The sequence below is a fragment of the Paenibacillus timonensis genome (genome assembly GCF_022427145.1).
Classification (GTDB): Bacteria; Bacillota; Bacilli; order Paenibacillales; family Paenibacillaceae; genus Fontibacillus; species Fontibacillus timonensis.
This window is the reverse complement of record NZ_JAKSXN010000027.1, coordinates 1-57,671: the sequence shown is the minus strand read 5'-3', so window position 1 is coordinate 57,671 and position 57,671 is coordinate 1. Positions and strand designations below refer to the sequence as shown.

Sequence of the window (57,671 nt, the reverse complement as noted above, 5' to 3'; positions counted from 1 at the left end):
TCAAGGTAACACCCAAAGGGGCTGAGAATACCAAGAAAGTCCGAAAAATCAACGAGCTCGCCTTAATGATGCTCACAGATTTTATAGAGAAAAAATACAGTCGCGCTCGCGAGGTGATGCCAGATTCCGATTATCAAAGGCTCTATATCTTTTCAAGCACTGCCGGGGATAAACCCATCACATCTAGAGCCATTCAGCAATTTATGAAACGTATTATTCGCGAGTCTCGGTCGATAAAAGAGGAAGACAAAGATCGTTTAGGTCCTCACTCTTTTCGTCATTCTTTTGCCGTTCAAGGCCTTGAAGCAGGGATCGATATATACACCCTCTCAAAACTTCTAGGTCACGAGTCGATCGACAGCACGATGAAGTACTTGCGGCTTTTCGATGATCAACTTCGTGACGCCATTAATAAACACCCATTTGCCCAAGAGATTGTTCAAAAAATTAGAGAAAGGTTGGAGAACAAATGAAACGTTTGTTATTGGATTCCCCCTACTATGCCAACTGGAAAAAACATACCCATCTCAAGGATTCTGCAATTTACGCTTATAGTCGTCAGTTCATGAAATTTGAACAATATCTGAGCTTAGACTTTGAGGGAGAGCTGGATTTCGATAAATTTTATTATGATACTGTATCTGAGACTTACCGTCCGATCGATACTGAATGTATTGACGGTTATATCCAGTTTCTCAAGAAGAGGTATCAGGCAAGCAAGAATACTATTTTCAATAATATTGTTTACCTGAAACATTTTTTCACGTTACTTCACGGTCTTGGTATGATTAAACAGAACCCCATGAAAAACTTTCCGAATCCATACTATGAGCGCCGAATCATAGATCGTTCCCTCTCCATTGGTGAATGTCAGCGATTATTTCAAGTAGCGCTTAAAGCCGACCCATTTGTCCGGAAGTACTTCATCCTATTTTTGCTAATGACTACGACCGCTCTTCGAAACAGAGAGATCATACAGTTAACGCTTGAACAGATTGATTTTGAGCGTAGGGTTATTATGGTGAATAAAGGGCAGAAAACCACATCCGAAGTCGTTTACATGCCCGATTCCCTCGTTGATGAACTGGAACGTTATATTTATCATCCGGTTGTAGAAGGATGGCTGAAATCTGGGCATTCGGAGGTTTTCTTCGAGAATAATCGTCCATTATCCAAGGAAGCATTAAACCGAATCATCAAGAATTTTTGCCCAGAGGCCGGAAAACAAAAGAAAGTCACAGCCCATAGTTTTCGACATACCACGGCATACTTGATGCAAAAAAGTGGAATTGACATTATTTCCATTAAACGACAACTACGCCACAAGCAGCCGTCGACAACTTTGCGATATGTTCCTCCAGTTGACGCTGCCAAGCTGTTGAAGGACGCATGCTCAACTCTTATTGAATAACAACAAAAAGAACCCGAAGAAAGCAAATAAAACATGCTTTCATTCGGGTTCATGATTTGAACAATTTATAGTACACAAGGACACACTAGTCCTGTGGGTAATTAGTCTCCACATAGGGAATTCAATACCGTAAGCTCTCGGCTTGTGGATAGGTAGCCATCAGCTGTCCCGCGAGGACATGATTTGGGCTAGAGGATAGCCGCTCATTAAGCTTCCGTTGGGAACAGAAGCGATAGAAGGAATGACTACATTATAATTCTATTAAAGACTAAATTCAATATTCTTATGTTCCTGTTGTTCCTGTTTACATATCCATTTCCAGTAATATCTCAGCTAATTTGTTCTCCAACTCTTGACCATTCCCGCCAGGCTTTAGTCCATAAGCTCCCATCCGATACCGCTTCCGATATGCATCTCCAAATAGGTGCGAATTTTCCTCCCCAGGTGCCGGCGTGATGATATATACCTCTTCCACAACCCTGCTGCCGTCCGCTTTACTAACGATCCCATCCCGATACTTATGCATCTCGCCGAGTGCCATCGGAAGGTTATGGTCAAGACGGTATTTGGGGTCAAAAATAATTAGCTTCCCTTCTGATTCGAGCACAATATCGGGCTTCATTCCATGCGTGTACGTGACGAAATCCTGGGTAGCGCTTGTAAACCACCGCTGGTACGCAAGCGTCGCTCCGCCAACAAGCTTAACTCGACTCTCTTTCTTCTCGGACAAATTCAAGACAAGACCGTCCTGCTCCAGGGAAAACAGCTCGGAAGGATCCAGTAATGCCTCTATTTCCCGGAGAAACTTCACCATCCGCATGAAAACCCAGATTTCATATAAATGATACGTATCCTTCAACGGAATCGAGTGTTTGAGGCCGATCGAGTACTCCTTAAACTGATAAAGCTGATGAAACCAAGAAAACCAATTGCGATAGATCGGATGCTTGCGAAACGCTTGGGAAACCACAATCGGACCGACATGCGGCTGTATTTGACGCAAAAAGGCGGACCGAAGCCAATAGTGAATACGATTAAGATAATGCTCTGCTTTCAATCGTATGGCATCAACAGCTGAGGCTTGATATTCACGCAGAAGACGCTGTAATTCATGCAGCTGTCGTAGCAGGACTTGATTCTCATATACGTTGAAGGTATCTTCCCGTACACCGGTCCATAGGAGCTCCGGAACAGGAATCTCCGGACTCATGCCATTGCCGGAATGACGTTCCGACCAAGCGAGCAGGGCCGGCGTTACATGCTTCACATTTTCTCTGCGAATCCATAGATCCGTTGTTCTTAGCCTGCGAAGCGGTTCCGCTAGAATTTCTTTGAACGTTCGCTGCAGCCGATGGAAACTCCGATCGATATAATCCCACTGGGCCATGGATATTTTCCGCACAAACCCGCTGTTATCAAATCTCGATTGTGCACCGCAATGCTGAAAACAAGCCGCGGCTTCTGTAAGAATATCCGAAATCATCTGCCCAAAATCGTCTTCGGTTAACTTCCTTTTGTCCGAATACAGATAGGATTCTATGGTTATCCGCTCCACCTGCTCGATGGTGAATACCAGCATCCCAGACTGAAAAGGCGCCGCCCACTCGCCTTCCCAGCCAAAATCCGTAGAGACCATGGGCAATGGCATACCATTCAATAGAATTCGGAATGGAGCATGGTTCGTCATTCTCCAGCGATACGTTTTGGCTTCTTCGAAACGCATTTGCTCGATGGGAGTCCATATCCCCGTATCCGGGCAATAAAACTCAAGACTATCTCCAGAACTGGGCTGCACCATATCGATCCAGTTCTCCCTTCATACGCAGCAGGTGATGAAGCGACTCCGAACCGTCACCAAACCCCGTGCTTGTCCACTCAATTAAGTCAATAAGCAGGGAATCAATCCGTTCATCCCCGCGAATCTTCGGCAGCACCTTCTCCGCGATCACCCGATCCACGGCATCCTTCTTTTCCATCCGGATTTCCGGATCAAGCTCCACATTGGCGTAAAGTTTACGGAGCATCTCATTCATCGTTCGATACCCGAAATGAAGGTCATATCGTCTTAATTTACGATGGAGCTCCTGCAGCAGCTCCCATTCCTCCTGCAAGGCGGTCTTATACTTGGACTCTGCCTGTACCCAGAACTGATCCAGATCGACATCCGACAAGGTCATGACGAAGGCTCTGTCCAACACCTTATCCGAGATGCCGTGCGTGGTCTCATCCACGTTGATCGTGCCTATGACATACAGGTTGTGAGGGATTTGCAGCTCCTGCGGAACATCTGTAACATGGCTTTCCGTATGCAGTCGAATCGGTTGTCTCGATTCAATGGCACTTAAGTAGTCACTCAGATAATATTCGACGCGGGCCAAGTTCATCTCGTCCAGCACAACGAACATTGGTTTTCCTTCCTGGATGGCTTGAAGCACGGCGTTCAGGAAGGGCGTCCGAACATATCTTTTTTCCAGAGCGCTGTAATATCCGAATAAAGACGTCGAATCGGTCCAATCCGGCCGTACCGGAATGACTTTCAAATACGGATTCATCGCGTCGTATGTTTTGCCATACACAGCATTTGCATAGAGCAAGCAAAGTCTGGTTTTCCCCGTACCGGATATTCCGTTCAGGATGACAAAATGCTTATCTTCCAGGCTCGTCAGGTTCAAATGGAAGTCCCGAACAATGGCGTCCGGGTAGGTGAAGGGGCTTTCCCGTACATTGGACAGGATGGCGCTCAGGTTAAAATCGTGCTGAAATCCCTCTTCCATTTCCTCCTCTTCCTCAGCATGAGGTTCATTCTCCTGAATGAATGGCTCCGATGAATCTTTGGGAAGATGGATCATGCCTGTACAATCTGCGAATAGTGCAGCAGCTGTGATCAACCTGCTCTTCACATTTTCGATTGGCTCCGTAAAGAGCAACTTCTCATTATCCCAAGCGCCAACAATAAACGAACTCCCATCAAGCTGGAACCCGTGCTTCACTAATTCTTCAAGTGATTTCGTTTGATATTCTTTGTTATGACTGGATGAGTATTGATCTTTACCTCGGAACTTAAAGCTTTTCGTTATCGCCCACTGAATAAGACCATTTCCATGTAAGTTGCGAAGATTATAAAAGAGATGCCCATATCCGTTGACAAACACGCCGATCGCTTCATTGGGTTCCCGCAAGTAGTTTTCTAACATCCCATCCGTCAACAATTGGCCTTTATCATAGATCCCGAATTTTTGCCGGCGTTGGTTAGGTTTGATTGAATTCACTTGATCGAACTTAACAACATATTCTTTGCCATGGAGAATGAGCTTGAAATCCTCAGCATGAGAATTGAACTGTTCCAATATCGTTAATGAGCGTGCATGGTTCGCAGCCTCATTACGTACAAAATTTCTTATTGGTTCAAGCAAATTCCAAGTGTCCCATACCATATCAACTAGTTCATCCATTGGCGGGATCTGATCAAAATCAATTAATGTCCCAAAATAAATCCATGGACGCCGCTTCTCATTTGCACATCTTTGGATATGGGGAATCAAGTCTGATTTGTCTATCAAAACTTCATCCTTATCGCTATCATAAATACTTACACGATCCGAAAGTGAATCTAGGATCTTGCTAAATTCGTCTACATTTCGCTGAGTCCGCACTGCCTCCCAGTAAGGATAGAAATTACTGGTCAATATCATTTTCAACTTTCGATCTGCTCCGCTTAACGACAGCATTAAAGCGGAGTATTCGGATTGAAAGAAGCTTTTGTCTATGAATTCAACAAATGCTTTCTTGCCTATGTCAGAATTCTGTTTGCTTGCCGCATATTTGGGATTCCGGGCATCATGCATCGTTGTGCGGAGAGTAGCTTCATAGGTATGGACATGGTAATCGAGTAATTCCGGGGCGGAATTCGCGTATTTATTTTTGAACTCGTCCATAAGCTGACGAAGCACGGGCTGGACTTCATCCAGCACACGTTGACAACGCAGCGATGTTTCGGGAATACTCAAGGCTTCTTCAATTTGGGTAATGTTCATGGTTGCCTCCATATTTATGATCACTCGTAAGGATTAGGTTTCAGAGTCATTCCCGGATTAACCAGCGAGAGCATATATTGATGTTCTTCAAATGTATCGTTTAACCTGGAAAGCAACGCTGCATCCAATTCAATCGAAATTGCCTGGCCATCTTCAAACACACAAAGGGGAACGGCACCTTCTAGGATCGGGAGTGCAGATTCCATTCGAATATATCCCTTGTGCTGCCACATTGTCTCAACAAGCGGGTCCACATCCCTGCCAATCACTTCTTTATAGAAGGGGGTTACAATTAACGCAAACCCATCCACAAATTGATTTTGATCTCCCAAAAGCTTTTTCTGGCAAATCCAAATATAAAATGGACCTTTTAATAACTTTTTTGACTTCTGCTTGGATAGAGTCTGGAGAGCCGATAAATATACATTTCTAATATGCTCGTTAATGGTGTCTTCATTAGGGGCGGCTAAAACAGACAAATCGAATTGGTATGCCCAACCCTTAGATTTAAGAATTTCCTCAGTCAGTTCTACTGTTTGCAATGAATACATCTCCTCTCATCTACTTTATGTTAATAGTATAAATCAATGAGCGGACACATATTTGTCAGGAAACATATGTTCTTCGTATTGAGGCAGCCACTATTTACTATTGCTCGTCAAAATATCATCTAGCCACTTAAGAGGTCGGTACTTTGATAACCGGTAATGAGAGTTGATAACCACCGATGTGGATTCGGTGATTAGATTTAGGCTAACAGACTGACAGATAAAAGAAAAGACCTGCTATTAGCAGGTCAGTTGAAATTCGGAAACCCAATACTTCAGCGAAAATCGGATGGAACAAGTCTGCATAATGGTCACCATGAATTATCTACACGCAGTCAGAGATCAAGCAGTGTTCGAATCGTGACGGCCCTTACTCAATCACTAAGAGTAACGAAGCTTTTACTTATGAGATCCGCAGACATAACTTCTTATCCGCTAAAACGTTCAACAAACCATTGCTTATTTCGAGACATCTTAATAAACAAGTATAAGCTGCACAACTTCCACCGTTAATTGAAGAAATGCGTTTCAAACTGCTCGCGGAATTCCTTGGCATGATAAGAAGGATGTATTAAGTGCCCTGCTGTTTGCACTCCAATTTTCTTACAAACCTTTTCCGCCTTTTTTCCTACAGAAATGACCTTAACCCCCGGGAACAAATCCATAACCGCCGAAAGTGCATACAACCCCATCTCCAGTTCAGTAGAAGTTGGAGTCCGATTACTCCCGTCCTTTTTCCTAGGGTGCAGCGGAAACGCGTTCCACATCACCGGCGGCTTCGACAACCGATCGACCGCCCCCCAAATGACTGTTGCCGATGCTTCAGATTTATTGCCCTCCACCACAAATCGGGTACCAGGAAAATGACGCTCCAAGCGTCTTTCTTGAATCAATCGCTCCGAAGTAAAGGGAATACCCGTTTTTACGCAGCCATGAACCCCTGGCGCCTCTCCAATAAACATACAATCGGGCTTGATCCAGAATAACGCATTAAAGTATTTTACTAAATTCAGTTTCCTCATGTCCGAATCCGCATAAAAGTTGCCGACCTCAGGCAGGTCCTGTCTGGCTAACCAATCCACCAAATTACGGACCTTGCTTTCGAACTCCCCTTCTTCGTCCACCTCGGGATGAAGCCAAGCATCCCCGTGTTTAGAATATCCCTCCCCTCTTACGATCTTCCGCTCAACCGTCGGAATCAGCTTAATCGTTTTGGGGTATTCCTCATCATGCTCTTTGTCCTTGCTTAGGTTTTCATTTTGTCCCTTCATTTCAACCCCCCCTATTGAATTCCATTTTGAATGATCAATAGATTGCTTTGCAAACCCGATTTCTGATGATCATTACTATAACGCTTCTACGTATATGCTAGGAATGTTATAGGGAGAACTGCGCTGTTCTTCCTATTTTATTTCAATCTTTATCTTTCCATCATTCCAGAAATTAGGTTGATAAATTAACTGAAGACCCGTATCCCCTTTGGGTTGCTCGAAAACTATTACACCGTTGACTTTTCCTTTGGGCGCTAACTCACCTGAACTCAATTGCTTATCTTGCTCAGTCAAGGTGAATGCTCCGTCCAGGATCTGCCCCTGGCTATTCTGCATGGTGAAATCGAAGGGATTATATGAAATAGTCTCCGACCCACCATTTTCAATGGTAACTTCTACGATAATGTACTCGTGTCCCTCTTTGGGAGTATCAAATTCATTGTCTCCTTGTGATCTAGCGAAGCCATTCACAGTTAAAACATTATCACCAAGTGCAATTTTTTCTCCAATCGCGAAGATGGTATCCTCAGGAGCAGCGGTTTGTTCTTGAGAAGTTTCTTTTTCATTTGGGGTTGAAGTATTCAACCCTTGATCTGGGTTGACTGCCACCGGGGTTTCCGCAGTGCAGCCGATCAGTACTGAAAAGAGCGATAGCAACGCTAACGCATAAAACACGGTTTGACTCTTTTAAGCAAAATCATCATCAAGTGAACCTCCTAGTAATTGAAATATTTAATTCGATTATTGCATTCTGAAGCGACGTGATGTTGTCAGCGAATATACGTTCCCAAATCCATTTACAGAGATGCCGAGAGATCTTAATAAGTTGAAAACGAGCTGTCTGTTGCAGCCTTAATCACATACAATTCTTCTAGCCCTGGAGCCAGTTCAACAATCGCTGTATCTTTTATTACAAATCGCACACACCCACAGATGTGCTGTTCGAAAGTATCATATATCCGGCCGGCACTCCAACAACCTCTAGGCACGGTATGTGTACTGTTCGCGACATAGCCGATTTTTCCTATGGGAACGATATCCACTTTAATGGCTTCGTGGTCATGTGAGTTATCCGGCTCTTTGATCAAATGGACGATCTGGCCGGGTCTTAAAAATGCTGTACCCAAATAGTGTTGTGTTCCTGTGATAGCGATAAAGATCGGTTGTTGTTCCATTTTAAATCCCCCTCTCGTGGTCTTTTCTCCATTATGACCAATTGTAGCGGCACCAGATTGTCAGCGAATATACGTTCTATTCATTCTCCTCCCACGGATCGCCATAACATCCTCCAACTACAGTGGAATCAATACCGTCCCATTGAAAGAAGGACTCCTCATCAGAACCATTTAGTTCATCAAGGTATTCCATGACATCTTCCAAATTCTCTTCATCAAAATGGATATAGCTTTTTCTCATCTTCTTTACCTCCTTCAAAATAGAAAAACACGTTTCGCTCAGAAACGTGTTTTGAGAAGTTACTCAATATTAACTATATTTGTAGGATAATAAATCACACACGAATGAAGAGTTGTCACAGTATATTCAAACATGAACCTTCTCTTTTTGCTTTTCTTTCAACTGTTTAAACAACTTTTCAACAGTAGTGACCCCGACACCTTTTAGCTAGTAGACAAAAAATCATAGACTATATTCCTATTTCGAGGCACAGCAGCATAATCCCTTTTCATTCGTCCCCCGAACACCCATTCGTGACACCCAGTTGTCACTCGACTTCCTTTACACTTGCAGTAACCAAACACATAAAGGAGCCGATGATGATGAAATATATCATATTTGACCTGGAGTTCACGGTACTCCGCTCGCAAAAGCATACAGCGGAAACGATCGAGATCGGCGCAATTGAGCTTCAATCCGATGAGCATGGCGAGCTGAGCATGACCGATTTGTACCACACTTATGTACAGCCTTCACGAAACCCCCAAATTTCCAAGCTGACGACGGAATTCACCGGGGTTACTCAGTCGGACGTGGATAACGCCCCGCTGTTTAAGGATGCGATCGGGAACTTCAAATCCTGGTTAGGCGAAGAGTACTATCTCTGCTCCTGGGGACCCGACGACAAATATCAATTGGTGCGGGAATGCCGCGATAAGAAAATGGATTTGAGCTGGATAAGAAATTACAACGATATTCAGTTGTCCTACACCCGGTTGAACGGGGCTGACATTGGCCAGAGAATGGGCTTAAAAAAGTCCTTGAAGACTGAAAATCTTCCCTTTGTTGGGAAACAGCATAACGCACTCGACGATGCTTTTAATACGGCAAAGCTGTTCAAAAGATACTTTTCTAAATTCATTCTGGAACGCAATAACGCCGCCGAAGAATCTTTGTTCGAAACGAAAATCGTCTATTCTACCGACAATGAAGTGAAGTACACGCCCTTCCGCGAACTTGCCCACTTGTTGAAAATCGCCCAATAGACCAAGCCCTTGTTTCCGCGGAACGAGGAAATAGGGATCTACATGGCGTTCCGTCGTTTTCTTCCCGATATTGCGTATGGTAGATGGTATGGAGCGTCCTTTTTTCCAAAAGCGCTTGAATCACCGGTTGCAAAAAATTAGGGCTTTCCTGGCAATAAGCCGGCGTCCCCATCACTTTGTCATAGGCTGTATCAAACCCGGGAGGCAGTTTGTCCATTTCCAAAACCGACGGCAATAAGGAAAGTGCAAGCGCTTCTTGCTCCGTAAAATTGAGCGGATACAAAAAGAACTTGCCCATAAAGCGATAGCCCGTCCCTCGTTTCTCATTCGTAACAGGATCAATTAAAGGCAATACATCCAGGTCTCGGTAGATAGTTCGGATGTTAACGTCACATTTTAGTGCCAAATCCGCAGCAGAAATGCCCAGATTAGCTTGGATCGCATTAATAATATTAAAAATACGAATGACTTTATCGATCATATGTTTCTCTTGGGTAATTAGTTCTATATTCTGAGGTAGTTATTAGTTTCTATATCAAGGAGTAGTTTCCTTCCTGGCTTATACTATCAAGGCTAATAGGATTCTATATCTCCACTCCAATGTAATATACCGCCTATAAGGCTCTTAAACAGTTGATATTAAAATGACCAAGGGCAATGATCTGCCCATGGTCACAACAACACGTAATCTCCTATAACTTGTTTCAGTTATTCCATTGCCTTTGTTGAATCAAGGCCTATGGACGATAATACATGATCAAGCAAATCGCACGAAATGTAATTAGCCGAAATTACTCTTGTCCAATCCTTATAGTTTTCGTCAAGCAGTTTTTTTCCTTCATCCGTGACCATTTCTGAAGTCAGTGAAAATTCTTGGTCTACCCCAAGCTCATAAACTTCCAATCCGGCATCGGAGAGCAAATTATGCTGTTTCAGCCAATCCATTACAACCTTTAGATGTTCCAACCCGGTCAATTGTGTACCTTCCAGATGCCACGATGCTTTATCATAAACCGTTATTTTTCGCATTACACTCGCCTCCACACTTCGGTATTAACATTTTCGCCATATCTGCAAAGCTCTCCTGTCTCAGGGTTCCTTATCCATTCTCCTCCCTGCTCCCGGATGCGGCCTTCCTTTGCCAATTGCGCATCTTTGGAAGCTGTCTCGGAGGTCACTTCAATGGAGCGAACGACTTCTCCGTCTTTAACCACCACAAAATCAACTCGTCTAGCTTCTCCAGTCTCCACATCCTTCACGATCCGGCCTTCGCTGTCTCTTAAGTATTGCTCTGGGATGACCTCGTAGTTTTCTGCCGGATACAGTTGGGTAAGCTCCTCATGTACCGCAGCTTCTCGAAGGTCTCCATGCTCACGATTAAGATCAATCTGAGACTTTTCACCATTGTCTAGCTGTTCAAAAGGAGATTTCACTTTTTGCTCAGATGCATCAAAGGATTCGATGCTATCTAAGGTTGACCCACCTTGCAATGGCTGATCTGCCGCTTCAAAGTTTGTAACGGACTCCGCTTTAACCCCTTTGGCAAACGTAGGTATGTTCTCATTACCCGAGAAGCCTTCTTTTCCAATTTCTTTCGAGCCCTCTTTGACACTTTCAGAAATTGTTGTCATGAATTCTGCAATCACATAATCGCCCTCCCATTCACGTCTTCCACCCATAAGAAATAAAATTGCTTCGCTTCTTCATCCTCGGAAGCACCGTCTCTTAACAAGCATTGTATTACAGCATTTTCAGTAGACTCATTCAGCGAAAGTTCAGACATGGAGCGAATAGAATGCAGGATGTCTTCGTGCCACGCACGCATATCTGCAGCTTTGCGCGCAGAAGCAATGATTCGCTTTCCATCATATAAAGCCGTTACCAAAGTCGACAACAAAACGAATTCCTCTTGTTTCCATACATCCATCTTCCCTTGCTGGTTCCATTGCTGCAACTGGTTTACAATAGTAGCTCTGGTCTTATAATCAATGGACTGTTCGGTCAGCCAAGCGAGCAGAGACTCAATATCAAGCTGGTCTGGCTGCTTGCCTGTTCTTCCCACCATGAGAAGTTGTATAATTTGGCCTAGCATTTTTCGGTCAATTTGTTTCTTTGTAACCGCTGCCGGCTCGAAAATATAAGACTTCGCACCTTCGAAGGGCTTAGCTAAACAGAGAACTGGCTGCAGCCAGTTATTCTGATAGATAGCTGAAACACCTACTCTAAGTTTAGCCAGTTCCGCGATCTGCTTATCATCTAAGTTCGCAGATTGTCCTACAAGAGTACGATCCTGTGCATCTGGCAATCTTAGAATAATTTTAGTATTCGTATTCCGAATGACCGACATATCAAGCAGATTAGGTGATTGATCTGAAATGATGAACCCTTCACCGAAGGTTCGCATTTCAGCAATAGCATTGGCGAGCATTTCAACGGCTTTCCCTTGCAGATTGCTTCCTTCCTGGGACTGCTCAATGGAAGTGCGTCTAAGCAGATTGTGAGCCTCTTCAATTACTGTGACGTGCTTCAAGCTGCTGTTCATGCCACTGGAGTTCACAGATCGGTATTCTTGAAGTCGCATGACAAGCACGCCCATAATTAAGGCTTTCGTTTCAGATGAGCCAACTCGACTTAAATCGACGATACAGTTCCCGTCAAACAACGCGGCTTCTTCAGTTTCTTGACCCGAAAAAATTCGTCCATTAATTCCGTTGGTCATGGATTTAACGCGTGTGACTAGTGCACCAGTATAGTTGCTCTTCACCTCTTGCGAATATTCTGAGGAACGGATGGTATCCGGAAGCACCTCCAAAAGCGTGAAGAAGCTCGGAAAGATATTGCAGCCGCTATAATTAACAGACTCCTCTAGGTCCCAGCCACATTTTATGTAAGCAGTTTCAATTGCTTCCTTTAATACCGCCGGCATCGCTGCGTACATCGGCCAGCAGGCATTGAAGATTTCAATTAATCGATCTAAATGCTCAAGAACATGGATGTCATTCGGAAATGCAAACGGATTAATCCGAAGCACCTCAGATACTGCAGCGTTAGTCCCTAAAACCCGCACATCTTCCCGTCCGCCAAACACATGCTTATACTCACCTTTGGCCGGTTCAATAACAAGAAAACGAACATCTTTTCGGTCCAGCTTATCAAGCAGCTGATAAATTGTATTTGATTTTCCCGAGCCGGTTGATCCGGTTACAAAGGTATGCATAGCTAGACTGTCCACATCCAGTTCAACCATTGTCGGCTCGACAGCTCCCATGTGAAATATATGGCCTAATGTAATGGAGCACTTAGAATTTATAGATTGGTACGCAGTTACATTACGCCCAAATTCAGCGGCTTCAATAACCGGAAGACCAGCGATGGACTTCATTGGCAATCCAGCCTGTATGGCTAATTCAGAGCCGTTTACAAGCGTTCCCGGGGTTACTTGTTGAGTGTATCCCGCATATTTACTGCCCAAATTGATAAGCGGATGTGTCAATTTCCCAACATAATTGGTAACTTGAATTAGATTAGCCTTATTCTTATTGTCCCAAGTATTAACAACTGCGTTTTCTACCGCAGAGTTATCGCCCCGCATCAGAGATTTATAGGTATTTGCGGCGATTTTAACCGTTTGCACATCTTCTGCAATAAAATATGCGGCACTGTTCCACAATCCCAAATCCTCTGACTTTTTCAGCCGATTCAGCTGATCGTCAATGCGTTCCATAAGAGATTCCACTGCCTTGTTCGTCATTTTAAGCTGCAGACTTCTCCCTGTGCCTTCACTGATCGCCTTGGAGGTCGATTCCTGTGTAGAGTTCATCATTGAAGTGCCGTTTGTCATCGATTCTGTTCGCGATGATGAGTAACCGGTTGAATGACTTTCGCTCCGCGAGGTGCTGGTCTTCCCACCGAACAATTTTACAAATGAGGTAGTTATAATGTTACGCCCGGTATTCGAAGATTGATTCGATGTACGGGTGTTGTTCTCCGTTGTCGCATTAGTCTTGGAGAGACTCTCCGTGACAGTTTCGGAGAAACCTGAAGTCAGCCCTTCGGTAACGGCCGTATTTTCATTTGCACTGAACTGAAGATCGCTCGCTGCAAAGGGAGAAAGCTGAGTATACAGATCCTCGTAGCCGCTGCGGATATCATCCAAACGACTGTGAGATACCGGATCAGCTACATAGACGACAGAAAACTTCTCACCCCTCATGGCGTCCAGCAGCTTTTCAATACCTTGGACAAATTGGTTCTTGTCCTGATTCCGCAAAGATGCAACGCCAGAAACGGCGGATACCGGATTCAGGCTGCTTTCGTAGGTTGATTGAAATAAGCCTTCAATAACTTCCTTTGCCTGCTGATTCTTAAGTTTAATTAGTTCGCTGCCTGGAAAGTTACCCTTGAATGCTTTCTCAAGCGTATTCTGACAGGCTGCAAGCGTTCCGGGATTTCCTTCCGCTTTTGTCCCCATGTAAAAATCCGTATGGGCACCATCGCTTGTTATAACAATGATGAGCGAACCTTTGCTTCCAGCCAGTGCATTGTATACCGTGGTGAGTTTATCCAGAGCAATTTCCTTTTGGTCATAGACGATTTTCCCCAGCTTATATAAGCGTACCGTGTCCCCTAGTTCTTGCATTTGTCTATGTTTATCCATCGGAACAACTTCATAGTCAGCCAATTCAGAAAGATACTTCTTCATCACAATGTGATCTGCCAGTTCGAAGGATTGTTTTAGCTGCTCCTCTTGCCGAATATCAAGCTTGTCCATTTGTATTCCCTCCATCTCCGCTGAATCTCAGCTGTGCCAATTTCATCTCGTTGTCATACAACGCACGGTTCTTAACCTCAACCGAACTCGAAACTAGCGTTTTCTGCTCTTCAAGATCAGATATGCTCCGCCGATCAGTGCCGCCGCTCCAGCCAAGAGAACCGTCTTCTTGAATCCGATTGCCGCCGTTCCCGCTATTATAACCCCTGCTGCTATCGCGGCGGCCCCAATCTTTTTTTGCGCTGTTCCTCTGCTTCGGGAATAGTTGCTGCGGGTGAAAACGGCACGAGTTTGGGGCTGAGAGGCCGATGAAACAGGCCTGGAAGATCGTAGTCCCGCTCCCACATTGGATCTCAGTGCTGACGGTTGTGCTCCCGCTTGTTCAAAATTGCTGCTTTGGCGCTGGGGGACTCCTTGAGCCGGCGCTGACCATCCATGCAGATGACGTCCAATTTGCTTTACATGCTCGATCCGTTCCATCGAAAAGTTATCCATAAGCTCTGAGACAACCAGCGCCCAATACTCATCATCCCAATGTTCACGGCCAGAAAAGGGAAGGTTATCATGCACTTGAACGACATCTGGTATATAGCGTTTCACATATTGAAGAGCTGTCTCAAAATCTCCGGTATGGAAAATGGGATCTTTATGAATTATGCTGCACAGCTCATTACGAATCCGAATATAATTTTTTTTAGAAATCGCTTCCTGCAAATAAGCGTTTGTTATCCACATATCTACCCATCCTTATATTTCAAGTATCGAATCCAATTTCATTATAAAGCTGTTTAACCAAGCCATCTTCTGGCGATCTTCATTAATTCTCGATTCCAATGCGCGGCTATCCCCAGTCAACGTCTTTAGTTCAACAACCTTTTTCTTTATCACCTGCTCCAGCTTGTTGAGCTCTGCCAGAAAGAAAGCCTTCAGCTTTTTGGACTCCTCTTTCAATTGTTGCTCAGCGTAGTCAAGGTTCTCATAAAACTCCCCGCGAACCGGTTTCAAATATTCGTCAAACACCATCTCACCATTGACATATTCTCTGTCTTCATAGATCGGCTTGTACTCACCGCTTTTTTGAAACCAGGTCCACGGTTTATAGAACTTTTTATTTTCGTTCTTCACCCATTCCTCGCCGACCTTCTCCTTTTCCGTCTTTTTGTAGGCCTGGATAAGATCGTCTCCGTCAGGCAGATCACCGAGAACAAACTTTCGGCTCTCACCGGAATAACGACCAACACTTAAGTCATTATCCTGTAAAAGACTTTGAATGTACGAGGTATATTCACCCAGCAAGCGTTCCGCATCATTTCGAAGTTCCTCGTTAACCAGCTTTTCAAGCTCGGTGGTCACATCGCTTTGGAGGTTATGAATACTCCGGATCAGCTTAGATATGGCAGCCTCGACTTCGTTAACGGTCATCTTCTCCGAAGACTTCCCTTTAAGAGTCAATTCAATTTTTTTGCGAAGATCCTTGATGCGGGAATTTTTAGCGTCAAAGGATAGACTTTGGATCTTCTCCTTGAATTTCTCCATGGCCTTTCCTTCACTTAATTGCGTCTCGACGTGTTTCATGCGTTCATTTAATTTCTCTTGTTCCCCATGGTTATGTTCAATTTCTTTTAGGAGCTGATCCAGCATGCGTTTTTCTTCCACTTTCTTGCGAAACGTATCGACTGCATTTTTGACCTTGGCCGTAACTGCATACTTTTCCAGGTATTCATTAATCGCTTCTTCGATCGCAGGAACACCTGTATGGATAAGAGCTTCTTCGTAAACGTTGCCATGCTGTCTGGCTTGACGCGCTCGATCTTCAATTTCCTTCTTCCGTGCCTCAGGAAGCTTCGCATACTGGGTCAAGTGAAGTTGCGGCATATCATTAAACAGATCGTAGTCCGCAAGCGTCTTCTCTTGTTTACGAGTCAGTGCAACGCCCCGTTGGTAAAGACGAATCACCTTTGCCAACTCTGCCGATATAGGGAATACATTCGGATTCTCGATCCCATATTGAGAGAGGTATTCTCGTATATTTTTCAGCGCATCGTCAATGCTATCGGAACGCTCCGTATCGTACTGATCAATCTTATTAACTGCGAATATGAACCTGTCTTTGGACTGCTTGCCCCCAACACTCATAGCTTCAGCGACGCTTCGAAGAAGATTGTTGTCGTCATCGGTAGCCAGTTGTGTCGCATTGAGCACATAAAGAACCATTGGCTTGGCTTCGTTTTTAATTATTCGATAAGTGTGGTCGCGGTGATCGGAATTACGTGAATTGTTCGGCCCCGGTGTATCAACCATAATCAGATTCGCCTTGCGGGTATGGATAAAAGGAATATCCCCGTTAACCTCAATATAAGATATCCCTTCATTTTCATTGAACTGCTTCATCATCTCTAAATCAACATACTGTTCCTCAAGCAATACGTTCTTATCCTTATCCAGGCAAACTGCAGTAAAACCAGTCATACCATCTGTATCCCGTATACGAGTAATTGTTGCCGTACATGCTTCGTTCTTTGCCGGTACAAATTCCTGGCCAAGCATGGCATTAATCAAGGTGGATTTTCCGGAACTCATAGTTGCGATCACGCTCACCTCAAACTCAGAGCCTAGCGCTTTTTTGAAATTCTCTTGAATTTGTTCATCCTTTAGATCATCGAAAGGACCGTCTAGCATTTCGTCAAACAACTGTGTCAACTCGCGGAATTTATCAGTCGACTCCTCGGCTGGAATATGCTCGATTGTGAAGGACACATCCTCGTCAGTTTCCATCACAGTCCCGTACAAATCCTGATAATCAAGAAATGTACCATGGAAGCGGATATGAATTGCATCATCGTTGCATTCTTCCTTCAAGATCGGAACTAGTCGATCCATCCAAACTTGTAATCTCTCATTGAGAAAAGGATACAGCTTGCTATCCTCGGAAATGCTCTTGTCGTTATATGTAATAAAAGATTCCAATTTATACGGGTTGTACTTAAAAAATACTTGAGCCATGCAGTTGTTGCCCTCCTTGATGGTTTGCCGTATCGGCTATAATTCGCTCGACCAATTTGATGCCTGTCCGTTCTAATGCAAGCTCGAGCTGACTGTTACTGTATGTTTTTTCCACGCTGGCAGTCATGTCGCTGCCCCCTATTAAAGGGAGTTCAGCAGTTGACTCTACAGGAAAAACATACGAGGTTAGATCTACTGCATCATCAATAAACAATCGACAGAAAGCTTCATAATCCTTGTGCTCCTTCTTACTCATGCTCAATCCTGCGATTGCCATTCGAAACAATTTAGCAGCGTAAGCAGATATCGGAATAACCTTCGGCTGCTCGACACCTTGTCCCCTCAATTCCTTGACCAGTTGATCGACGGACTGAGCAACATTATCGTCGCCTTCCAAATCAAACTCGTCGATGCGATTCAGCAAAAAGATAATGCTCTTTCCGCCTTCTTTCCATATCTCAATGATTTTCTTACGAAGGCGAATGTCGTCTTCGGTCGAGATTTGGGTCGCATTAATGAGATACACAATGGAGTCGAATTCCCGCTTCTCCAGGAAACTGTATGTAATCTGGCTATGAGTAGGATCCTGGGAGTAATTTGTTCCAGGCGTATCAATAAATACGGGTATCACTGAATCCATCGTTAGCCCGGCTATGGGACCCTCCACATAGATCGCTCCACTTCCTGCTTGATTCCATACCTCGATCGTATCAGATTGAAGGATTCCCTCGTATGTTTTTCTTTGCTCCTTGTTACCAACGCAACCAAAACAATGCCCCACTTCGTTATTTACGAGCAAGGTTGTAATCATAGCGGTGCAAGCCTGACTTTTTGACGGCACGAGGGTTAGCCCAGCTAAAGCATTAATGAATGTCGATTTACCTGCGCTCATTGTTGCAATAACTGCAGTTCGGTGCCTTTTTCGATGAACAATTTTATCGGTTAAGACAGCCCTTTGATACAAATGATTCAACTGCGCTCGTAAAGATGGCTTAAATTTCAATAGAAGTAATTGAGCTAATTTCAATTCGTCTTCTTTAAGAGCAGTACAAAAAGCAACTATGCTTCCATAATCGGCTGCTCGTATACGAAGACGCTTTGCAAGAAGATTGCCCACCTGACTCTTAATGGCGTCTCCGTAAAGAGCATTGCCTAGAAATAAGTACTCTCCCAATAAGGCGTGTTTCAACGTAAAAGAATTTATTTTCCAACCTTTGACCTTCACATATCTCTTTTTTACCACTCCAAATGCAGCCTCCAACTGACGATCGTTAGCAGGCTCAACCATATGTACCGTAGCCTCCACATTATCCTGGTTATTTAAGCCGAGTAGACTAATATATTGTTGGTGAAGAATAGTCAGAAACGGTTTATAATCCTGCCGGGATTCCAGTATATCAAAAAGCACAAGGAGATAATTTCGTTTCATATCCATACTTTTCCCCTGTAAGGGATGTTCATTAAAATTCTGCCTCAAAAGTGCTAGGAAACGCTCTTCATCAACAATCCCGCCACACGAATGATCAGTCCCTCTTTGTCTCGTTTCCTTAACTTCGGACTGCATTGGTTCTTGACCCTCGGCGACAAAGGCATAGGAGGAATTATGTTTCGGATCCCCCCCCACTGATGTAGTTAGGTTATATTGGGCAGCTGTTTTTTTGCTAACAAGGTATTTAGTCCCATTCTGTATCAATTCAAATAATTTCTTTCTTTCCTTTAATCGTTCTATAATCGCCTCAATATACACAGTACTAGCATATCTACGACTTGGCTCAATACTTGCAAGCAAGTTGATTACTGTTGTGCGAGCAACAGGGTGAGGTCTTTTTACTTGGCTCAAAATTTGCTTATATGGACGTAGAATAGCTCTTAAACAGGTAACTATCATCACGAAGGCCAAAGCAGAGCTCGTCACAGTAATGACAATTCGATTAACACTTATATGCCAATTCAGTTCGATCCACTGATAAGGGAAGTCTCTTAAGTAAGAAGCGAACAAGAAGTAAATCGAGTACAGAAAGTTCCACATATTGTCTGTTTGTTCATCCGCATTAATAATACCTTTAAGTGTTAACCAAATGTAAATGGCACACAATATGCACCAGACCGACAAGAAGATTAGCCCGAAGTAGAAGAAGATGCTCCAGAGTTCTTCCGGGTTTAACAGTGGCAACAGCATTACGATCATAATTAGCGGTGAGATCATTCTCATTCTAATTATTTTCAAGCATCCATTTAAAATTGCTCCAGCTAGGACGCTAAATACTACCGAAAAAATCATGCCAATTATTGTGTAAATATAAACCATGACGTCACGCCCACTCCATTGTAATTTAGATCAAGTTTGAGATGATTGTTTCATTACGGAACTACTCAACGTTCACACACGAATAGTATAAATTTCGCAATTCAATACGCCCATAATAGGACAATGGAACTGAGACTATTATACAACTAAATTCGACACTTATTCCTCCTAGACCTTCTCTTGGGACTTAAGATTTTACTTTCTGTAAGTCAAAAGTCATAGCCGTTTTTTTGTTTGACTTCATTATAACTTCTGCATTTCTCACTTTGTTGTCAGCGAACATTTGTTTGGATATCAGTTTTTCAAAACTCATACCCCCAACGTAAACCTAACTTCATCGCGATGGGGCTACTTCTTAAGAAACTGCTTGTTTATCGCTACTTCAATACTATTCTATCTTTCAATCCTACTAACCCACCGCTTATAGGGCGCAAGGTCATCGCTATCAGTCTGTTAATACGATTAATAAAGGTGACTAAAGGAAGCTACGGGAATTGATAGGCTTCCAATGTCGAGGATCGAGTTCCGATTGAAAAAAGTAAAAGTTGCTTACAGATGCGATAAGGAAGACTTTTTCTTACTGGGGGGCAAGCCAGGAGTAAAGAGCTAACGCCTCATATAAGCCCAATATATTTAGAATCACATCTTGAACCGTTTTCTAGAACCTACTGAGGACAATCTTAAAAAGAACTATTGGGGGCAGCAATATGTGAGTAATTGTGTCTGATAAATCTAGAAAAACTACGTACAACATAGACAGACAAAAAAAGAGGGGGTTCCGCCCCTCGAGTGTTTAGGCTCCAACTGGCAGGTTCAGCATCGAAGCCGCAACCTTAAAACTCAATTCTCTGTCTGCTGAACCACTATTTATGATACGGTTCACCGTATCTATTGATAGGGTAAACTAAAACCTTTACCAACATGAAACAGGAGCCCTAACAACTTGGGCTCCTTGATCATTTTAGCACGCAGATAAACTGCGGGATCAATGTGTTTTTATTATATGCAAGCAATAAAAAAATATGACAAAAGAGCAGTCACAAGGACTGCCCTTTTGGGATCAAATTCTTCAACGTGATAAATCACGGGTTCAATGTAACCCTATTATGACAAAGTGGTTTCAGCTTGTCAAGAGACACTTGTTCTTGTTGTTAAAAGTTTTTTCACAGCTTCATCGATCTTGGATACGTCCTTATCACTTAAAGATGCAACTCGACCTTTTCTACGTAATGGGCCAGTAATGCGTCTCAAACTTATTGTTCGAATTTGTTCAACTAGAGCAGTGTTATTAAAGTGTTCCAAGTCTACATGAAAAAAATAATCGTCGGCCAGTCTCTGAGTTGTCAACGGAACAACAATTGCAATTGGCGATTCACGTGAAGTCCAGAGGAAAGCAACCGGCCTGTGTTTATTCTCCTCGCTGCCAATATTCTCTCCATATTCAGCCCAATATATTCCCTTCCTGAATATTGGAAAACCAAACTTCTCAGTATCTTCTCCAAATCCAAGCCCTGCTTTCTTTACAGCCCAAGTTAAAAAATTCGCCACTTTTTCTTCATCTTTACCTTCAAGGATATCATTCAATTGCTTTACTAATTCTTCAGCACTGGCCAACAGCTTCACCGTCCATTACTATGAATAAATAGAACCATCAACAGGTAAAATGATTATATCAAAATTGTATTATCCTTTCACAATTTCCATTAACCTCTCGTAGCTATTAACCACATCGTACTTCAATTGATCTGAATTCAGCTTAGCAAAATGCCTTCGTGCACATTCAATCTTGGCCTTCTCCACTTCACGCAGTTCCATGGAGTCCAAAGAACCTTTTGTCTCAGCAATAAAGTAAATATGCTTGACGTCACCTTCTTTGAATACAATCGCCCAATCGGGATTGTAGTCGCCGACTGGAGTTGGGATGTAGAAGCCCCGCGGCAGCTTAGCGTAAATGTGTACTTCCTTGCTCGTATCCAGCTCTTTAGCAAAAGCCCGCTCAATCTTGGAATCCGTCACCACATAGTCATAGATGTGCTTCTCAACAGCTATCGCGTTTTGACCAAGCTGTCCTTTCAGCGTGTTCTTCGTAAACACATCTGTATCGAACGTATCATTGATCACATCATACGTGATAGATTCAATGATTGTCGTCGCCTTCTGCTCATTAATCAGTCTGGACGCTCGAAGTATAAACTCCTCAGGATTCTTCTGGAACAGCATGAACTTCGCTTGCTTGATGCCTTTCATAATAGCTACAATTGTTTTTCTGGTAAGCTTTGTTTCATCCATCAGCTTGCCGATCAAGTCGTATTTGATCTTCGAAACCGCAGCTTGATGAACATAATCTGCGTCCGTCTCTCGAATTTTGAACGCTTCTCCCTGCTTTAATTGTTCACGAGATTCGATCTCATTCATTTCCCCATGCTTGATGGAATAACGAATGGAAGGAACGTCCAAGCTCATATCAATCGCCATGATGCTCTTCCGCACTAATTCTTCCGAGTCGAACTGAACAGTGTAAACCGATCTCTTATTGATCCGGCTCCACAACTCTTTGAATTCTTTTTTATGGAAATTGCTGTTCACCGTGATATTCGGAACTGTATTCTTCCGGTCATCGTTCATCATATCCGACTTGCCTTCAACGTAGATCGTTTTAACCAACTCAATAAGCTGCTCTTGATGTGCATTTAGTTCGTCAGGCAGTTTGATGGATTGTTCTTCTACGGCTGTAAAGTAAACATCCGTCAGATTGTAGTCATCGTCTGTATAGCCATTACGAATAAACGCATTTTGCAACTTGGTTGCGAGTCGCTCCTCGATCTTTAATTGTTCGCCGCGGGCGTTCACGAGGACTTTATCCAAGAAGAAGCTATTATCCGCCTTGCGTGGGCGATCCGACAATGTCGCGGCAATCTCTCCCTGGAGCTGCTTTGCAAACTGCTCATAGGATTCGCTTGCGACAACGGTCAATGCATTAATCTCATGAACATCAATACCCGGAATAGTGGAATCGATCCGTTCGCCATACTTGTTCACGCAGAGTCGCAATCCACGCCCAACTTCCTGCCGCTTCTTGATTGTGGAATCGCTGTGCTTGAGCGTGCAAATCTGGAATACGTTCGGGTTGTCCCAGCCTTCCTTCAACGCCGAGTGAGAGAAAATAAAACGCGTTGGCTCCTCAAAGCTGAGAAGTTGCTCCTTCTGCCGCATAATCAGATCATATGCATCCGCATCATCGGAATCGGTTTCTCTGGCAGACACTTTAGAATCAATGAACCGATTGCTCTTTTTGTCAATGGAGAAGTACCCTTTATGCGTAGCCTTTACTCGAATGTTATTCAAATATTGAACATATGGGTCGTTTGCGAACAAGGACAGTTGTTCGTTCAGGAGTTCCATGTATTCTTCTTCAAATATATCTGCATAATCGCCGTTCCGTTCGTTGCCGTCTTGATCGTATTGTCGATACTTAGCAACTTCGTCGATGAAGAAGAGTGAGAGCACTTTAATTCCTTTATGAAACAGCACCCGCTCCTTCTCGAAGTGTGATTTCAGCGTCTCCCGAATCTGGATTCGCCGGAAATGCAGCTCGCTGACATCACCTTGCACGTCTCCGGCGAACAGCGTGACTCCGTTAATAAAGCTGATACTGTTATTCTGGCCGTTGATCTCGGATACCTTGTAACCTTTATACTGCTCCAAATTCTCGGATAATTGATAGAGGTCATCGCCTGTGACGATCTTCTTGGATACTTTGGTTAATACGGTTTTGGTTCGCTTTTCATACTCAAGCCGGGCTACAGGAGCATGCTTATCACTGACATCTATACCTTCAAGGTACACATAGCTGTTTGTTCCGCTTGATCCTTTGACCGAGATGCCTTTCACGCTAATCTTCTTGACCAGCTTCATGTTGTAGGCATCCAGTGCATCGAGGCGATAGACTTTGTTGTAGTCTTCCCGATGCGTTGCCGAATATCGCATCGTAAACAACGCTTTGAAATCCTTCAATGCCTCTTTCGTCTTCTGCCCTTCAACCGATTGCGGCTCATCGATGATGAGTATTGGATTGGTGCTGGCGATTACATCAATCGGTCGTCGAGATTGAAAGTCATCCAGCTCCATTGTGATTCTTCTTGCATCCTTGCCTCTCGCATTAAAGGCCTGAGCGTTAATAATCATTACGTTAATGCCAGCGTCACTTGCGAACCTATCGATATGAGGCAAGTCCTTGGAATTATATACGAAGTAACGTGCCTTCGATCCATACTCCGTCATGAAATGGTCTTCGGTAATCTGAAACGTCTTCAGAACGCCTTCACGGATCGCGATCGAAGGAACAACGATAATGAATTTGCTCCAGCCGTACTTTTTGTATAACTCGAACATCGTCCGAATATACGTATAGGTTTTACCCGTACCGGTTTCCATTTCAACCGTCAAATTATATTTGCCCTCAAGCCGCTCAGATAGTTTCAACCCATACTGGCGTTGCGTCGCTTGAATGTTGCTCAGAACTTCCTGATCGACAAGCTTGATGGGGTTGTTCTTGAATCCAAATTCCGAATCACTGCTTGCTGTTTGTTGAAAGAGGTCGCCCATTTCCACACTCTTTTGCCGCCGTCCTTTATCCAGCGTAAAACGGGAGGATTCGTTGGGCTGTCCTTGAAACACGTCAACGATGCTCTTTACTGCATCCAACTGGAACTTCTGATGTTTGAATTTAATTTTCATCGCTGGTCACCTTCCTTACAGCACTTGAATTTCAGTGCTTGGGGAGAGTAGCTTGAACAGTTCTTCAACATTGATGCGAGCAGAATCATCCCGGAAAGAGCTGTCACGGAATACCACACGAAGCGGTTGATCCTCAGCGATTTTCTGGATGAGTGACTCTGATACCTCTTCATCAAAGCAAGCGATTAAGGAGTTGCCTGCAACGTAGTGGACAGTCTTGCCTTCGATTTCTTTGGATTCCATCGGCAATGAAAGCTCTAGTCCACACTCCAGCATCACTTGAATCAGCAAGTCTTCCCCAGTACGGTCTTCTTTGATGTTCGACGCCATGTCATCTAGATTCATCTGGCCTAGCTTCTCCGGAGTGTAATAGACATCTTTCATGTTGCTGGAGTCTACTCGGTATACTCGGAAGCCGTAATCAATGTCTGCTCCGGTTTCTTCTTTGATCTTTTTGGCAGCACGACGGATGCGTTCTTTGCCGATTTCGCAAATGTTTTTGTATCCTGTCTTATAGGCTTCGGACGTTTCGATTGTTTCTTCGGGTAATTGAACCATAATAAATTTACGATTTCCCTGATCCTCTGCATTAAGTTGCATTACAGCATGAGCGGTAGTTGCAGAGCCAGAAAAGAAATCGAGTATAATGTCGTCTTCAGAAGTTGCGAGTCTTATCATCCTGTTTATCAAAGAAGCTGGCTTAGGAAAATCAAATAACTTCTTACCCATCAATTCTTCGAGTTGCTTACTTGCGGCATCGGTTGTTCCAACATCTTTATGGAACCAGAGGTTAACTGGGACAATGCCCCCGTCAAGCTCAGAAAGAAACTTTTTAAGACGTGGGTAAGTGTTTTCCCCATTTTTCCCCCAGTATAAGCGATTCTCTTTCACGTGCTTTTCATGTGTACTATATTCATATTTCCACGCATTTGTTGGATGCACAACAACACTGCCATTAATCGGATTTGTTATTGAATACACCAAATTCGGTCTTTGTTCCTTAGTTGCTGGATTGACATAGGAAACACTTGTCCAGACACCCCGTGGATCATTATCCGGATTACTATAGATGGAATCTGACTTTTCATTTCTTTGCTCTTTTATTTCAGCAACCTGAGGGCTCTTTCTGTACAATAGAATATAATCGGTTAAAGAAGCAAACATCTTAGCATTATTACTACGGGTGAATCTTTTCTCCCATACAATGGACGTAATATAATTTTCCCGACCAAAAACCTCGTTGCAAACCTTCCTGAGATTATCTACTTCATTTTCATCAATACTTAGGAAAATCAATCCATCTTCCCTTAATAAATTCCTAGCAACTTTTAGTCTTGAATAAATCATTGTCAACCAATCACTATGAAATCTTCCGTTAGTGGATGGGTTTGGAACTAGGCGGTTCCCAGAGCTGTCTGCTTGTCCCGATTCTTCCAAGTATTCTTCAGAAGACTCTTTGAAATCATCTTTATAAATAAAATCATTACCGGTATTATACGGTGGATCAATGTAAATCATCTTGACTTTATTTAAGTAAGATTCTTGAAGTAACTTCAGTACTTCTAGGTTGTCACCTTCGATGTAAAGATTCTGCGTATTCTCCCAGTTTACACTGTCTTCTTTAACTGGTCGTAGTGTTTTATCAATTGTAGCATTGGCCTGAAGGATAGCTTCCTTTTTACCCGGCCAAGTCAACTGATATCGCTCTTTCTCTCCTTCAACGAGAATATCGGATAGTTCTTGCTTCAATAAATCAAAGTCAACCGCACGCTTGATCTTTCCTTGTTCATCCCTTGCCTCGGTGATTACATTAGGAAATAGTTCCGCAATTTTGTCGATATTGACCTGAGTCAGATCGACTGATTTCATCGTCAGTTTGTTCATGAAAGATTGACCTCCAGTTACTTAGTTGAGAAGCTGATTCAATTCTTTTCGTTTCTGTTGCAGTTCTATATTTAACTCGACTTTTCGATTAAACTGCTTTTCTCCGCGAATCTTCGACTCCAGCCGCTGGCATTCTAGCGTCAGCTTATCTATGCTTGCCTGTCGCTCCAGAACGGCTGTAAGTTCCATTTCCGGCTTCGAGTTCATCGGCAGCAGTTGACGGATGATGTTCTCGTATACGGCCTTTAAATCAAGTCCTTGAATGATGTCCAGCTTCAATTCTTCTACAGGCTGCCATTCCGATTCGTGATAGGAACGTACAACGGAGCGGTTGTCATCGGTCTGATTCCGCTCCTTGTAGGCGATTGCGAGCTTTGCCTGATCTTCGTATATAATGACGTGCAGTATAGGATAAGGAATCGCCTTGTCGATGCTCCGCAACAAATCAAGTGAGTAGGTTCGCTCTTTCAAGTGAACCTCAAACACCTGAACTTCTTGTATGTCATCTTGCGGTTCAAGTCGGATCGTCTCTTTGGATAGTTTGTGCTTCCAGATGATCGACTCGACTTGCTCGGTAAACAGTTCCTTTAGATGTTGATTGGCGTGAAGCTTCTCATAGAACTTACTTTTCGGTATTTTGCGATTCACAAGTGTGCTTGATGGTAGCTGGAACATCATGCACTCACCTGCCGGATGACAACAAAGGTAATGAGTTCAAAATCTTCAAGACCTTTGACGGAATCGATTAAAGCCGTTGTGCCGCCCGAACTGAACAAGCTATCCAGATCGCCTTCTTCCTTCACCTGTACAATAGAGCGGATCGCTTCCTCCAACAGCATGGAGTAAGCATCCATCTTCCTGCCGTCTTTCGTCGCTTGATTGAAGCTGCGACACGCCTCCAAGACAGGTTCAGATTGTCCTCTGCACAGGGCACGCAGAACATCGAGTGTCTTCTTGACATCCATATGATTGGTGACGACTTCACCATCGTCACTCAGGTAGACCAGGTAGAAAGGATGCAAGCGATTCTGCTTGTCCGGGTTCAGTTCTTCATTTACATTGCGAAGAACGAATATGACGCCGGGCTGTACTCCATTATCTTCATCAGCAGAAACAACAGCATGTAGTCCGCTAGGAACGGTATCCAGTTCGCCATTCTCTTTGACGTAGTTCACCAAATCCATGCGGAAGTCATTGAGACCTAAATCCGTTATAGATACTCCGGTATTCATGTCATCCAGATCGACAACTTCCTTCTGCAAGCGATTAAGCTGCTGCTTTCGGTATTCCAGATCGCTGGATTGATTAAACAGCACATTGTCGTCGCCAGTTGCTGTCATATCCATAATGACCATGCGATTCTCGACCCGTTCTTTCAATTGAATATATTCATCCAGCGTCATGTTAGGCCAGAAGTTCACGAGCTGAATGGATTTGTTTTGGGAGCCGATTCGATCAACTCGTCCAAACCGCTGGATGATTCGTACCGGATTCCAGTGAATATCATAATTGATGAGAAAATCGCAATCCTGCAAGTTTTGCCCCTCGGAGATGCAATCAGACGCAATGAGCAAATCGATTTCTCCATCCACATCTGGCATGGTCAGCTTCTTCTCCTTGGATCGCGGCGAGAAGCAGGTAAGCAATGTACTGATATCATTCCGAAGTCCGGCGGTATTCTTGTTCTCATCGCTGCCAACAATTTTGGCAGTATCGATGTTGTATTTCGACTTCATATATGCAGATAGATGGTTGTACAAATACGCCGCGGTGTCCGTAAATGCACTAAAGATGATCACTTTACGATTGCCCGGATTGATTGGTTGTCTGATTTTATCATCGATGACCTGTTTCAAGGCATTCAGCTTCTCGTCATGCTCGGGCGATACTTTCTGCATCTCTTCGTGAAGAGCAGATAGAATTTGGTGATCGCTCATCAAATCTTCTTTCCATCGAAGCACGTCCATATCGGACAGACTGATCTTGATGGTGTCCCCGATTGTAAAGTCATCGTCCAACCAATCGTCATCATCGAGACTGGCATCTTCAATTTCTGTGTATCCTACCGCATCTGACTTTCCACTTCGCTCATATGCCTCAATTCTGTCCAATGTCTGACCGAGCTTGGATATCATCTTGGACAGCGTCAACCTGAAAGATTCCACCGAGCTCTCTAACCGCTTGAGCAAATTGATCCGCATCAGGAGCTGTAAGCTACCTTCTCGGTCCAATTGCTTGAAGCTCCCGCTTCCGCCTTTTACACTCGTATCGTACATTTCTTCATACAGTCGCAAGCGACTCGGTTGAATGTACTTGAACGGAGCATAAATGCCGAGGTTGATTCTGGACAACTCCATAAAAATATCATTATAGCCGATGACATCTGTTCTTCCTGTCAGGTTGCAGAACTTGGATAAAGGCGGCAATCGCTTAGGAAATTCGCCGATCTCCTCAGCTTTGTAATACTTCTGAATGTGCTTGCGGGAGCGAGCGATGGTCAGACTGTCCAACAGCTCGAAGAAATCAAAGTCAAGCATACCCAGCAGCGTCTCCGTCGTCCGTTCAGCGGCATCCAGCTTAGACCACTGATTGAAGGCAGACTGGGCTCGTTTGAAGATGTCGTTGATACCCCGCTCCGTGCCTAACTTGTTGTTGATCTCCTCGGGATTTCCCTCATACGCCAGAGCAAGCTGATTACGAAGATCCATGAATTTGTTATTCACTGGAGTTGCCGACAACATCAGTACTTTCGTCTTAACACCGCTCTTGAGAACTTTCCGCATCAACTTCTGATACCGGGTCTCTTTGTCCTTCTTCGCTTCATTATTGCGGAAGTTGTGCGATTCGTCGATGACGAGCAGGTCATAGTTGCCCCAGTTCAATCTGTCGAGTGGAATGTCATTGGACTTTCCTCTATCACGAGAAATGTCCGTATGATAGAGTACATCGTATCGCAGACGGTCGGCGTACAAGATGTTGTTGGTCACGTTTTGTTTGTACGTGAGCCAGTTATCACCAAGCTTCTTCGGGCATAGCAGCAAGACCGACTTGTTGCGAAGCTCGTAATACTTGATAATGCCAAGGGCAGTGAATGTTTTACCGAGGCCGACACTATCTGCAAGGATACAGCCGTTGTATTTCTCAAGCTTGTTAATGGCACCGAGCACAGCATCTTTCTGAAAGTGATAAAGCCGCTTCCAGATTTCTGTATCTTTGAATCCAGTTGCTTCATTCGGCAGTATGTCTTCCGTAATATCTGACAAGAACTCATTGAAGATATTATACAAAATGACGTAATAGATGAACTCAGGCGAGTTTTCTTTATAAACGGATGAAATGTGCTCGGCCACCTGATTTGTCACATCTTCGAGTTTGCTTTTGTCATTCCACACTTGATTGAACAAATCGAAATACATTTTAGTAAACGGAACCTCATTGAATTTGTTCACCATCTTAGATAGAGCGTTGCCTTTCTCATATCCAAAATCGACCGTCGTAAAGCCATCGATTGGCATGTATGTGATGGCATCGTCAGATGTCTGCAAATTCAACATTCCTTGCAGTGCACCTGAAGTGCGATTCGACTTGAAAGTAACTTTCTTACGAATCCAATCGCTGCATTCTTTTGCAATCGCTTTGAGGTTCATTTCATTTTTTAGCCGGATTTCAAACTCAGAACCATACAGGCTCTTCTCCCGGTTCAACTTCGGAATGTAAAACTCTCGCTTCTCTTTCTTAAAGCTATCCGCGATAAAGGTAGGTGAAGTGAAGATAAACCGCACTTCTTCCACCTGATTCAGCTCTTTCATTAATGCTTCATAGGCGTAGATCGAAAAGCAAGATGCTGCGATCGATAGCCGCGAACCTTTTCGGATCGATTGTTTAAGGTCATCGCCGAGTAGACGGTCGATGTTATTCAGAATTTCCATTATGCACCTCTAGTTTTACCGAGACATAGTTATTTTCATATTCGACACCACTTCCTAAAATTCCTGTTAAACTAATTCCAAATACCCAAATACTACGTTACTTCATCACGAAAGCCATTTTCCCAACTGAACAAAATACAACCCCGCTTCTTTCACCTGATAACCAAAAGTCTGCTCCCATTCTGACGCATAAGCCTGAACCTGCGGCCGGTAGAAGTCAATGAACGACTGCAGCTTCTCTTCTGTTAAGCTGTCCGTCTTGAAATCAACAATGACCCAACCATCTTCTTCCTCGAAGAGGAAGTCTATGACCCCGCGAACATAGGCATGCTGAATGGAACCTGTACCTTCCGATGCGGCCGCAACCTCTGATCCTGCATCCCCGACATTGCTTAGCCCTCCGACTTCATCGGCATTCTTGCGAATCATCAGCGGCACTTCGAATAAGCGGCGGCGAGCGCGCAGGCTGCGTTGCCAGAGCTCGCTGGCTGTTACGTTTCGTACAACTCGAGCGGCTTCGCTTATGAAATCCTCCGCCATGCCTTCATCATCCGCTAAGAAGCGTATCGTGTCCTCAAGCTCCGACTCCGGTAACCCCTTGCCTAGCAGCTCTAAGGTACGGTGTACGACGCTCCCGAATGCCATGCCTTTGCCCTCCGCGGACCATTCCGGTGTGTCGCCGGATGCTTTCGTCTGGCTGGTAACGGATAAGACCGCGTAGGTTGGCTCACTTATGGCCTCAACCCTCAGCTTTCGAGCGTCCGAAACGCCTTGCAAATCCGGCCCCTCGGCCAGCTCCGCCTTCGTCTCCGGCTTCATCGCCGGCACATCCAGTTCACGTGCGAGATCCATCCCAACTACGAGCGGTGTCCAAGGGCACTTCGCCGGTTGATCGGGATACAGGCTGATGACGAGTATCTGCTTCGGCCGTGTAGCCGCGACATAGAGCAAACGATCTTTCTCTGCATTGGAGAAAGCACGCTCGCGTTCGTTCATCTCACTCCATCCTATGGGTTGAGCGATCAATTCCGTTTTGAACTCTCCGATCGATTTACTTATCGTAAAGTAACCTGCAGCCGGATCGGCGGAACGATCGATATACTGCGTCGCATCATGATCCGACTCTCCGCAGGGACAGGCCAAGAACACGACGGGTGCTTCCAATCCTTTGGCTTTATGCAGGTTCATAATCCGGACAGCTTGATTGCCGCCGGCGTACAGGCTCGATGTCTCCATTCCGCGATCCGCGAGCATGTGCTCGATCAATCGGCACAATTCCGACCAGCTGGAACTCGCCGCAGGATCTCCATGCAACAGCTGCAGCATTCTCACCAGCGTCCCCGCGCGAACAGAGCCTGCCGGCAGCGTCGACACGTAGGGCAGAACACCGAGATCATCCACGATATGACTGAAAGCGGCGGCAGCGCTTAATGTGCGTACCCACCCCTTATATTTTTGAAGCCTTCCAAGAACCGTAACCACTGCCTTGGCCCCTTCACTGCATTCTTCCGAGGCCGGCAAGTCAAATAACGAAAATGAATATCCTTCCTGCTTATAAGCCCATAACTGCCGATCGCTCAGGCCAAACAGCATGCCGCGCATAACCGCGAGCAAAGCCGGTTTATCAGCGGAATCCTCTAAATAACGAGCCAGCTGGTATAAGGCCAGCAGTTCCTCATAGACCGTCGTACTGCCTGAGGTATCAGCCGGTACGCCGAACGAATCCAACTGTTCTGCGTACAAGTGGATGAACTCCCTCGTTTTCGTAAGAATCAGAAAATCGCTCGGAACCGCGTCCCGGCTTCCCCCATCCCGATCTGCGATTTGTAAATTGCCGTTTTTGCAAGCCCAAGAAATATAGGCCGCAACTTGCTCGGCATCCGCCTGCGCGACAGCAGCTTTGCCTCCCGGCATTTTGGGATAAGGAAGAACGTATATGCCATGCGGCGTTTTACGAGCACCTTTGGGATCGTCCACACGTGTCTCCATCTTCACGAACGCAGCCTGGACCTCCGTTTCCGAAGACGGAAATTTACCGACAAACTGACCATTAATGAAATCGCCGATGGAGTGTACCGAACGGAAATTAGCGGTCAGACGACAAACTGCGCCGCACTCCTGGATGCGCGCCTTGACTTCGTTATAGATCGAAATATCCGCCCTGCGGAATCGGTAAATCGACTGCTTTGGATCCCCGACCACGAACAACGCACCCGGCCGAGGTGTTAGCCGCCGCCAGTTTTTCTCGAATCCCCCGCCCTCCGCGCTCCCCGTGAGCAGAAACATCAGCTCCGCTTGAATCGGATCCGTATCCTGAAATTCATCGACAAGCAGCCTTTGGTATCGTTCGGCGAAATAGGCTCTGACTTCGTTATGTTCACGTACAAGCTTGGCAGCTTCCATGAGTAAGTCCTGGAAATTCAGTTTTCCCGCAGCGTATCGGCGTCTCTTGTAGTCATCCAGTACAGGCCGCACGAAGCGGATCAGCTTCGGATATAGATACTCCCGCCATGCCTGAAGGAATGGAACAAGTACGTTGATCTGCCAATCGGGAAAAAGCTTCTTCATCTCGCCGGCATGTTCTTTGGAGGTCCATCGATTCAGCGTCACGTCGAGCTTGCGGTCAAACTCTTTGGCGATCTCAAGCATTCGCATATCATCCGACAAGTCGATGTAGCGCAGCTTCTGACGCGTCTGCCGAACCAGCTTCTGAACCGGATCCCAGCCTTTCTCAGGCTCCACCGTCGGAATATAGGGCGCTGCAGCTTCGAGCAAAGGAAGCAGCGTATCTCGAATCCGATCGAAATTGGGCCGCTCCCGCTCCTCGCAAGGCAGTTCAACATCCGTAAACAAAGACACACGGTCAAATACGTCCCGAAGGGTGTTCACATCCACCCGCAGCGACACTAATTCTTCGAGTTGCAGCCGCGCTTCCCCATCCAGCTCAGCCATGTATTCATCCCAGCAGCTTGCGCGAAACTCTTTATCGCTTTCTTCGTCCATTTCTTCAAAAGAAGGGTCCAGCCCTGCCTCAATGGGACGCTCGCGCAATAACGCTCCACAGAACGAATGGATGGTTCCAATGAAGATCAGATCCAGATTCCCCAGCGCCTCGGACAGCCGCTCACGGACGAAAGACCCCCCCGATGATCTTCGATAGGCTTTCTCCAGCGCCAGGCGGAAGCGTTCCTTCATCTCGTCTGCCGCTTTGTTAGTGAACGTAATGGCGGCAATTTGGCCAATGTCCACACCGGACTCGATCAAGGCCAGCAGCCTGCCAACCAGGCTGGTCGTTTTTCCCGAACCCGCCCCCGCCTCCACGAGTAAAGTCGTATCTAAATCTGTAAGGATCCGGTCACGGTCAGCTTGGTCTGCCGGTGCCGTAAGGCGGTACGATTCAGTCATGTCTCTCTACCTCCAGCAGCGTACTTAGAATATCCGCATTGATAGACGATTCACGTTTGCCTGCCATCCCATCCGCATGAGATCCGCAAACGGCTTGGTAATCACACCACCTGCAGACCATCGAATCCTTAGCCGGAATGTAGACCCCTCGATTCCGCGAATCCAACAGCTTGGAAACAACAGAAGCAAGGTCTTCTCTCCGGTTCTGAAGCCGTGTTGCCTTCTCCCCTCGTCCACGTTCTGTTGGGAAATAATATTCCGCCTCCGTCACCCTGGCTTTTGGATCCCTGCCTGTTTCGCGAAGCCACTGCTCTACTGCAATGGAATAAATCGCATGCTGCAGCTGTGTTCCGCCGCTAAAATAGGCTGCAGCCTTGTACTTGCTGGTGCTGCCTGTTTTATAGTCGATAATGCGGTACTCGTGAGGTCCGATCCGGTCGACCCGGTCCACGAAGCCCTTCAGCTTAAACTGTTTGCCGCCGGGCAACTGAATCTCCATAGGCTCTCCATCCTGCGCCGCGAGCTCTAATTCGAAGAAGCAGGGCTGATCCGTTCTGCCGACTTCATGGAGATAAAAGACTTCCGCATCCCGCCGGATTTCCTCACATTCCTTGTTGAATACATGCGGATTAGGGGCAGGGATGGATAGCGCATTCTCCCGGATTACGGCTTCCACGATCTCAACCAGTCGGCCTTTGTCATGCTGAGCCGGTTTCGTTCCTTTGTCCGTAACATCCTCCAGATACCGTCTGAAAATATCGTGCAGCAAGGAGCCTCGCTCGCTTGCTTGCAGCCAGCGGGTCCGGTCGAATTCCGAGACCTCCTTCGGACGAAGCTTTAAGACATAATAGAAATAGTATTGCAGCCCGCAGCTCGCATACTTCTCTAATTGACTCACACTAATGGCATCGCTGCGCGGAACGTCATCTAAGTCACGAGAGATTGTGGAAGAGTCGATCTCCAGCCAGCCGTCATAGGCTGATAATCGCTCATCTAACCGGAAAGCCAGGGCTTGATACCCGGCTGCAAGAGCAGGGTATGTTTGCATCATAGCCTGCCATCCGTCCTTGGATTTGCCATTCGCTTCCTGGAGCAGCCCCGCCCATGCATCGATTCCGTCAACCGGAGCAGATTCACCGGTCGTATGCATGATATCCATCACACGGTAGGGTTCACCTAATGAGTGTTCCAATGCTCCATAATCCAATGACGAATCCCCTGTCTGCAGCCGCAGAACCTGAAGCATTTCAAAAGCGGGACCTTGGCTCTTCTGCTCCCCTATATCATAAGAGGAGTAGCTTAACCAGATCTCTCCTCGAATTTGAGACAGCCGGGACTCCCGTTCGCTCCTGACATTCTTCGCGCGTTCCTTGGCAAGCTCCAGGTGCTCAGACAGCGTAATCCGTTCTTGGTCCAGGAGAAGAGGGTCTTGGACCGCAGATATACTCCAGGTTCTCTCGTCCATACCCAAGATCCAAGTCCGATCTCTCCCGCTCCACCCGCCGTTCTGCAGGGAGCTAATGTGAATCGCACCCGGTTTCGGTGTTGCCGCGGCGCGAATGCGAATCGCGGCTAACATCTCTTTCACGTATTGGACAGCCAAATCCATCGGCATGGGTTCACATGAACTTGCTGAGTAGCGCTTCGTCAGCTCCTTCAACGCTGCTCCTACATGAGCATCATCCAGTGACCGTGCCGGCACATGCTTCTGAACAAAATCCGTCACCCAATCTAACAAGATAAGTGGGTTCCATTCATTTCCTTCGGGCAGCCGATCGAACCAATCCTTCACGTAAGTCAATAAAGCAGTGCCTTGCTCCCACTCTTCCTCACCAAGTCGTTCTGGACGAAGGATAGCAAGATACCGTTCTCTTCCCCAACCAATACCGGACTTCTCCAGCAAGCGAACCCAATCAGTGCGAGTCCAGCGCTCATCTGAGAACGAAATATAGCCATGCCGCAGCATTTCTGCAAGCCTCTTTACCGGGAAGCCTTCGGCAATCCAATCCAGTATACCTAAAGCCGCTTTCCCAGCATCACAAAATACAAGTGGCAGTCCGTTCGAGAGCGTACATTCGACGCCCACTGCTTCGGCATGCGAGTGAATCATGGGCGCATAATGCTCATAATCAGACAACATGATTTCCATCCGATCAAGAGCCGCAGGGTCCGATAGGATTCTTCGAAATCCCTCTTTGACCTCCGCTAAGCTTCCAGTCGCGCGGAACATCGTGAATGGATTCTTTGAGAACGCTTCGTTTCTATAGAATGGAGCATCCGAATCCAGAATGCAGAGACGCTCCCCCGACAGCTTGTGGATCATGTTCCGCTCCACCAACGTCCAGCCGGTTGGCGCAAGTACCAGATAGACGGTTTCGTCCCCTACTGGCTTCAAGTAGTCAGCCAATCCGGCAGCATCCGTCCGTCCATTTTCCTGCAAATATTTCTCGTAGAGTGCGAGCAATCTTTTTAAATATTCGCCTTTATGCAGATTCGTGAAACACTCCGCCTTCACTTCATCCGAACGAAGACCGGCCAATCGCATATCGGATATCACACGATTCACTTGATTGACAATACCCGGCTTCAGCATGGACTCGTTGATATAACTCATCGGATTCTCTAGAGCCAGCTGCTTCATCAACTCACGGACAACCCAAAGGGCCTGCCCCTCATCAAGCAGACGAATCTTTCTGCGAAACAGCTCGGACTTTGTATGTGCGGTCACGATTCCGCGAAGAGTCTGCACTTCTACGTTAAAGACAGCTCCATAACGCTTGCATATCTGCTCAAGCAACTGGTGTCCCTGTGCATAGGATCTGGCCAGCAACACTTTCGGAGACAATGGAGCCTCGTTGATTTTCTGGTATAATCGATCGATTAGATCCATGTTCAAGCCTCCCTGTGAATGATCCAATATACCTACATTCTGTAAAACATGCCCTGTATCCTTCCATTGCCCATAAATGGAAGGTAATTGTCTTATCCATATTCCACATTGTAAAGTTTCGTATAGGCAGCAGGTTGTCAGCGAATGTACGTTCTATAATAGAAAATACCTCGCTTTTTAATTAAGCGAGGTTCGTTAAAGCATCTGCAATTAATCCGTAAATGTAAACTGAATTTACCGATTTTCTCATGACTTCTTGACTTACAGAATTCCCATTAAGCCGTAAGTGATAATAGGGAAATATCCTCTCAAATTCTTTAAACGTAATCGTCCTGGGCATTTTCAGAGTGGAACTTGGTACGTTATCCTTTGCTTGACTGATGATAAGTGCAGTTCCATCCGTACTGACTCGAAACCACAAGGGTGCCCTTTTGTTTTGTGGGACGGTGTGAATCTCAAAAGGTTGGCTATTAGCACGCTCGATAATTCGATTCCACGTCTCAACTACATGCAAGGTCTTGATCCTCCTTAATGATTATGCAGCTTGTTTCATGGACTGCTGATTTAATCGATCACATGCCAGTTTCATACAACTGTACGACAATATAACCAGGTTGAAGTGGTGGAACTGCGACCCGCGTGCCGGAGCAGTGTATTTACGGAAATCCGTCGTCATTTTGATCTTGTAAACTCGTTGACAGAGCGTATCCTGAGCCAGTGGACAATATCAGCGCAAGTAGCAGAATATCCTGTCCCAAGCAGAATGGGCAGGCCGTCCCGTTAATTAAAAGTGACATTTACCGAATAACCAATATTCTTAAAGAATTCCTTTAACACTTTTTCTGCATTCTTCTCTGCAGTATCTAGTAAACCGACAGAGATGGCTTCTTGACGAATTTGCTCTTGTGCCTCAGCGGCCTTCTTAAACCCCTCATCCATTTTAATATCGGCACGGAAAATCCCACCATTGTCTACGGCTAGTATTTTATCCATCTGTAAGGACGGCTCCTGGATAAGCTTTGCATGAGGAAGGGTAATATTTATTTCTTTTGTTTCTTCATTAATAACCATGTCCTCAGAAGTGATTCCTTTCAAATCAACACCAGCAATAACCGTCGCAGGTACAACTAATAGTAGTTCTCGCTTTGTTCCTGGCAGATCAATAGAGATGTCTTTACCGAACATCATATTATCCTCTTCGTGTATAACCGCTTTCATATGAGCTTCAGCTGTTGCCAATGTGGCAAGCTCTTGAACATGTTCAACAAACGTGACAGACTCTTGTTTGAAGGTACTGCCCGCAAATAGCCAAATTCCTCCTGAAGTAATGACTAAGAAAACAAGGATGGCCAAAATAATCTTCACTCCAGCAGCTTTTAAGAAAAACTTAAATATTCCTTTCGGTGGAGATAAAGATCTTGCGTTATGACCTACCGCGATAGTTGCCGCACTCTGCATTTGTGCTTCCTTTAATTCTACTAATAGTCTTTCGAGCTGGGCAATTTTTTCGTCTTTTTTTTCTATAATTTCTTTATTTGTATCCATTTTTCTCACCTTTCATTATTACTATTACAATGATTCTCCTTTTAATCTACTAATCTATTATGTGAGGAATTGAATCAATTTAATAATGTATGGCTCTCAGTAACCGGATTAACAGACAATCTTGAAGGTGGTTCTAAAAATCCTTACTCGACCGCTGATCGCCTCTTTACGATCTCCTTCCATGACTGCGACCCGCGTATATGGCATAGGGATTCACAGAGCAAATACTTCTTCACGGCATTTCGCCCCCATGTCACAGTATAGCCATTATATATGCGTTCTTTGTCAGATCCCTGCCAATGAACGCAAGCTTTGATTTGAGATTGATTTAACACTTACTTACTTATTCTTCAAATTAAACGATTCTCCTTCAAAATTCAGACCAAGATCCCCATTTTTCGACACTCCGATAGTCCAACCGGACCTGGATCACCTGGCTTAGGGGCCATGCTCCGCAATACCTTCCATCAATTCTTCATCGAAACCCTCGCCTACGCCCATAGCACTGATCTCAACACCGGAAGAACGGTATTCCTTTGCAATGGCAAACAGCTTCTCGCGATCCGTGATCCCTTCGTTGGCCTGACCGTCGGACAACAACACGGTTCACCAATCCATCGGCCTTATTCTTCCGGACATGCTGCGCTCCTTCGATCAAGCCTCCGCTGAGATTCGTTGTTCCACCAGCTTCAATGGGATCGATGCGCTGACTGATCAGATCCTTGTGCGTCACTTTTGCAGGCGGTAAAACGGTTCTGACCTCAACCTGAACATCAAATGCAACCAGACTGAGTAAATCATGGACATTCCTCTGTTCAGCGACAAACCGGCACGCTTTTTTGCTGTACATCAGCGGCTCTCCCGACATGGACCCGCTGCGGTCCAATACCAGAGATAGATTGATCGGAGCGTGGTCTTTGGCGTCATTCATCCTTCCAACCGCATGTGCTTCAATGAGGAGATAAATCTTCTCCGCTCCCCCAGTCGGCGAAAACGGCTTACTCCATGAATGGTTAAACAAGACAGGCTGATTCATCTTGCATCCCCATTCTCCGAATCGATTTCACAAATCAAGTCATCCTTTGTACCTGCTATCTTAAACTTTCCCTTGGGCACCTATTTGTCAGCGAATAGATGTTCGCAAAAAGAAACCCCGCTTCTTAGCGAAGCGAGGCTGCTCTATAGGTTACTTCTATTGATACATCATGATCCACTGCGACAACTGCTGTTTTAACGATTCCCGGACGGCTTTGGGTTCCAGAATTTCCGCCGACGGACCATACTGAAGGATCCATCTCAAAAACTCTTTTTCATTATTGACCGTGACTTCAAAAATAAGGCTGCCGTCCTTCTGGTCCTTCATTCGCGGGTGTACGAAAAGTTCTTCTTCCCTAATATAACGGGCGACTTCAGCATCGAATCGAACTTTGAACGTGACGTTCTTTTCCCCACGATCTATGGACCACGTGTTTTTCAAGTATTTTTTGATATTGAAATCGCCTTTGTCAAACAGCTGCCCGGTAAGCTCCACCTGCTGAAAACGGCTGATCCGAAAGGTCCGAATGTCCTGCGCTAAGTGGCAATACCCGATCAAATAAAATCGCTGATCGCGTGGGACCAGATAATAAGGATCGATTTTACGCTCCGTCGTTTCATTTCGGTATTGCGTATGGTAGACGACGTCGATTGTTTTATGCTCCAAGATGGCTTGTATGATAGGCTGCAAAAAGTTGGGGCTTTCTTGACGGTACGCAGGTGTACCCATTTGAATGACACCGACGATATCCTCAATGATACTGTTTTGGCGCGATTTCTCCTTTAGATGAGTGCCCATGACCTTATCATATGCCGTATCGAAGCCTGGAGGAAGCTTGTCCTTATCCAGCATGGAAGGGAGCAGTGAAAACACGAGCGCTTCCTGTTCAGTAAAGTTAAGAGGATACAGGAAGAACTTACCCATAAACCGGTATCCGGTTCCCCTGCCCTCTCTGGAAACCGGGGCAATCAGTTCGAGAATATCCATATCCCTGTAAATCGTCCGAATGTTCACATCGCATTTGAAAGCAAGATCTTTTGCCGAGATTCCAGGGTTCGCTTGAATTGCATTAATGATATTAAAAATGCGAATGACTTTATCGATCATGTCGTTCCCCTCTTTTCCCCATAATAGGTAGCGCCAACAAATCCTTCTTATGAAGTTTTCTCTGATATCGCAGATTCACTGCTTCTAATTTGACTGTTTATTTAATTGGATAACGAGCTTATTGATGATCTCCTCACCCAAGTGAGGTCTTCGGACCCAGTTAACCGGATGAACTGGCCAGTCTTGAATTTTAGCACACACTATTTTTTCATTAAATGGCTTCAAGCGAGCTTCCAATGATCGAACTTCTTTCTCGAATTTATCCTTTAGGAAGCCTATCATTACGATCGGAGATTCTTCTACACAGCTATCTTCAAATGGCTCCGAGAGAAAGTCCCTTTCATTACCTTCAATGAAGTTCTTGACCTCATGATGGTAATGTTCGGCATCTTCCCCCTTAGGACAAACGATATTGGAAGCATTTATTATCCTTACATACCCTTCTGGTTTACTGTACCCGCTGCGATCATACGCCGATTGAATCGCCCAGATGACGTTTCGCATAGTGGGATCTGGATATCCCCACCCTTTCAGCTCAGTCTCTTCGCCTATTCCTTTAACGAAACCGCCCCAACTATCCATCCTATCAAAACCGTAGGAACCCGGATTCGTCATAAAGACCGTTGCTATTAATTTTTCTGTATTATCAAATTTAATCTTGGTTTCATCTCGAACCAGATAACATTTCCCATTTACATCTTTAACAAATCCCCCAACACTATCCCTGATTCTTCTCATTCTTCCGAAAACTTTCTGAGGATACAATCTTGCCATGACGAACTCCTTCCCTTCTTGGCAGCCGATTGGCTGACTTTCCGACAACTTGAGGGTGATTAAGGAACTCCCTCGTTCAATCTGGGTGAGCTTTATGTTGTATAACTCCTATCGTAGAATATAGAATGTAAACCCTTATCAGAACTGGTATTCTACGTTTTACCTAGTTCCTCCTGCCTAGACAAGCAGAAAACGAAACATCCTCCGTCATTTTGACTATGTACATTTTCTCTATACCCGGTGTAGTTCAACAATAGCTGTATCCTTCACAACAAATCGCACCTGCCGCAAACATGATGTTCGAACGTATCATAAATCCGGCCGGCACCGCGGCATCCTTTGGGTACGGTGTAGGTACTGTTAGCGACATAGCCGATTTTTCCTATTGGGGTCATATCCACCTTTATCGCTTCATGATCATGCGGATTATCCGGGTCTTTGATCAAGTGAACGATCTGACTCGGCTTTAGAAAATCAGCCCCGTAATAATGCTGCGTACCTGAAACGGCCACATAGATCGGTTGATACACTGTACCCACTCCCGTTTGTCTTTCCACCATTATGACAAATCGCAACGACAATACATTGTCAGAAAATGTATGTTCTAGCACTAAAAAAGCACTGCGGAATCTTAACTGAGATCGCAGTGCTGCATTCATTTTAGAAAATGAGCGAACTTATCCGGGGCATTCCGAATGTCTTGAGCTAGCTTCTCGTATTCTGCGGATAATTTGACCGATCGAACTCTTTTGGCGTCTTGATCGCGCGGCTCGATGAAACCTTCTTCTCTCCAATGACTAACCTTTTCCCTTATGGAACGATCCGACAAGCGCAGTAGGTCCCTCATTTCACTTGTCGTCAAGGTGTCTTGTTTGAAGGTCAATTGAGCGAACACCATTCTTTGCTGGGGATCTAACTTACGAATCAGATCCGGTTCGATTTTGGTCATTTGGGCGGATTTCTCTGTTACAATGGCAGCGGCTTCTTGAAAAACCTCCGCCAAACCATCAATAAAGAATTCCAGCCAGGGCGTTAAGTTAGCCTCGTTCCGTCCAAAATAATAATTGTGATGGAGACCCAACTGGAGTCGACGATAATACTCAGCTAAGTTGCGGGCGTAGAAATTCTCTAATACGAATAAACCCTTCAGTCCATGACCACCGCGGCGTAAAAGATAGGTCGTAATCATCCGGGCTGTTCGTCCATTCCCGTCCAAATACGGATGGATCGTTAGAAACTGCCACATGAATATCCCAGCCTTGATCGGAACCGGAACCGAATAGGTTTCTGGCGAGTTCACCCAAGCAACCAAATCCTCCATTAATACCGGAACATCTTGCCATTCTGGCGGTAAATAAAAACCAGAAGCATTGCGGTTGCCAACTTGATTTTGTTCTTCGCGATACTCGCTAACACGCGGTCTTCGTCCGTGGGATATTCGGATAATGGCATGCAGCTTTTTAATCAATTCCTCTGTGACCGGAAGCTGCCTTTTTTCGGCTTCATCCAGGTATTCTAAGGCTTTCATTAAGTTATAAACTTCCTGCTCTTCATTGTCATTGCTGGTTTGGTACAAGACTTTTCGCTTTGTCGCCTCATCAAGCGTATTTCCTTCGATTTTCGTTGAAAGGATGACAGTCTTTTCCATCGATTCTTTCTTAAGCAAGTCCAGAATAGAAGCGGGCAATGGAAGCAAATCCACCACAACACTGGCACGTTGTATATCCATTAGTCTGCGGGCTATGGTGTCCGTTATTGAATATTTGGGTGTAAACATAACATCACCTCCCTCAATAACATTATACCATTGCCGCTATTCTGCCGCAAAGTCATTATCTGTTTAGTCGGCCACTTTTATTCGTTACTATTTCTATCTCTAAGGATTAGATCAATCCATTCCTTATGTTCACGCCAACCATTCAAGACACGGATGCCTTGGTATGCTAGCTTTTTTACCCATTTCGTTTCTGAACGCAGGGAATCTGCTTTTGTTGGCTGTATATCAACGACTTGGAATTCTGGTTCGAGGCCATCCTTACGGATATCTGTAATCCATTTTTTATAGGCTCTATGTTTGTAAGAATCACTTAAATGGCTGATTTTCCGATGTTCCATATCATGGGTTTGTCCAACGTAAAAGGGCATCTGTGTTCTAGGATCAATAATGAAATAGGTGTAATACGGCCCTTGTTCTTCCTCTACCCCGGTAGGCTGAATCTCCGAGGAAACCTCTTTTGCTCAAAATAATACTTAGGGTTTTGTAGATCTGGCGACATCTGCTTCCACCAGATCTCTGCCAGTTCTAACGTTACAAACGATTTATAGACGGCCCCTTTATTTCCTTCAACGTTTTGTTTGGCTCCCCCATCCCATTTGTTATAGATTCCCGGATTTCACCCTTTACTACGACGTAAAATTTTCTTTTCATGGAGTTTCCTCCCCATGGGTCTTTGCTCCAGGTCTTTTTGACTTTTTCTCAAGTAGGGCTTGGTTGAACTCCTCATCGGTAATATCTTCATTAAGCCGCTTCCATAGGAGTTCTTTTTCTTCGTCATTTAGTTCAGCATCTTCGTAAGACCAGGAAGCATTCATTCTTCTAAAGATCTTCTCAAAATCTTGCCGCGATATGTTCATAGGAGTGGTATCCGATACAGTGCTTTATTCTCCAGCCCTCGGACCGGCTGTGTCCACAACTCCGTGTCCGATGTGGCACTCAGTGCATCCTCTGCCATTTGGAGTTTGGCATCTAGCGCGTCGATATGATGTAGCGCTACCGCTTCCGCCGTTTGCGGTTGTACCGGGCTTCCCCATTCCCCGAGATTATGGTGGGAGAGAATAAGGTGCTGCAATCCAATTACTTGTTGCGAATCGAGTGGAAGCTCCAGCCTCAAAGCCGCTTCTGTGATCCAACTAGCCGCCATGGCAATATGACCGATCAACTTCCCCTGGGTGCTGTAATCTGTCACGACCCCAAGATGAGCGATCATTTCCTCTGGCTTTGCGATATCATGTAGAATAATCCCCGCTTTGATCATATCCGCATTTAGAAATGGCCTTTGCTTGCAAAGGAACTCTCCGATCTCCAGCATACGAACGATATGATAAGCCAAGCCTGCGAAGTAAGCATGATGGTGCATTTTGGCCGCCGGATAATGAGCTAGTTTCTCTCTCACCTTATCGACGCAAAAGCTTACTATATCGCGAATCGCCGTATCCGAAATACTCTCGATGACTCTGTTTATGATTACTAATAATTCCGTAGATCCTATTGGTGCAGCTCGAATAAAATCGGTTAGGGACACACCGTCTTCGTCCCTTATATTGCGAATCCGTGTGATCTTAACCTGCGGTTTTTCCCGATATAACTGAACGATTCCTTGAACCTTGACCAGCGTCATCGGAGAAAAATTGTCCCTTTCCGTTTCCTTTACATCCCAATACTTGGCGGGTAGCTGTCCGCTGGCATCACAAAGCACCAAATCGAAGTAATCCTTAGCCGGAGATGTGTTGGTTTGCTTCAGCTCCAGCTCCTTCAACAAATAGTAGCCGACGAATTCATCGTTGGTACTCAGGTCTTTAATCAATGTCATTCTTCTCGCCTCCCACTTGGTGTTTCAGCTTTTTGTTCTAATACCACCTTACAATCTCACCGCAGTCTTGTTTCGTGACTCCCGGCATACGGTATTCTCGTACGTTTGCAGGAGAATCGATGTCCAATTCCAGCTGATGAATCCGAAATAACCGCTGCCACCATGATTGTCTGAAGCTTATGGATTCGATGGATTCACGCAAAAGGTACACAGTCGTCTGATTGAAGCCGGCTTTGCGTAAGATAAACAAGCTGGAAACTGATCAAGATATCGATAAAAAAATTATTGTCTTTGATGATCCGATATCAAGTCTTGATAACCATAGGAAAAGGTATACCGCAGATCAAGTAATCACCTATACAAATAAAGCCAGACAAGTAATTGTACTTACGCATGATATATTTTTTGCAAGAATGCTTTGGGAGAAGTATACCGAAAAAAGAACTGCATTGAGCCAGCTTTGCATCAAGCGTGAGGGAGTATCGGATAGTACCATCGATATTTGGGACGTTGAAGAAGAAACTCGTTCAGATTATTACCAAGGCTATTTCACACTTGCTGAATACCTTGAAGGCACGTCAAGTAATTTGAGAGCTGTTGCAATGAGTATTCGCCCATTAATTGAAGGAAATCTTCGGATACGGTTTCCAAAGGATTTTAAGAGCAATGAATGGCTCGGAGATTTTATAAAAAAAGTCAGAGATTCAACTTCCATTCCTCTGGTAGAAATGAAGTCCCACCTTACTGAACTTGAAAGTATCAATGACTTTAGCAAAAGGTTTCATCATGATCGAGATCCGTTTTCTCATACTGAACCGATCAATGAGACCGAATTGGAATCATTTGTAAGAAGAACCCTTGATATTATTCGTGGCGTACATAATGTTCCAACATTCTAACTGAGCATATGAAATAGTAGGGAGTGTTTTGAAGCGACTATGGACGAGTAGGTTCAATCAGACTTGAACACACAGCGCGTTCCGCTTAACGGACAGAATAATCCCAATATGTTAATCTATATAGCGGGAGGTGGATGCGTGTTACTACATATCCGCAGCGGCGAGACATACCCTGTTTCGTTCCTTGCTTTGCAGCCATATGATATAGAGGATCAGATGCATGATTGGAACGAGGCGTTCGATTGGACGGTTTATTTTGGCCACCGTGGTGTTGAAGTGTATAAGATGGTTATCCGTGGCAATGATTTAATACAAGGGGTTATAGCTCTTGAGCGTACAGAGGATCATGTTTGGGTTCATCTTATCGAGAGCTTACCTGATGAGCGCAAGGAGTTCGATCTAATAGGCGAGCATCTATTGGCATTCGCATGCAAACGAAGCATGGATCTTGGGCTTGATGGTGCAGTTGCTTTTCAATCGAAGACGCGGTCGCGACTCATAATGTATTACATAAACGACGTTGGTGCTGCACACTTTGGTGGTGGCCTCATGGTTATCGAAGAACCTGTCGCTAAGCGCCTGATTATGCTATACTTATCCTAAGAGGTGATTGATCATGAAAAAGACAATGAGTCTTGATGATGCTGCTCGTCGATATGCAGGCGGTCATTACGTTAAGCAATCGATGCCCGGCCCCAATCCCGAACGCGACAAAATGGTCAGCGATGCTATAGCTAAATTGAAGCAGGTTCGACCTGCTGCCAAGGTTCGCCAATAAGGCGAGCCTTTTTTTATTGGAGTTGCATCGACTCATTCCATTTTTCCGTAATGGTGTGAACCCAGTATGGAACAGATTTAACCAGACTAGAACGGACACCACGTTCCGCTTGCAGTACAATTTCCCCGGATCTTGTGCTATTATCAATAACAATCAAGTGATCGACTAGATGTAGATGGGAGAGCAGATTTTGAATAGAGGTTGTGTGTCTTCTTATGATATCTTCAGTCGGAATGTCATGACCGCCGTTTCGAACTCTAGCAGCCACCCGCTCAATGTTAAGTCGGTAATCGCCAAGCCCCACGTATAGCATAATCAAATCGAAACCATTCTCTCGTGCGTCCCGCATAAGCCTGATTACATTCCCACCGGCCAAAGTAGTCTCAATTGAAAAGCTGCGTTTTTCACGTAAACATTCACGAGCCAGCCTGATCGCTTCTTTCCCAGCAGATACCCTAAGACGTTCCTGCTGATCTGCATGAAGCCCTCGGGCCAAAGCATCAGGATCAATATTCACACTTATTCCAAGCTGATCCGCAATCAAATTTCGTATTGTACTTTTCCCGCTTCCATTATTACCGGCAAACACATACATGATCGGAGAGGGTTTCATTCATCATCCCCCCTGGTCTTGGACGACCTCAATCTCGTTGTTGGCATGTTCCTTAACGATCTGTCCTTGATCGTTCTTGTATACAATGTACGTCCCATTCGCTTTCGCATCCAGCTTCGCCCGTTCCCCGGTCAGTTTGATGTATTTTGATAACTCTTGAATACGGTCCAACTTATTCACCGTCCATCCTTTTCAATCTTACTCAGTTTTTTTGGACTATGAATGTATGCTTGAGCCAAGTGCTTTAGATGGTCAACAGCAATTGAATTGGGATCACTTGGGTCATGTTTCTTCTGGATGGCACGTTCAAATTCATCCATCATCTTTGCAAAATCGCATACATTCTGCTCAAGACCAAATAAGCGTTTCATATCTCGATAGTGTCGAAAAAAGACTTCTTTAGCTTGATCACTGGGATAACCTAGTAGCTGAAGTTCCGAAATGACCGCTTGAGCATACTGTTTAATCATCTTCTGTCTTGAAGAACGTTTCACCGGTAATCCCCTGCCTAAACATTTCTTTATTACTCGAGAATCATCTTCACTTCAATGGATTCCAACCAATCCGAAACTCGTTTACGATTCTGCTCTTCAACAAACTGGTAATACCGCTCTAACTGCTCTCTGTCGGAAGATAACGTATCCTTATATCTTCGGAATACCCTCTTGCCGCCGCTTAATATGTTCATCAAAGTGGAGTGAAGCTTTTTGTCTTCAATCGTTGCTGCAAAATCCATCATATCCGCGTACCCTTCATCCGACACTCGCTCAGGGATCCGAAAGTATATTTCATCGAAGCCTTCTTCAATAATCTCGCTTAATTCTTCATCCTCTTCATCCCTATCAAACGTCCGCAACATGACAACTTCACCGGTTTCAATATTCAGGAAGGACTCTATTCCTTCAACGTACATATCGTAGGCATCCACGATCTCCTGAAGCTGCTGCTTGGTCAATTTCAATTCCTTCATATGTTCTCCTCCAGCTGCTGCCGTTTTTCTGGACTCGCCACGTTGTTCCGCCTCATATTCCTCCCACGTGATGCCATAGGGGAAGCCCCAATTCGTATATCCGGCGATAAAGTAGAAATTCTCGTCTTGCTCCAACATCTCCGCGGACTCCGACCTGTGATTGGTCCGCTTCGTTTTCTTACCGCCGCGCATAAAACCCCTCACCTAAATCCATCGTATTTGAGCATGCAGTTCGGCCAAATTGTCATGAAAACCCCAGCCGATCCCCTCTGTTTTCGAAACGACGGCTTCGAGGCGCTCTTCGAATTCGTCGAACAACTCGGCCGTTTCATCTTCATTCACGTGATCGATGATATCGGCATACATGGACGCCATACTGTAATAAAAGCGTTCATCGATATCCCCGTAACTAAGGGTGAAGTCGACTCCATTCTCGACGTAGATCAGCTTCAGCTCCAGACTGGAACGAACACTTTCGGTTAATTGCTCAAATTCAGATATTGCTTGTTTCGCCTCTTGAAGTCTTAGCTTCCCATGGCCCCGTTCAGGGAAAAACTCATGTTCCACCTTCTTGCGATATTCTTGAAACAGAGATTCTACCGCTTCATCGCCTAGAATTCTTACGGCAAGAAATTTCTCCATATCTTTACTGACGCCATAACAACCCTTGACCAAATCGATAAGCTGGTCATGGCTTAACTGCTTGAGATGCTTATTTAATACCGACTTCGTCAATTTCACAGGCTTTTTGTCTTCCGGCCGCTTAACCAGTGATTTGGGGATCAGCTTGTCCTTCTGCCGCCCAAGCTCCTGATTCACTTCTCCGCAGAAGAAATGTTCGTGATCATAACCTTCACGAACCCAGCCGATAAAATGTTCCCGCTCCGGGTGATTGGGAGTAAGCAGTACTTCCATCATATGCTGATGCCCCCAAACGCCTCCTGCATCCTCCTGTGGACAACTGCGGGCTCCATCCAGACATAATGGTGCTGGATCGGTTGTCGTTGAGTCGATGTTGATCAACGTAACCGTATGTTGCCAATCATCGCCAAAATCATAGACATACGTAAAATCGCTATTTTCCTCATGAACATGCTTCTTAACGGTTTCCCTCCGTGCGTTCCATACCTCGCGGTCTTCCATATCTGCGAATGTTGGATCAGGCAGCCCGATCACTTGTCCATTCACATGAAATTCGTACAAATGGCGATTTTCCCAACCCATAACTGCTTGAACAATCTTGTGGAGCTGATGAAACGTCACGTCCGGATGAAATTGAAACTCTCTCCATATCTTCGGGGTAACCTCATTCACTTCAATTCTGCATCTATAAACCATGATCGACTATTCTCCTTTTGTGTATTCCAAGTATAGAAACAAACCCACTGTACCCCTAGCGGAGCTACAATGGGTTGGCTATATCGTAAATATATCGTGGTCCCTTGATACAAGACCAAGCTGGTGCTCAATAGAAGTTGCAATAATAATGGCATCCGGAGTTTTCAGCTTCCGTCCTTTTGACTTTTGTTCCCTTCGTATGTCCCCGGCAAGTCGAGCAACACTGGAACTTACCTCAATACACCTGCGTGAATTAAACAGCTTGATTTCTTGCAAGCGGTAAGCGGATTTCAGCCCGCAGAACACTTCGCACTCCGTTATGACGGAGAAATAAATCGACATCCGATCGTCACTGGCTTGCCTGACAAAATCCAACGAGGCATGCTCCCCAGCTAGCAATGCAATCGCGATATTCGTATCGAGTAAATAACCGCCCATTTAGTTCCACTCTTCCTCGCGCATTTTCTTAACTTCATCAACTAACAATTTTGCTTGCTCAGGTGTCAGTAACCCAGCCGCTCAAGGATGTCATCAATGGAATAGTCATCCTCGACTTCAATCGTGTCGTTATCCAAATTTATTTTTACTTTGCTGTGCGTAATATTCATCTTTGTCAGTATCGAGCGAAGCTCCTTAGCCATTTGTTGATCCATCTTTTTGGGCAAAGACATGGTTTGAACACCAACCTTTCGATTTAGGAGTTGTGAAATATTTCAGTATTTCTGACGTACTCAAAGCCTTGCCGGATTTAAATTCCATTCTGCTCTGTTCAATCATGATTTTCAGTTCTGGATTCATTTCAACATCAGCTTGAATGGATCGCTGCTCTTCGATATCATTTCACTCCTATTCGGAGGATTCATTTTGTTACTCCGGTGAATACACGTAGTGTTATCACCAGTATAACATAAACCACGCCGAACCCAGAAGAAGCAGAAAGCCGGCCCCTCGTACCGGCTTATCCCTCATATGGTCCTTCCACCCTCGGTTCACAAACTTTCACAAACCGCTCCTTTCTTCTTTAGTCCAATTCCACAATACTTTCCTGTTCCAACCGTATCCTTTGATTAAGCATCGTTTGCAGCACCGGCCTCCAATGAATCAGTCGGTTATCCTTTAGAGCCTCCTCAAGCTTTCCGGCATACTCATCGCTGATCGACGCGGCCGAGGACTTGTAACGAAGAAGCGTCTCCGCATCCATTAGCATGGGCTTCAGATTAGTAAAAAATTGCTTCCGTAGGAATTCAAATATCCGGATTCCTCCCAGATCAATATCACCCCAATGATACACTTCAATGTTCTTCTCCGATGCCGCAGCCAAATACTCTGCCAGTCTACGCAAAAAGGATTGCAATGCCCGATGGGGAAATCCCCCGGTATATAGAACAAGCTCAGTGCCGCGATGCTCGGAAGCGTGTTCGAGCCACAGATGATAAGTCGCCAAGTTTTCAATTGTTACGATCCGAGTGGCAACTGTTTCAACTTGATGCATTTCTTCCACCGTTTTATCCGATAAACCAACCCCACCTGCAAACACTCCAATATCAATCTTTTGACTGTCCGCAGTACGGAATGAAAGGGGCCCACTTACTAGCACAAGTTGTGGATTTTTGGCCACCCCGAGGAAATCAAGCCATTCCTCCTCGGTTTCACGATCCTCTCCCGATGCTTGCTTGGCTAGCGAGAGCAATCTACGTTGAACGTTTCTTTCGATGTGCTTGGAATCCTTAAACAGCTTCTGGCTAAGTAATCTTATGGGGACGGATCGCTCAAGCTGAGGAAGCTCCAGCAATACGCAAACAAGATCCTCATATCCCTCTGGATCGTCCACCTCAAGGTGGGAGGTTTTACCTTCAGCTAGCAATACATCAGCTTGTTCAGACCACACCCTGACCCATTCCCAAGGATGCCGGGATAAGGGAGTAAGGATGTGCCGCAATCGTTCCAGCTTGTCCCGCTTCGGCATCCGACCCGCAACACGGTAAGCTCTTTCCAATTCACTCCATTGTAAATAGATACGTTCCAACTGCTCACCGGTGCGAAACCGGACCCAACAGAGTTCAACAAGTCCGAGCCGCTCAAGCTCGGAAACTGCTTCGTTGATCCAAATTCGTTTGCGGAAATCCATTTCGTCTGTGTAATCGTTCCAGAATGGACTTTTACTAAGTAATAGCTGCGGCCTTTGTTTGGAAGGCTGCCCGGTTATAAAAGACTGGCTTAACTCATATTTGTCCAGCAGAAGGTTTAGTAAACGGGATACAAATTCGGATTTATATGGCGTTTCATGTATCTCCAAATGGATTCCCCCTTACCTTACAATTCAATTCAGAATAGTAAGCCTTGTCCGTTTCCTTCATCAGCATCACCAGCTGATGAGGATTTCCCATTGTTAATATCTGCATTCGACGCAGCAGCCGCTTCAGACTCATATTCAGCAATTCCCTCGGCCCCCGCTCTCGCCATTTCGTCTTCTGCCCCGTTGTCCCATTTGTCAATCATGTCCACATAACATTGGTAGTTGTGCTTGCTGACGAACAGAGTGGTGGACACTTCAGGAGCCATGTGCTGCATCTTCTCATCGGGTACGGCGGCAATCAGCTGCAGACCCATTTGCTTAATCAACCGCAGACTGGAATGAATCCGCTGCTCGTCCATTTTGTTGAACGCTTCATCGAAAATGACAAGCCGCGAGCTTTTTCCGGAATATAGATGATGGAAGGAAGCCAGTATCGCAATATAGAACGGTGTCTGCGTCTCTCCTCCCGATTTCTCCTTCAGCACTTGCGAGAATCGGTATTTGCCGGTGCCGGATGTTACGATAATATCGAAATCCAAGTATTGCCGATAGTCCGAGAACTCCTCCAATTGTCCGGCCTCTCCTTTGACCAGAAGATCGAACAATTCATGCAGAACCTCGGTACGATCGTTATCCGGTAATTCGAACAAGGAGCCTTTTTCCAAAAGCATGGGATCCATCACGGCATCATAGAACCGCTTGTAACGTTCACTAGGGGAAACCTCAAAATGATACTTGTCATCGGAAAAAGGAAAGTGCCTAAGCGCATAGTTCAGTTCGTGAAACTCCCTACGAGCCATCTCAATCGCTTCTCTTAACCGGAAAATAAAATGGGACTTGAACTCCTCTTCCGACTCTTTCAAAGCCGTCGCAACTTTAGCTTGATAATCCGGAATATTCAGGTGTTCGATCGTTTCCAGCAGCCGATCATAATCCTCGTTCGTGACCTTCTGAACGTCAGCGTTAAAGCTTTGATCGATATTATATTTTTGCCGCATCAATTGCAGCTTGTTGAACTGGCTGTCGCGCAATGTCTGCTGACCCTTCCAGCTGCCCTCCCAGTTTTGGATTTTTTGCCAAGTGGAGGTGGACGAATTGCATGCTTCTTCGTATCTTTGCAACGCTCCGGCTTCCCGCTCGCTACCGTGCTCATCGATCCAATTCCGCCAAGCAGCTTCGAACTCTTGCACCTTAATCCGAGTTAAGTGGAGCTTTGCTTCCGCTTCAGACTTTTTCGATTTGGTTTCCGATTGCTTTTGGAGCAAGGATCCCCATTTTTGTTGCCACTTCTGCTCATCCTTCTTCCACTGCTCATACTCCGCTTGCAGCCGCTCTGCTTCGCTGACATCGAGCCCATTCAGTTCCTCTGTCTTCTGCAAGATTATTTCCGAGCATTCGTGGATATGCCGCATCAGGCCGAGATGGTCGGCAAGCTTGGTACAGCCCGTTTCCTTCAATTTGCCGAGCCACTCAGAGAAATGTTCAGCCCAAGCATATAGCATGCGTCGTTCGTCTTGGGCAGACGCTAGTTCGGAGCGGCGAATTTCCAACTGGCGGGCGATCGCTTTGGCACCGATAAACGGAACCTCGTATTGCTCCTTGCGCATCTGCCGGGCTACCAGATTGTTGTAAACCATGCACGATTGCGTCACCGCTGTACGATGGTGTCGCAGCTCCTGCTCATTTGCAGCCTTCATCACCTTGCCCAGCAAATGCTCAACGTGCGCCTGGATTACAGGATGCTCCGCCTGCAGCTCGAGTGCCAGGGAACCGGTTACAGCCGTTCCCAAATACCGCTGCTCCTTCTCCGTATCAACGAGACCGACGCCTTCCAGCCGATAGGTTCGCTTCTCCCTTTCATAAATAGACAATGCCTCTGCGAAACATTCCGGTTCAACCAACAGATCGAAGCGCTGGGTATTCAAATACCCTTCCACCGCATTGCGCCAAAGCTCTTCCTTAAGCTCCATGTGCTCGCAAAACACCCAAACCGCCGAGCGGCCACGCAGCCGTTCCTCCAAGATGACCTTCAACTGGCGCACCGGTTCGGCATAACTGCGCTTCTGCTGCTCCAGATCGCGGATGATCGTTCTTAACTCTTCGATTCGAGCGTCCGTTTCACCCAGCTTTTCCTGCAATTGGTTATGCTGAACGAGCATTCTGTCGCGCCGCGCCGTCAAGCCTTCCCCAATCTCAGTCAGTTCCCGTGTCCACTCTTCTTCTTCATGGACTTCAATAATTCCGGAATGCGCCACGGCGTCAAGACGCGCCAGGCTCTCCTGATAACGGCGGAGCGTCTCCCGTTCTCCAGGATTCCATGTCCAATACGGATTGTCTGGCCAGTCGGATAAGTTCGCCAATAGCTGAAGCTCCCGTTCAATTTGTCTGCGATAGGTGAGCAAGAGCCTTTCTCCCTCGCTCTGTTGAGCGGTAAGTCGTGAGATGTCCTCCTGCAACTCTTTCTTGCGTTTCTCAGCGGCATGGTTTTGCCAACGCTGGTAAGCGTCCTGCTGCTTGTCCCGGGCTTCCGCCTGCAACCGCGCGGCAAGGTCAATATCATCCGCAAGCTGTCGCAGCTCTTCTTCCAGCCGGACATTGTCCCGTTCGGTCTGCTCCAGATTCTCACTCTCGTAATCCGCTTTCAAGCGCCGGATCACATAATCCTGCTCAATGGCAGTCTCCTTGTATTTGGCATACTGGGCATAACACTCACGTATGGATTGCAGGTGCAGCTTCTTCTCCTGAAGATGCTCCAGCTCCTGGCGATACCGTTCGTGGATCTCGAAATTTTGCCGCATCAAATCCAACTGCAGCTCTTTTCGGTCGAGTATATAATCGTAGACAAAAGCACGGATATTCTGGATCGGCTTGAACGAGAGCGCTTTGGTGAATATTGTGAAAAACCGATCATGAAGCTGTCCCATCCGGGCGAGTAAGGCTTTCTGATAGTTGGTCTTGTTCCTTTCAAACAAAGCCTTTTTTCCGGAGAGCCCGCTGACCCTGACGCTTTCCCCACCGTAGCGCTTGCGGAATTCGTCTCGATTGAGCAGCTGGCCGTTGGATTTGACAAACTGCAAATCATCCAACCGCCGATCTGACAAAATGAAATACTCTTCTTCCCCGGTCGTGCTTCCTCGGTATACATCAATCGCTACCCCGACAACGAACCATTCCTTACGGTCCTCGTCCCGGAATTCAGCTGCAATATAAGTCGTAAAATCGCCGTCCCTCAAAAAGGAGCGCTCGTCGCTGCCGATTTTTCCCCTAAGATAATTGATAAAGCTGCGTTTGGCGTCATCGTGTGCAGCCGCATTGAATTTGATCATTCGATGATCAGCAACGAAAAGCACCTGCAGCGCGTCAATAATCGTCGATTTTCCCGCGGCGTTCTGTCCAGTGATCAACGTCTGTTTTCCGAATTCCAGCTCCTCGTCCTTGAAATAATGCCAGTTAATCAGACGCAGCCGCTTCATCCATTTCATCCAGCAATCCTCCCTCCGCGTTCGTCAGGTACAATTCTAGCTTATCAAGTAACGACTGCATCTCATCCGTCTGAATCATATAGATCCAAGTATGGAACAGCTTGAACCGGGCATCATCGGAACGAATGTCGGAATCCAGCGGTTCAATCAATTGGGCCTGTACACACAATCTAACCAGCCTGTCCAATGCGGTACGGTTTACCCATTCCAGCCGGAACGTCTCGTACTTGCTGCGAATTTCATAAAGGGTAATCATAGGATAATCCGCCAGCGATAGGCCTTGCCTCTTCTCCTCATATAGTAAGCGCAGCACCAGCAGCCATAGTGTCTGTTCCCGGTCAAGCCTACGGCGAAGACGGCCATCGGGAATATGCAGATAGACGCATTCATGCCGCTCGTCCACGACAAGTTCCCAACCAAGGAATCGATAATAGCCCTCCAACGCGGTACGGTAGCGACGAATTGTCGCATACAACTCCCGGTCCTTGTCTTTGATCAGAAGGTTAACCTCCATGAGTCGCTGGATTACTTCTTTGACCTTCGATTGTTCAGAGTCGCTCAAATCTTGAAACATCATGAATCGTTATCCTCCCCGCTCTTTACGGACAATGTCGTGATTGTGGAATCGATATCTTCCGACACTAACCGTCTGCCGCTTGCCTTGCCGGTCCAAGCTGAAACGCGAGCCACCATCCGAGCCATACAAATAAACATACCCCAGCATAAGAAATTCCTCGGCACTACTTGGAGCGAGCTCGATCAGTTCCATGCGCTTTCGGTCACCAAGCCGGGTCATGACGTAATCATCCACTTTTTTACGGGTAATGGCCTTGCGCATTTTCTCTACGTTCCTCTGTCGCAGCTCCTCCATCACGTGTGCCGGAATCGGAACCGTAACATGGGTCTCCGGCTGATGAGCCATCCTTCGGCGGCGCGGCGGCAGGAGTGACTGCTCTGACCATCCGCGAACCTGATTAATCGCGAACAGCGAGTATTCCGCATCCTGCTTTTGCTGGCCGAGCAACTCCAGCAGACGTGTCAACCGGCGGTCCAATCCTTCATGCTGCTGACTCAAATATCTGGCCCGGTCGTAGGAAGAACGAAGATACTGGTTATGCCGCACATCAATCTGATAGAAAATCTCTTCCAGCCCGACAAAGGTTTCTTCAATGAAGAATAAAGCTTCCTTGACGGCATATTCCGCTTGTTCAACCGTTTCATACAGCTCGCTCTTGACGCCGTCCATTGCAGCTTCCTGCAGCAAACCCCGATCTAGGAGCCACTTCTGAACCGTATGAAGGATTTGAAAACGATAGCGCGCCACATGATCCGACGTTTTGAGCCGGTGATAGCTTTTATCTACAATTTGCGATTTATAGGTTTCAAAATGATGGTCCAGCACTTCGCGAATCGAAGTTTTTTGAACAACTGTCTCCATGTGATGCTTCATATTATTGTATAACCCAATCAATTCATGGCGAAATTGCCTTGTTACCTGTGCCGCCTCCATTACGGCGAAACAAGGGCGCATTTTGGCCTCCTCGCCGGTAAGAAGCTGATAAGTTACAAAAGCAAACCGTTGATATTCGACCGTCCGTGCTTCGCATAATTCCTGAAACACCGCAATCAGCCGGCTGGCATAATGGGGAAGTACAATATAAGCTTCGAACTGGCTGCGGGTTTCCACATCAATCCACTTCGCCCGTTCCAGCCGTCGCAGCAATGCATTGGCCTGAGCTCTGGAGACATCCTCTAACGTAAGCTGATCCTCTCTTCCAGCTCCAACCGGCTCATCCTCATCGGCAGAAATGACCATACCCGTTTCTTGTTGAGTCTCCAGCAGCTCCTGCAGCAGATCCCGCATGACTTCATAGCGAATGCCGAACCGCTCCCTTTGCGAATGCTCGTATAAAAGCAGCAGTGCTTCCGCATATATCTTCCGATTGGAACCCGTCAGAAGATGAAATAATCCTTCCGGTACTACATCAAACAAGTTCATCATACCGCGCGCATACCCTTTCGGAGAAAAATGTCGATACATTATTATACTAGATTTGGAAGATATAAAGTATGGTAGAATACGGCTATTCCCTTCAATCTTAATGGCAAGCTCCATTGGTATACGGAATACTTGCCGCACAAGGTTCTCAAGTATCGGTATTAACTCCAGAAGAAGCAGAAAACCGGCCCCCTCGGACCGGCTGATTCAGGCTCCATATAGTTTGTCCACCCTCACCGGACAAACCTACCGCTGCACACAAACCGTGCCGTTTCCCGACATCGGTTCGTGTTCACAACGTGTTCACGATATGCGCCACCAGCCGCAAGTTATGCTCGATCAGAATATTGCGGGACACCGCGTCCCCTTCCGCCATGCGCTGCAGATGCTTCGTTTCCTCCTCCTCGGTCAGGGGCTGCGGAAACGCATTATTTTTCACATACGATACGAGCAAAGTCAGCTGTTTAATGAACAAAGCAATTGCGGTAAACAATCCAGGCAAAGATGACACCTCCTGCTGATTCACATCACAATGAATACAACCTCGCTTCACTTTGGGTCATTTCATTGTATGTGGGCGGAGGCCTAGGCGTGCCTGTACCGGAAAAGAAA

General features: G+C 45.6%; 48 protein-coding genes and 3 pseudogenes (1 of these 51 running past the window's edge). 6 read left to right on the top strand and 45 right to left on the bottom strand.

The window, feature by feature from the left end; all coding sequences use genetic code 11:
- Together MJ257_RS12395 and MJ257_RS12390 are read left to right on the top strand one after the other, a co-directional pair.
- Positions 1–473, top strand: the end of a protein-coding gene (locus MJ257_RS12395; protein WP_240269548.1) for a tyrosine-type recombinase/integrase. 655 nt of this gene lie to the left of the window's left edge; 473 of the gene's 1,128 nt are visible here — the last part of the coding sequence; its start codon lies beyond the left edge, outside the window; it ends in the stop codon at positions 471–473.
- Positions 470–1,411 (top strand): tyrosine-type recombinase/integrase, encoded by a 942-nt coding sequence (locus MJ257_RS12390; protein ID WP_240269547.1) that lies wholly within the window; start codon positions 470–472, stop codon positions 1,409–1,411. Before MJ257_RS12395 ends, MJ257_RS12390 begins: the two co-directional genes overlap by 4 nt.
- A 304-nt stretch (positions 1,412–1,715) precedes the next feature.
- On the opposite strand, the gene MJ257_RS12385 is transcribed toward MJ257_RS12390, so the two are convergent.
- The 7 genes and pseudogenes from MJ257_RS12385 to MJ257_RS12355 form a co-directional block, all read right to left on the bottom strand.
- Positions 1,716–3,209, bottom strand: coding sequence for a DUF2357 domain-containing protein (locus tag MJ257_RS12385; RefSeq protein WP_240269546.1), 1,494 nt, complete (start codon positions 3,207–3,209; stop codon positions 1,716–1,718).
- Between the two features lie 55 nt (positions 3,210–3,264).
- A pseudogene (locus MJ257_RS25070) lies at positions 3,265–3,819 on the bottom strand (DUF8727 domain-containing protein); the annotation flags it as partial.
- Between the two features lie 1,646 nt (positions 3,820–5,465).
- Positions 5,466–5,987 (bottom strand): hypothetical protein, encoded by a 522-nt coding sequence (locus tag MJ257_RS12375; RefSeq protein ID WP_240269543.1) that lies wholly within the window; start codon positions 5,985–5,987, stop codon positions 5,466–5,468.
- Between the two features lie 515 nt (positions 5,988–6,502).
- Entirely contained in the window at positions 6,503–7,264 is a 762-nt protein-coding gene (locus MJ257_RS12370; protein WP_240269541.1) for a uracil-DNA glycosylase, read from the bottom strand.
- Positions 7,265–7,396: 132 nt separating this feature from the next.
- Positions 7,397–7,939, bottom strand: a complete 543-nt coding sequence (locus MJ257_RS12365; protein ID WP_240269540.1) for a DUF4352 domain-containing protein — start codon at positions 7,937–7,939, stop codon at positions 7,397–7,399.
- Between the two features lie 143 nt (positions 7,940–8,082).
- Complete coding sequence (locus MJ257_RS12360) at positions 8,083–8,439, bottom strand: HIRAN domain-containing protein (RefSeq protein WP_240269539.1); 357 nt, start codon at positions 8,437–8,439, stop codon at positions 8,083–8,085.
- Between the two features lie 76 nt (positions 8,440–8,515).
- Positions 8,516–8,680, bottom strand: a complete 165-nt coding sequence (locus MJ257_RS12355; RefSeq protein WP_240269537.1) for a hypothetical protein — start codon at positions 8,678–8,680, stop codon at positions 8,516–8,518.
- 362 nt (positions 8,681–9,042) lie between these two features.
- On the opposite strand from MJ257_RS12355, the gene MJ257_RS12350 reads away from it, so the two are divergent.
- Positions 9,043–9,705 (top strand): 3'-5' exonuclease, encoded by a 663-nt coding sequence (locus tag MJ257_RS12350; protein WP_240269536.1) that lies wholly within the window; start codon positions 9,043–9,045, stop codon positions 9,703–9,705.
- On the opposite strand, the gene MJ257_RS12345 is transcribed toward MJ257_RS12350, so the two are convergent.
- The 26 genes and pseudogenes from MJ257_RS12345 to MJ257_RS24990 all read right to left on the bottom strand — a co-directional run bounded on the left by MJ257_RS12345 (position 9,638) and on the right by MJ257_RS24990 (position 44,895).
- Complete coding sequence (locus tag MJ257_RS12345) at positions 9,638–10,186, bottom strand: helix-turn-helix transcriptional regulator (RefSeq protein ID WP_240269534.1); 549 nt, start codon at positions 10,184–10,186, stop codon at positions 9,638–9,640. The genes MJ257_RS12350 and MJ257_RS12345 overlap by 68 nt on opposite strands.
- A gap of 227 nt (positions 10,187–10,413) precedes the next feature.
- Positions 10,414–10,734, bottom strand: a complete 321-nt coding sequence (locus MJ257_RS12340; protein WP_240269533.1) for a hypothetical protein — start codon at positions 10,732–10,734, stop codon at positions 10,414–10,416.
- Positions 10,734–11,384: a hypothetical protein gene (locus tag MJ257_RS12335; protein WP_240269532.1), complete on the bottom strand. Its 651-nt coding sequence runs from the start codon at positions 11,382–11,384 to the stop codon at positions 10,734–10,736. The genes MJ257_RS12340 and MJ257_RS12335 overlap by 1 nt, the downstream gene beginning before the upstream one ends.
- Positions 11,348–14,476 carry a helicase HerA domain-containing protein gene (locus tag MJ257_RS12330; RefSeq protein ID WP_240269530.1) on the bottom strand — a complete coding sequence of 1,043 codons (3,129 nt, stop codon included), beginning with the start codon at positions 14,474–14,476 and terminating at the stop codon, positions 11,348–11,350. The genes MJ257_RS12335 and MJ257_RS12330 overlap by 37 nt, the downstream gene beginning before the upstream one ends.
- 93 nt (positions 14,477–14,569) lie before the next feature.
- On the bottom strand, positions 14,570–15,211 hold the full coding sequence (locus MJ257_RS12325; RefSeq protein ID WP_240269528.1) for a hypothetical protein: 642 nt from the start codon (positions 15,209–15,211) through the stop codon (positions 14,570–14,572).
- Positions 15,212–15,223: 12 nt separating this feature from the next.
- The gene (locus MJ257_RS12320) at positions 15,224–17,479 is read right to left on the bottom strand and encodes a dynamin family protein (protein WP_240269527.1); all 2,256 of its coding nucleotides are present in this window, start codon (positions 17,477–17,479) and stop codon (positions 15,224–15,226) included.
- Positions 17,460–19,667: a dynamin family protein gene (locus MJ257_RS12315; protein WP_240269526.1), complete on the bottom strand. Its 2,208-nt coding sequence runs from the start codon at positions 19,665–19,667 to the stop codon at positions 17,460–17,462. Before MJ257_RS12315 ends, MJ257_RS12320 begins: the two co-directional genes overlap by 20 nt.
- 1,248 nt (positions 19,668–20,915) lie before the next feature.
- On the bottom strand, positions 20,916–21,401 hold the full coding sequence (locus tag MJ257_RS12310; RefSeq protein WP_240269525.1) for a type II toxin-antitoxin system PemK/MazF family toxin: 486 nt from the start codon (positions 21,399–21,401) through the stop codon (positions 20,916–20,918).
- 69 nt (positions 21,402–21,470) lie between these two features.
- Entirely contained in the window at positions 21,471–24,524 is a 3,054-nt protein-coding gene (locus MJ257_RS12305) for a type III restriction-modification system endonuclease (RefSeq protein ID WP_240269524.1), read from the bottom strand.
- 15 nt (positions 24,525–24,539) lie between these two features.
- A complete protein-coding gene (locus MJ257_RS12300; protein ID WP_240269523.1) occupies positions 24,540–26,408 on the bottom strand; it encodes a site-specific DNA-methyltransferase in 1,869 nt (622 codons plus the stop codon).
- Positions 26,409–26,429: 21 nt separating this feature from the next.
- On the bottom strand, positions 26,430–27,083 hold the full coding sequence (locus MJ257_RS12295; RefSeq protein WP_240269521.1) for a DUF4391 domain-containing protein: 654 nt from the start codon (positions 27,081–27,083) through the stop codon (positions 26,430–26,432).
- Entirely contained in the window at positions 27,083–30,337 is a 3,255-nt protein-coding gene (locus MJ257_RS12290) for a helicase-related protein (RefSeq protein ID WP_240269520.1), read from the bottom strand. The genes MJ257_RS12295 and MJ257_RS12290 overlap by 1 nt, the downstream gene beginning before the upstream one ends.
- Positions 30,338–30,442: 105 nt before the next feature.
- Complete coding sequence (locus tag MJ257_RS12285) at positions 30,443–33,742, bottom strand: UvrD-helicase domain-containing protein (RefSeq protein ID WP_240269518.1); 3,300 nt, start codon at positions 33,740–33,742, stop codon at positions 30,443–30,445.
- Complete coding sequence (locus MJ257_RS12280) at positions 33,735–36,632, bottom strand: PD-(D/E)XK nuclease family protein (protein ID WP_240269517.1); 2,898 nt, start codon at positions 36,630–36,632, stop codon at positions 33,735–33,737. Before MJ257_RS12280 ends, MJ257_RS12285 begins: the two co-directional genes overlap by 8 nt.
- Before the next feature lie 535 nt (positions 36,633–37,167).
- Positions 37,168–37,356, bottom strand: a pseudogene (locus MJ257_RS12275) (IS5/IS1182 family transposase); the annotation flags it as partial.
- Between the two features lie 56 nt (positions 37,357–37,412).
- Positions 37,413–38,177, bottom strand: coding sequence for a DUF4230 domain-containing protein (locus MJ257_RS12270; RefSeq protein ID WP_240269516.1), 765 nt, complete (start codon positions 38,175–38,177; stop codon positions 37,413–37,415).
- Positions 38,178–38,688: 511 nt separating this feature from the next.
- Positions 38,689–39,213: a vWA domain-containing protein gene (locus MJ257_RS12265; RefSeq protein ID WP_240269514.1), complete on the bottom strand. Its 525-nt coding sequence runs from the start codon at positions 39,211–39,213 to the stop codon at positions 38,689–38,691.
- A gap of 156 nt (positions 39,214–39,369) precedes the next feature.
- The gene (locus MJ257_RS12260) at positions 39,370–40,320 is read right to left on the bottom strand and encodes a helix-turn-helix transcriptional regulator (RefSeq protein ID WP_240269512.1); all 951 of its coding nucleotides are present in this window, start codon (positions 40,318–40,320) and stop codon (positions 39,370–39,372) included.
- Between the two features lie 84 nt (positions 40,321–40,404).
- Positions 40,405–41,094, bottom strand: coding sequence for a hypothetical protein (locus MJ257_RS12255; RefSeq protein ID WP_240269510.1), 690 nt, complete (start codon positions 41,092–41,094; stop codon positions 40,405–40,407).
- A gap of 266 nt (positions 41,095–41,360) precedes the next feature.
- Complete coding sequence (locus MJ257_RS12250; RefSeq protein ID WP_240269509.1) at positions 41,361–41,624, bottom strand: HIRAN domain-containing protein; 264 nt, start codon at positions 41,622–41,624, stop codon at positions 41,361–41,363.
- A 125-nt stretch (positions 41,625–41,749) separates the two neighbouring features.
- Complete coding sequence (locus MJ257_RS12245; protein ID WP_240269508.1) at positions 41,750–42,871, bottom strand: Fic family protein; 1,122 nt, start codon at positions 42,869–42,871, stop codon at positions 41,750–41,752.
- Positions 42,872–42,948: 77 nt separating this feature from the next.
- The gene (locus MJ257_RS12240; protein ID WP_270406180.1) at positions 42,949–43,311 is read right to left on the bottom strand and encodes a GIY-YIG nuclease family protein; all 363 of its coding nucleotides are present in this window, start codon (positions 43,309–43,311) and stop codon (positions 42,949–42,951) included.
- Positions 43,293–43,478, bottom strand: a complete 186-nt coding sequence (locus tag MJ257_RS24995) for a ribonuclease H1 domain-containing protein (RefSeq protein WP_372489788.1) — start codon at positions 43,476–43,478, stop codon at positions 43,293–43,295. The genes MJ257_RS12240 and MJ257_RS24995 overlap by 19 nt, the downstream gene beginning before the upstream one ends.
- Before the next feature lie 40 nt (positions 43,479–43,518).
- Positions 43,519–43,686: a hypothetical protein gene (locus MJ257_RS12235; RefSeq protein WP_240269506.1), complete on the bottom strand. Its 168-nt coding sequence runs from the start codon at positions 43,684–43,686 to the stop codon at positions 43,519–43,521.
- 38 nt (positions 43,687–43,724) lie between these two features.
- Positions 43,725–44,684 (bottom strand): 3'-5' exoribonuclease YhaM family protein, encoded by a 960-nt coding sequence (locus tag MJ257_RS12230; protein ID WP_240269505.1) that lies wholly within the window; start codon positions 44,682–44,684, stop codon positions 43,725–43,727.
- Between the two features lie 37 nt (positions 44,685–44,721).
- Positions 44,722–44,895, bottom strand: coding sequence for a PH domain-containing protein (locus MJ257_RS24990; protein WP_372489786.1), 174 nt, complete (start codon positions 44,893–44,895; stop codon positions 44,722–44,724).
- A gap of 10 nt (positions 44,896–44,905) precedes the next feature.
- Here MJ257_RS24990 and MJ257_RS12225 point away from each other — a divergent pair, with 10 nt between their 5' ends.
- The 3 genes from MJ257_RS12225 to MJ257_RS12215 all read left to right on the top strand — a co-directional run bounded on the left by MJ257_RS12225 (position 44,906) and on the right by MJ257_RS12215 (position 46,361).
- A complete protein-coding gene (locus tag MJ257_RS12225; RefSeq protein ID WP_240269504.1) occupies positions 44,906–45,583 on the top strand; it encodes an AAA family ATPase in 678 nt (225 codons plus the stop codon).
- A gap of 138 nt (positions 45,584–45,721) precedes the next feature.
- The gene (locus tag MJ257_RS12220) at positions 45,722–46,186 is read left to right on the top strand and encodes a hypothetical protein (protein WP_240269503.1); all 465 of its coding nucleotides are present in this window, start codon (positions 45,722–45,724) and stop codon (positions 46,184–46,186) included.
- Positions 46,187–46,199: 13 nt separating this feature from the next.
- The gene (locus MJ257_RS12215; protein WP_240269502.1) at positions 46,200–46,361 is read left to right on the top strand and encodes a hypothetical protein; all 162 of its coding nucleotides are present in this window, start codon (positions 46,200–46,202) and stop codon (positions 46,359–46,361) included.
- 13 nt (positions 46,362–46,374) lie between these two features.
- On the opposite strand, the gene MJ257_RS12210 is transcribed toward MJ257_RS12215, so the two are convergent.
- The 12 genes and pseudogenes from MJ257_RS12210 to MJ257_RS12155 all read right to left on the bottom strand — a co-directional run.
- On the bottom strand, positions 46,375–46,974 hold the full coding sequence (locus MJ257_RS12210; protein ID WP_240269501.1) for an ATPase: 600 nt from the start codon (positions 46,972–46,974) through the stop codon (positions 46,375–46,377).
- A 3-nt stretch (positions 46,975–46,977) separates the two neighbouring features.
- Complete coding sequence (locus MJ257_RS12205) at positions 46,978–47,154, bottom strand: hypothetical protein (RefSeq protein WP_240269560.1); 177 nt, start codon at positions 47,152–47,154, stop codon at positions 46,978–46,980.
- The gene (locus tag MJ257_RS12200) at positions 47,151–47,444 is read right to left on the bottom strand and encodes a nucleotide exchange factor GrpE (protein WP_240269500.1); all 294 of its coding nucleotides are present in this window, start codon (positions 47,442–47,444) and stop codon (positions 47,151–47,153) included. The genes MJ257_RS12205 and MJ257_RS12200 overlap by 4 nt, the downstream gene beginning before the upstream one ends.
- A 53-nt stretch (positions 47,445–47,497) precedes the next feature.
- On the bottom strand, positions 47,498–48,082 hold the full coding sequence (locus MJ257_RS12195) for a UPF0158 family protein (protein ID WP_240269499.1): 585 nt from the start codon (positions 48,080–48,082) through the stop codon (positions 47,498–47,500).
- A 66-nt stretch (positions 48,083–48,148) separates the two neighbouring features.
- Positions 48,149–49,282 (bottom strand): DUF6155 family protein, encoded by a 1,134-nt coding sequence (locus MJ257_RS12190; protein WP_270406179.1) that lies wholly within the window; start codon positions 49,280–49,282, stop codon positions 48,149–48,151.
- A gap of 78 nt (positions 49,283–49,360) precedes the next feature.
- Positions 49,361–49,720 carry a type II toxin-antitoxin system VapC family toxin gene (locus MJ257_RS12185; protein ID WP_240269497.1) on the bottom strand — a complete coding sequence of 120 codons (360 nt, stop codon included), beginning with the start codon at positions 49,718–49,720 and terminating at the stop codon, positions 49,361–49,363.
- A gap of 195 nt (positions 49,721–49,915) precedes the next feature.
- A complete protein-coding gene (locus MJ257_RS12180; RefSeq protein WP_240269496.1) occupies positions 49,916–50,080 on the bottom strand; it encodes a hypothetical protein in 165 nt (54 codons plus the stop codon).
- Between the two features lie 223 nt (positions 50,081–50,303).
- Entirely contained in the window at positions 50,304–51,578 is a 1,275-nt protein-coding gene (locus MJ257_RS12175; RefSeq protein ID WP_240269495.1) for a Wadjet anti-phage system protein JetD domain-containing protein, read from the bottom strand.
- Positions 51,579–51,607: 29 nt separating this feature from the next.
- Positions 51,608–55,060, bottom strand: coding sequence for an ATP-binding protein (locus tag MJ257_RS12170; RefSeq protein WP_240269494.1), 3,453 nt, complete (start codon positions 55,058–55,060; stop codon positions 51,608–51,610).
- Positions 55,029–55,637, bottom strand: a complete 609-nt coding sequence (locus MJ257_RS12165) for a DUF4194 domain-containing protein (protein ID WP_023554899.1) — start codon at positions 55,635–55,637, stop codon at positions 55,029–55,031. Before MJ257_RS12165 ends, MJ257_RS12170 begins: the two co-directional genes overlap by 32 nt.
- A 6-nt stretch (positions 55,638–55,643) precedes the next feature.
- Positions 55,644–57,176, bottom strand: a complete 1,533-nt coding sequence (locus tag MJ257_RS12160) for a Wadjet anti-phage system protein JetA family protein (protein WP_240269493.1) — start codon at positions 57,174–57,176, stop codon at positions 55,644–55,646.
- Between the two features lie 187 nt (positions 57,177–57,363).
- Positions 57,364–57,561, bottom strand: a pseudogene (locus MJ257_RS12155) (RNA polymerase subunit sigma-70); the annotation flags it as partial.
- Positions 57,562–57,671: the final 110 nt, after the last annotated feature.

What these genes read in the sequence shown, in the direction of transcription:
- MJ257_RS12270 (WP_240269516.1), bottom strand. Translation starts at nt 38,177, where the DNA reads ATGGATACAAATAAAGAAATTATAGAAAAAAAAGACGAAAAAATTGCC.
- MJ257_RS12385 (WP_240269546.1), bottom strand. Translation starts at nt 3,209, where the DNA reads ATGGTGCAGCCCAGTTCTGGAGATAGTCTTGAGTTTTATTGCCCGGAT.
- MJ257_RS12210 (WP_240269501.1), bottom strand. Translation starts at nt 46,974, where the DNA reads ATGAAACCCTCTCCGATCATGTATGTGTTTGCCGGTAATAATGGAAGC.
- MJ257_RS12305 (WP_240269524.1), bottom strand. Translation starts at nt 24,524, where the DNA reads ATGAAAATTAAATTCAAACATCAGAAGTTCCAGTTGGATGCAGTAAAG.
- MJ257_RS12315 (WP_240269526.1), bottom strand. Translation starts at nt 19,667, where the DNA reads ATGATCGTAATGCTGTTGCCACTGTTAAACCCGGAAGAACTCTGGAGC.
- MJ257_RS12390 (WP_240269547.1), top strand. Translation starts at nt 470, where the DNA reads ATGAAACGTTTGTTATTGGATTCCCCCTACTATGCCAACTGGAAAAAA.
- MJ257_RS12300 (WP_240269523.1), bottom strand. Translation starts at nt 26,408, where the DNA reads ATGAACAAACTGACGATGAAATCAGTCGATCTGACTCAGGTCAATATC.
- MJ257_RS12195 (WP_240269499.1), bottom strand. Translation starts at nt 48,082, where the DNA reads ATGTTGGAGCAAGACGAGAATTTCTACTTTATCGCCGGATATACGAAT.
- MJ257_RS12285 (WP_240269518.1), bottom strand. Translation starts at nt 33,742, where the DNA reads ATGACTGAATCGTACCGCCTTACGGCACCGGCAGACCAAGCTGACCGT.
- MJ257_RS12320 (WP_240269527.1), bottom strand. Translation starts at nt 17,479, where the DNA reads ATGGCTCAAGTATTTTTTAAGTACAACCCGTATAAATTGGAATCTTTT.
- MJ257_RS12235 (WP_240269506.1), bottom strand. Translation starts at nt 43,686, where the DNA reads ATGAATGCTTCCTGGTCTTACGAAGATGCTGAACTAAATGACGAAGAA.
- MJ257_RS12295 (WP_240269521.1), bottom strand. Translation starts at nt 27,083, where the DNA reads ATGTTCCAGCTACCATCAAGCACACTTGTGAATCGCAAAATACCGAAA.
- MJ257_RS12255 (WP_240269510.1), bottom strand. Translation starts at nt 41,094, where the DNA reads ATGGCAAGATTGTATCCTCAGAAAGTTTTCGGAAGAATGAGAAGAATC.
- MJ257_RS12230 (WP_240269505.1), bottom strand. Translation starts at nt 44,684, where the DNA reads ATGACATTGATTAAAGACCTGAGTACCAACGATGAATTCGTCGGCTAC.
- MJ257_RS12165 (WP_023554899.1), bottom strand. Translation starts at nt 55,637, where the DNA reads ATGATGTTTCAAGATTTGAGCGACTCTGAACAATCGAAGGTCAAAGAA.
- MJ257_RS12200 (WP_240269500.1), bottom strand. Translation starts at nt 47,444, where the DNA reads ATGATTAAACAGTATGCTCAAGCGGTCATTTCGGAACTTCAGCTACTA.
- MJ257_RS12335 (WP_240269532.1), bottom strand. Translation starts at nt 11,384, where the DNA reads ATGGGTGGAAGACGTGAATGGGAGGGCGATTATGTGATTGCAGAATTC.
- MJ257_RS12340 (WP_240269533.1), bottom strand. Translation starts at nt 10,734, where the DNA reads ATGCGAAAAATAACGGTTTATGATAAAGCATCGTGGCATCTGGAAGGT.
- MJ257_RS12260 (WP_240269512.1), bottom strand. Translation starts at nt 40,320, where the DNA reads ATGATCGATAAAGTCATTCGCATTTTTAATATCATTAATGCAATTCAA.
- MJ257_RS12190 (WP_270406179.1), bottom strand. Translation starts at nt 49,282, where the DNA reads ATGGTTTATAGATGCAGAATTGAAGTGAATGAGGTTACCCCGAAGATA.
- MJ257_RS12330 (WP_240269530.1), bottom strand. Translation starts at nt 14,476, where the DNA reads ATGGACAAGCTTGATATTCGGCAAGAGGAGCAGCTAAAACAATCCTTC.
- MJ257_RS12180 (WP_240269496.1), bottom strand. Translation starts at nt 50,080, where the DNA reads ATGAATCCAGAACTGAAAATCATGATTGAACAGAGCAGAATGGAATTT.
- MJ257_RS12245 (WP_240269508.1), bottom strand. Translation starts at nt 42,871, where the DNA reads ATGTTTACACCCAAATATTCAATAACGGACACCATAGCCCGCAGACTA.
- MJ257_RS12290 (WP_240269520.1), bottom strand. Translation starts at nt 30,337, where the DNA reads ATGGAAATTCTGAATAACATCGACCGTCTACTCGGCGATGACCTTAAA.
- MJ257_RS12360 (WP_240269539.1), bottom strand. Translation starts at nt 8,439, where the DNA reads ATGGAACAACAACCGATCTTTATCGCTATCACAGGAACACAACACTAT.
- MJ257_RS12265 (WP_240269514.1), bottom strand. Translation starts at nt 39,213, where the DNA reads ATGAATCAGCCTGTCTTGTTTAACCATTCATGGAGTAAGCCGTTTTCG.
- MJ257_RS12280 (WP_240269517.1), bottom strand. Translation starts at nt 36,632, where the DNA reads ATGGATCTAATCGATCGATTATACCAGAAAATCAACGAGGCTCCATTG.
- MJ257_RS12215 (WP_240269502.1), top strand. Translation starts at nt 46,200, where the DNA reads ATGAAAAAGACAATGAGTCTTGATGATGCTGCTCGTCGATATGCAGGC.
- MJ257_RS12355 (WP_240269537.1), bottom strand. Translation starts at nt 8,680, where the DNA reads ATGAGAAAAAGCTATATCCATTTTGATGAAGAGAATTTGGAAGATGTC.
- MJ257_RS12325 (WP_240269528.1), bottom strand. Translation starts at nt 15,211, where the DNA reads ATGTGGATAACAAACGCTTATTTGCAGGAAGCGATTTCTAAAAAAAAT.
- MJ257_RS12350 (WP_240269536.1), top strand. Translation starts at nt 9,043, where the DNA reads ATGAAATATATCATATTTGACCTGGAGTTCACGGTACTCCGCTCGCAA.
- MJ257_RS12170 (WP_240269494.1), bottom strand. Translation starts at nt 55,060, where the DNA reads ATGAAATGGATGAAGCGGCTGCGTCTGATTAACTGGCATTATTTCAAG.
- MJ257_RS12345 (WP_240269534.1), bottom strand. Translation starts at nt 10,186, where the DNA reads ATGATCGATAAAGTCATTCGTATTTTTAATATTATTAATGCGATCCAA.
- MJ257_RS12160 (WP_240269493.1), bottom strand. Translation starts at nt 57,176, where the DNA reads ATGGAGCTTGCCATTAAGATTGAAGGGAATAGCCGTATTCTACCATAC.
- MJ257_RS12370 (WP_240269541.1), bottom strand. Translation starts at nt 7,264, where the DNA reads ATGAAGGGACAAAATGAAAACCTAAGCAAGGACAAAGAGCATGATGAG.
- MJ257_RS12185 (WP_240269497.1), bottom strand. Translation starts at nt 49,720, where the DNA reads ATGGGCGGTTATTTACTCGATACGAATATCGCGATTGCATTGCTAGCT.